50 protein-coding genes (2 of these 50 only partly in view) are annotated in these 57,671 nt (G+C 53.7%); 38 read left to right on the forward strand and 12 right to left on the reverse strand.

Features of this window, described 5'->3' with window-relative positions:
* Positions 1 to 92 carry the beginning of a DNA repair protein RecN gene (gene recN, locus E1J53_RS08970; RefSeq protein WP_134272597.1) on the reverse strand. It extends 1,576 nt beyond the left edge of the window, so the window shows 92 of its 1,668 coding nt (coding positions 1-92); its start codon is at positions 90 to 92; its stop codon lies off the left edge, out of view.
* Between the two features lie 79 nt (positions 93 to 171).
* On the opposite strand from recN, the gene E1J53_RS08975 reads away from it, so the two are divergent.
* Together E1J53_RS08975 and E1J53_RS08980 are read left to right on the forward strand one after the other, a co-directional pair.
* Positions 172 to 651: a hypothetical protein gene (locus tag E1J53_RS08975; RefSeq protein WP_134272598.1), complete on the forward strand. Its 480-nt coding sequence runs from the start codon at positions 172 to 174 to the stop codon at positions 649 to 651.
* A gap of 1 nt (position 652) precedes the next feature.
* The gene (locus E1J53_RS08980) at positions 653 to 1,603 is read left to right on the forward strand and encodes a DUF368 domain-containing protein (RefSeq protein ID WP_134272599.1); all 951 of its coding nucleotides are present in this window, start codon (positions 653 to 655) and stop codon (positions 1,601 to 1,603) included.
* 123 nt (positions 1,604 to 1,726) lie between these two features.
* Here the strand turns inward: E1J53_RS08980 and E1J53_RS08985 are convergent, their stop codons facing one another.
* Positions 1,727 to 2,509, reverse strand: coding sequence for a shikimate dehydrogenase (locus tag E1J53_RS08985; protein ID WP_134272600.1), 783 nt, complete (start codon positions 2,507 to 2,509; stop codon positions 1,727 to 1,729).
* Between the two features lie 81 nt (positions 2,510 to 2,590).
* The gene (locus E1J53_RS08990) at positions 2,591 to 4,567 is read right to left on the reverse strand and encodes a GNAT family N-acetyltransferase (protein WP_173021414.1); all 1,977 of its coding nucleotides are present in this window, start codon (positions 4,565 to 4,567) and stop codon (positions 2,591 to 2,593) included.
* 197 nt (positions 4,568 to 4,764) lie between these two features.
* On the opposite strand from E1J53_RS08990, the gene E1J53_RS08995 reads away from it, so the two are divergent.
* The 9 genes from E1J53_RS08995 (at position 4,765) to E1J53_RS09035 (ending at position 16,195) form a co-directional block, all read left to right on the forward strand.
* Complete coding sequence (locus tag E1J53_RS08995; RefSeq protein WP_134272602.1) at positions 4,765 to 6,069, forward strand: aspartate aminotransferase family protein; 1,305 nt, start codon at positions 4,765 to 4,767, stop codon at positions 6,067 to 6,069.
* Between the two features lie 241 nt (positions 6,070 to 6,310).
* On the forward strand, positions 6,311 to 6,850 hold the full coding sequence (pyrR, locus tag E1J53_RS09000; RefSeq protein WP_134272603.1) for a bifunctional pyr operon transcriptional regulator/uracil phosphoribosyltransferase PyrR: 540 nt from the start codon (positions 6,311 to 6,313) through the stop codon (positions 6,848 to 6,850).
* Positions 6,851 to 6,858: 8 nt separating this feature from the next.
* Positions 6,859 to 7,806, forward strand: coding sequence for an aspartate carbamoyltransferase catalytic subunit (locus E1J53_RS09005; protein WP_134272604.1), 948 nt, complete (start codon positions 6,859 to 6,861; stop codon positions 7,804 to 7,806).
* Between the two features lie 384 nt (positions 7,807 to 8,190).
* The gene (locus E1J53_RS09010) at positions 8,191 to 10,257 is read left to right on the forward strand and encodes a hypothetical protein (protein WP_134272605.1); all 2,067 of its coding nucleotides are present in this window, start codon (positions 8,191 to 8,193) and stop codon (positions 10,255 to 10,257) included.
* Between the two features lie 135 nt (positions 10,258 to 10,392).
* Positions 10,393 to 10,782: a 2TM domain-containing protein gene (locus E1J53_RS09015; protein ID WP_134272606.1), complete on the forward strand. Its 390-nt coding sequence runs from the start codon at positions 10,393 to 10,395 to the stop codon at positions 10,780 to 10,782.
* A gap of 91 nt (positions 10,783 to 10,873) precedes the next feature.
* A complete protein-coding gene (locus tag E1J53_RS09020; protein WP_154640168.1) occupies positions 10,874 to 11,014 on the forward strand; it encodes a hypothetical protein in 141 nt (46 codons plus the stop codon).
* Positions 11,015 to 11,973: 959 nt separating this feature from the next.
* A complete protein-coding gene (locus E1J53_RS09025; RefSeq protein ID WP_134272607.1) occupies positions 11,974 to 12,642 on the forward strand; it encodes a hypothetical protein in 669 nt (222 codons plus the stop codon).
* Positions 12,643 to 13,121: 479 nt separating this feature from the next.
* The gene (locus E1J53_RS09030) at positions 13,122 to 15,359 is read left to right on the forward strand and encodes a hypothetical protein (RefSeq protein WP_134272608.1); all 2,238 of its coding nucleotides are present in this window, start codon (positions 13,122 to 13,124) and stop codon (positions 15,357 to 15,359) included.
* Positions 15,360 to 15,514: 155 nt separating this feature from the next.
* Positions 15,515 to 16,195 (forward strand): SPOR domain-containing protein, encoded by a 681-nt coding sequence (locus E1J53_RS09035; protein WP_134272609.1) that lies wholly within the window; start codon positions 15,515 to 15,517, stop codon positions 16,193 to 16,195.
* A gap of 68 nt (positions 16,196 to 16,263) precedes the next feature.
* Here E1J53_RS09035 and E1J53_RS09040 read toward each other — a convergent pair whose 3' ends face one another.
* Complete coding sequence (locus E1J53_RS09040; RefSeq protein WP_134272610.1) at positions 16,264 to 20,979, reverse strand: ATP-binding protein; 4,716 nt, start codon at positions 20,977 to 20,979, stop codon at positions 16,264 to 16,266.
* Positions 20,980 to 21,383: 404 nt separating this feature from the next.
* Between E1J53_RS09040 and E1J53_RS09045 the strand changes: the two genes are divergently transcribed.
* The 3 genes from E1J53_RS09045 to E1J53_RS09055 all read left to right on the forward strand — a co-directional run bounded on the left by E1J53_RS09045 (position 21,384) and on the right by E1J53_RS09055 (position 23,544).
* Positions 21,384 to 22,205, forward strand: a complete 822-nt coding sequence (locus tag E1J53_RS09045; RefSeq protein WP_134272611.1) for a M23 family metallopeptidase — start codon at positions 21,384 to 21,386, stop codon at positions 22,203 to 22,205.
* Between the two features lie 26 nt (positions 22,206 to 22,231).
* Positions 22,232 to 23,167 carry a hypothetical protein gene (locus E1J53_RS09050; protein WP_134272612.1) on the forward strand — a complete coding sequence of 312 codons (936 nt, stop codon included), beginning with the start codon at positions 22,232 to 22,234 and terminating at the stop codon, positions 23,165 to 23,167.
* 92 nt (positions 23,168 to 23,259) lie between these two features.
* Entirely contained in the window at positions 23,260 to 23,544 is a 285-nt protein-coding gene (locus E1J53_RS09055) for a hypothetical protein (protein WP_134272613.1), read from the forward strand.
* A gap of 1 nt (position 23,545) precedes the next feature.
* Here E1J53_RS09055 and E1J53_RS09060 read toward each other — a convergent pair whose 3' ends face one another.
* Genes E1J53_RS09060 through E1J53_RS09075 form a run of 4 tightly spaced genes read right to left on the reverse strand, consistent with a single transcriptional unit; the run spans position 23,546 to position 27,763 of the window.
* Positions 23,546 to 24,484 (reverse strand): hypothetical protein, encoded by a 939-nt coding sequence (locus tag E1J53_RS09060; protein WP_134272614.1) that lies wholly within the window; start codon positions 24,482 to 24,484, stop codon positions 23,546 to 23,548.
* Positions 24,481 to 25,974: a D-arabinono-1,4-lactone oxidase gene (locus E1J53_RS09065; protein WP_134272615.1), complete on the reverse strand. Its 1,494-nt coding sequence runs from the start codon at positions 25,972 to 25,974 to the stop codon at positions 24,481 to 24,483. Before E1J53_RS09065 ends, E1J53_RS09060 begins: the two co-directional genes overlap by 4 nt.
* Positions 25,975 to 25,978: 4 nt before the next feature.
* Positions 25,979 to 26,728, reverse strand: a complete 750-nt coding sequence (locus E1J53_RS09070) for a CPBP family intramembrane glutamic endopeptidase (RefSeq protein WP_134272616.1) — start codon at positions 26,726 to 26,728, stop codon at positions 25,979 to 25,981.
* 9 nt (positions 26,729 to 26,737) lie between these two features.
* Complete coding sequence (locus E1J53_RS09075) at positions 26,738 to 27,763, reverse strand: patatin-like phospholipase family protein (RefSeq protein ID WP_134272617.1); 1,026 nt, start codon at positions 27,761 to 27,763, stop codon at positions 26,738 to 26,740.
* Between the two features lie 665 nt (positions 27,764 to 28,428).
* Between E1J53_RS09075 and E1J53_RS09080 the strand changes: the two genes are divergently transcribed.
* From E1J53_RS09080 to E1J53_RS09160, 17 genes are all read left to right on the forward strand, one after another.
* The gene (locus E1J53_RS09080) at positions 28,429 to 28,815 is read left to right on the forward strand and encodes a MerC domain-containing protein (RefSeq protein ID WP_134272618.1); all 387 of its coding nucleotides are present in this window, start codon (positions 28,429 to 28,431) and stop codon (positions 28,813 to 28,815) included.
* A 19-nt stretch (positions 28,816 to 28,834) separates the two neighbouring features.
* On the forward strand, positions 28,835 to 29,854 hold the full coding sequence (locus E1J53_RS09085; protein ID WP_134272619.1) for a GTP-binding protein: 1,020 nt from the start codon (positions 28,835 to 28,837) through the stop codon (positions 29,852 to 29,854).
* Positions 29,855 to 29,896: 42 nt separating this feature from the next.
* Positions 29,897 to 30,469, forward strand: a complete 573-nt coding sequence (locus E1J53_RS09090) for an HAD family hydrolase (RefSeq protein WP_134272620.1) — start codon at positions 29,897 to 29,899, stop codon at positions 30,467 to 30,469.
* Between the two features lie 183 nt (positions 30,470 to 30,652).
* Entirely contained in the window at positions 30,653 to 31,015 is a 363-nt protein-coding gene (locus tag E1J53_RS09095) for an iron chaperone (RefSeq protein ID WP_134272621.1), read from the forward strand.
* A 30-nt stretch (positions 31,016 to 31,045) separates the two neighbouring features.
* Positions 31,046 to 31,474 carry a UPF0158 family protein gene (locus E1J53_RS09100; RefSeq protein WP_134272622.1) on the forward strand — a complete coding sequence of 143 codons (429 nt, stop codon included), beginning with the start codon at positions 31,046 to 31,048 and terminating at the stop codon, positions 31,472 to 31,474.
* Between the two features lie 153 nt (positions 31,475 to 31,627).
* Positions 31,628 to 32,548 carry a hypothetical protein gene (locus E1J53_RS09105; protein WP_134272623.1) on the forward strand — a complete coding sequence of 307 codons (921 nt, stop codon included), beginning with the start codon at positions 31,628 to 31,630 and terminating at the stop codon, positions 32,546 to 32,548.
* A 264-nt stretch (positions 32,549 to 32,812) separates the two neighbouring features.
* A complete protein-coding gene (locus E1J53_RS09110; protein ID WP_134272624.1) occupies positions 32,813 to 34,963 on the forward strand; it encodes a tetratricopeptide repeat protein in 2,151 nt (716 codons plus the stop codon).
* A 318-nt stretch (positions 34,964 to 35,281) separates the two neighbouring features.
* Positions 35,282 to 35,770 carry a hypothetical protein gene (locus E1J53_RS09115; RefSeq protein ID WP_134272625.1) on the forward strand — a complete coding sequence of 163 codons (489 nt, stop codon included), beginning with the start codon at positions 35,282 to 35,284 and terminating at the stop codon, positions 35,768 to 35,770.
* A 27-nt stretch (positions 35,771 to 35,797) separates the two neighbouring features.
* Complete coding sequence (locus E1J53_RS09120; RefSeq protein ID WP_134272626.1) at positions 35,798 to 36,286, forward strand: hypothetical protein; 489 nt, start codon at positions 35,798 to 35,800, stop codon at positions 36,284 to 36,286.
* 106 nt (positions 36,287 to 36,392) lie between these two features.
* Positions 36,393 to 37,148: a DUF6090 family protein gene (locus E1J53_RS09125; protein WP_134272627.1), complete on the forward strand. Its 756-nt coding sequence runs from the start codon at positions 36,393 to 36,395 to the stop codon at positions 37,146 to 37,148.
* Positions 37,149 to 37,277: 129 nt separating this feature from the next.
* Positions 37,278 to 37,901: a Type 1 glutamine amidotransferase-like domain-containing protein gene (locus tag E1J53_RS09130; RefSeq protein WP_134272628.1), complete on the forward strand. Its 624-nt coding sequence runs from the start codon at positions 37,278 to 37,280 to the stop codon at positions 37,899 to 37,901.
* An 8-nt stretch (positions 37,902 to 37,909) separates the two neighbouring features.
* A complete protein-coding gene (locus E1J53_RS09135) occupies positions 37,910 to 38,743 on the forward strand; it encodes a maleylpyruvate isomerase family mycothiol-dependent enzyme (RefSeq protein ID WP_134272629.1) in 834 nt (277 codons plus the stop codon).
* Between the two features lie 116 nt (positions 38,744 to 38,859).
* The gene (locus tag E1J53_RS09140) at positions 38,860 to 39,210 is read left to right on the forward strand and encodes a hypothetical protein (protein ID WP_134272630.1); all 351 of its coding nucleotides are present in this window, start codon (positions 38,860 to 38,862) and stop codon (positions 39,208 to 39,210) included.
* A gap of 172 nt (positions 39,211 to 39,382) precedes the next feature.
* Positions 39,383 to 40,141, forward strand: coding sequence for a DUF1835 domain-containing protein (locus E1J53_RS09145; protein ID WP_134272631.1), 759 nt, complete (start codon positions 39,383 to 39,385; stop codon positions 40,139 to 40,141).
* Positions 40,138 to 40,458 (forward strand): hypothetical protein, encoded by a 321-nt coding sequence (locus E1J53_RS09150; RefSeq protein ID WP_134272632.1) that lies wholly within the window; start codon positions 40,138 to 40,140, stop codon positions 40,456 to 40,458. The genes E1J53_RS09145 and E1J53_RS09150 overlap by 4 nt, the downstream gene beginning before the upstream one ends.
* A gap of 63 nt (positions 40,459 to 40,521) precedes the next feature.
* The gene (locus tag E1J53_RS09155; protein WP_134272633.1) at positions 40,522 to 41,391 is read left to right on the forward strand and encodes a hypothetical protein; all 870 of its coding nucleotides are present in this window, start codon (positions 40,522 to 40,524) and stop codon (positions 41,389 to 41,391) included.
* A gap of 37 nt (positions 41,392 to 41,428) precedes the next feature.
* Entirely contained in the window at positions 41,429 to 41,884 is a 456-nt protein-coding gene (locus tag E1J53_RS09160) for a DUF4440 domain-containing protein (RefSeq protein WP_134272634.1), read from the forward strand.
* Between the two features lie 140 nt (positions 41,885 to 42,024).
* Here E1J53_RS09160 and E1J53_RS09165 read toward each other — a convergent pair whose 3' ends face one another.
* Both E1J53_RS09165 and E1J53_RS09170 read right to left on the reverse strand, forming a co-directional pair.
* A complete protein-coding gene (locus tag E1J53_RS09165) occupies positions 42,025 to 44,664 on the reverse strand; it encodes a MopE-related protein (RefSeq protein WP_134272635.1) in 2,640 nt (879 codons plus the stop codon).
* A gap of 136 nt (positions 44,665 to 44,800) precedes the next feature.
* On the reverse strand, positions 44,801 to 45,361 hold the full coding sequence (locus tag E1J53_RS09170) for a hypothetical protein (protein WP_134272636.1): 561 nt from the start codon (positions 45,359 to 45,361) through the stop codon (positions 44,801 to 44,803).
* Positions 45,362 to 45,425: 64 nt separating this feature from the next.
* On the opposite strand from E1J53_RS09170, the gene E1J53_RS09175 reads away from it, so the two are divergent.
* From E1J53_RS09175 to E1J53_RS09190, 4 genes are all read left to right on the forward strand, one after another.
* Positions 45,426 to 45,983 (forward strand): DUF6265 family protein, encoded by a 558-nt coding sequence (locus tag E1J53_RS09175; RefSeq protein WP_134272637.1) that lies wholly within the window; start codon positions 45,426 to 45,428, stop codon positions 45,981 to 45,983.
* Positions 45,984 to 46,041: 58 nt separating this feature from the next.
* Complete coding sequence (locus E1J53_RS09180) at positions 46,042 to 46,932, forward strand: hypothetical protein (RefSeq protein ID WP_134272638.1); 891 nt, start codon at positions 46,042 to 46,044, stop codon at positions 46,930 to 46,932.
* A gap of 221 nt (positions 46,933 to 47,153) precedes the next feature.
* The gene (locus E1J53_RS09185; protein ID WP_134272639.1) at positions 47,154 to 48,782 is read left to right on the forward strand and encodes a S8 family serine peptidase; all 1,629 of its coding nucleotides are present in this window, start codon (positions 47,154 to 47,156) and stop codon (positions 48,780 to 48,782) included.
* A 758-nt stretch (positions 48,783 to 49,540) separates the two neighbouring features.
* Entirely contained in the window at positions 49,541 to 51,730 is a 2,190-nt protein-coding gene (locus E1J53_RS09190) for a CHAT domain-containing protein (protein WP_173021415.1), read from the forward strand.
* A 31-nt stretch (positions 51,731 to 51,761) separates the two neighbouring features.
* Here E1J53_RS09190 and E1J53_RS09195 read toward each other — a convergent pair whose 3' ends face one another.
* Both E1J53_RS09195 and E1J53_RS09200 read right to left on the reverse strand, forming a co-directional pair.
* Complete coding sequence (locus E1J53_RS09195) at positions 51,762 to 52,520, reverse strand: hypothetical protein (protein WP_134272641.1); 759 nt, start codon at positions 52,518 to 52,520, stop codon at positions 51,762 to 51,764.
* A gap of 4 nt (positions 52,521 to 52,524) precedes the next feature.
* The gene (locus E1J53_RS09200; protein WP_134272642.1) at positions 52,525 to 53,490 is read right to left on the reverse strand and encodes an RNA polymerase sigma factor; all 966 of its coding nucleotides are present in this window, start codon (positions 53,488 to 53,490) and stop codon (positions 52,525 to 52,527) included.
* A gap of 222 nt (positions 53,491 to 53,712) precedes the next feature.
* Between E1J53_RS09200 and E1J53_RS09205 the strand changes: the two genes are divergently transcribed.
* The 3 genes in view from E1J53_RS09205 to E1J53_RS09215 are tightly spaced (at most 12 nt apart) and all read left to right on the forward strand, a layout consistent with a single transcriptional unit that may run on beyond the window.
* On the forward strand, positions 53,713 to 56,286 hold the full coding sequence (locus tag E1J53_RS09205) for a hypothetical protein (RefSeq protein ID WP_134272643.1): 2,574 nt from the start codon (positions 53,713 to 53,715) through the stop codon (positions 56,284 to 56,286).
* Positions 56,286 to 57,563 carry a hypothetical protein gene (locus tag E1J53_RS09210; protein WP_134272644.1) on the forward strand — a complete coding sequence of 426 codons (1,278 nt, stop codon included), beginning with the start codon at positions 56,286 to 56,288 and terminating at the stop codon, positions 57,561 to 57,563. The genes E1J53_RS09205 and E1J53_RS09210 overlap by 1 nt, the downstream gene beginning before the upstream one ends.
* Before the next feature lie 12 nt (positions 57,564 to 57,575).
* Positions 57,576 to 57,671, forward strand: the beginning of a protein-coding gene (locus tag E1J53_RS09215; RefSeq protein ID WP_134272645.1) for a hypothetical protein. 312 nt of this gene lie beyond the right edge of the window; the window shows 96 of its 408 coding nt (coding positions 1-96); it begins with the start codon at positions 57,576 to 57,578; its stop codon lies beyond the right edge, outside the window.

Below are 57,671 nucleotides of genomic sequence, written 5' to 3' on the forward strand. Positions count from 1 at the left end.
GTTTCACCGGTGATGATGCTAAGTCCATCAGCAAACTCCAGGCTCAATTCTTCGATGAGCGCGTAGTTGCGGATATGTAGGCGCTTAATCATGGGTTATTTTTGTTGGAAAAACACAAATTTACAAACGGCGGCGGCTTTGTAAGTTTGCGGCCGCAAATAAATCTTATCCATGCGCCAATTTATCCTTCTCCTTTTGGTTTTGGTTGTTTTTTCCTGCGAGAATGCGCCGGAATCCCAGTGGTCTGAGCTCGACCTCACCCGCTACAACATTCCCATGACGATAATGGCACCAGATAGTGCCAAGGTAGCCTCCAGTACCCTTTCCGGCATCATGCAAGACGTGACGGTTAAAAGTCTGGAGGATAATTTCTCTATCCAAATTCTGGCCAGTCGTGCCTCCACCAATGATATGGCCCGGCTGAAGGCGGACCAACTGGAGCTGGTACGGGCCAATCGTTACTTTGAGCAGGTGGTCTCCGAAGAGGCCGACGGTTTCATCTTCCAGAACCAAATTGACAGCACATCGCACTACGGCTTCCGGTACATTGTTTACCAGGGAGACCAGGAATTTGTTTTCCAGAATGCCTTTGGGGTACTGTTTGGAGAAGAAGCCATCCGGGCCATGTACGAAGCCGTCCAACAAGACTAATATGAACATTACAATTATCCTAAAGGGAATGGCCATGGGCATTGCCGAAGCCATCCCCGGGGTAAGTGGGGGCACCATCGCCTTCATCACGGGAATTTATGAGCGATTGCTGCTGGCCATTGGAAAAATCCTTGGTCCCGAGGTCATCGGTACGCTGCGAAAAGAAGGAATCGTGGCGGCCTGGAAGGCCGCTGACGGAGGATTTCTCCTGCAATTGGGCATCGGCATGGTCGGAGGGCTGATTCTTGCGGTCCTGGGGATCACCGAACTGCTGGTCCACTACCCTCCGGTAGTATGGGGGTTTTTCTTCGGACTCATCATCAGTTCGGCCATCTACATCGGCCGGCAAATTACCCACTGGGGCGGCGTTTCCATTGTCCTGTTGATCCTCGGAATCGCCATCGCCTACTTTCTGACAACCATAAATCCCATGGCGGGCAGTTCTTCGCTGCTGTTTGTCTTCCTGGCGGGGGCCATCGCCATTTCGGCCCTGATTCTCCCCGGAATTTCGGGAAGCTTTATTCTGCTCTTGCTCGGGATGTACACGGTAGTATTTACCGCCGTGCGTGATTTGGTGGGGGGAGAATTAGGCAAGATTCAGATCGTCATCGTTTTTGCCCTGGGATGTTTGATCGGCCTGGCACTCTTCAGCCGCCTACTCACCTACACCTTCAAAAGCTATCCCAATCAGACCCTGGCCATCCTGACCGGATTCATGTTGGGCTCCCTCAATAAGTTGTGGCCGTGGCGCAATCCGTTGACCACCCGCCTGAACAGTAAAGGAGAAGAAGTTGCGTTGCTGGAAGTTCCGGTACTCCCCGACAATTACACGGAAGGTGACACCTTCCTTCCGGGGGTAATCATTGCTTTTTTGGTGGGGTTGATTATCGTGTTTGTGATGGATCACTTCACCCCCGATACGAAGGATATTCTGGAGGATAAGGAGATCTGAGGTCCGGGATTGGAGTGGGATAAATGGAAAAAATCGGGTAAAATTCGATCTACGTCGACAGAGTCTACTAGTAGACTCTGTCGACGAAATTTTTAAATTTCTCCCCCCACTCCACTTGGCAGATTACCCCCGCCAAATGGCCCAGCCGGCTTCGGCCTGACCGTGCAGCATCCCCATTCCATTGGCGATTCCCGCTCCTTGTGCCTTGGCCTTTTTGAGGAAGAGTGTTTCGGCCGGATTATACACAACGTCGTAGCAAAAATGCTCTGCGGTAATTTCCTCGTAGGGGATGTCCGGACAGGTATCGATCCGCGGACTCATCCCCAGCGGCGTAGTATTCACGATCACCAAATGACTTTTGACCAACTCCGGAGTCAGGTCCGCATAGGTCACCCGGTCATCTCCCTCCGTACGGCTTACCGCCAAAGTTTCCATGCCCAATGAGCGCAGGGCTTCGTGGATCGCCAGAGAAGCGCCACCGGTACCCAATACCAGGGCACGCTGCTCCGATAACATAGCTTTCGGCCCAAGATTGAAAGTCCCTCCCAGTATCTGGGGAGAATTATCCAATTTTTCCAACAAATCATCCCGAAACCCCAGGTAATCGGTGTTGAATCCCTTTGATCGACCATCCTCAAAGAGGATACAGTTCACGGCCCCGATCCTTTCGGCCGCCGGGTCCAATTCGTCCAGGAGCGGAATGATACTTTGCTTATGCGGGATGGTTACGTTGCATCCCCGTAAATCAGGATACTGCCCGGGTAAATCCAGGAAGCCATCTACCGTCTCCATTTCAAAGTTGAGGTATCGGTGGGTATCTGAAAGCCCTAATTCCCGGAATTTTTCCGTGAAGTAGCTACGGGAAAATGAGTAGGTAAGGGGGTAGCCAATTAATCCAAAGGTCATACGGTAAAGGTAGAAACCGTGAGTTGTCTTTCCTAGTTCCTGCGGCCGGAGCAAAAACCACCAACCGTCAGCCAATAATTACTAACCTACCTTCATCCGTTTCAGCTTATCAAGTAAAAGGGCCATCTTAAGGTTCAGTCGACCACCTGCGTCAAAATACTGGCCATCAATCACCAGGTGCCCCTGTTCCATCCTCACTTCGGTCAGGGTGGTGAAGGTGGTTGCGCCCGCCGGTTGCAGAACGCTCTTCCAGTACAATCCGGAATCCGTTACCGCAAAACCGTTTTTGGCCCGACTGATCAGGCTTTGGTCACAAATCAGGAATACCCGTTCGTCCTTCCCTGCCTTGAGGAAGGACTGGCTGGCGTTCTTCAGGGCCCGCGAGGGCATGGTCACAAAGTCCGTGTAGACCGTTTCACTCTCTCGCTCAAAATCCAGGTAATCCATCGTCAACCGGAAAAGATCCACTTTTTCCCAGTCCGTACTCTGATACCGCAAGAGGCGCTGAGGGAAAATTCCCTTACTCAGATCACCGGCGGTTTCTACGATGAAGTATTCGATCAGGTCCGCGAAGGTATCCCGCTGCCGATGGGCGGCAGCCACCCGGTCGGGGCCCGATTGTAACCAACGGTGAAGGCTACCAAGACTGCCATCCCGAAGCCGCTGAAAGGCTTCATCCTCGGCTAGACACTGTAAATATTTCCGGTGGCTTCTGGCACCAAAGTAGGCAGTCAGTCGCTCGAGGAGGGCCGCGCGAAAATCCTGTTTAAGGTCCGTGATGGAAACAGAGCCTTCCTCCTTCCGGGGGGGAATCTTTGGCTTTGGGGGTGCGGAGGCCGAACTTGCTGTGGCAGGCTCCTGGCGGGGCAGCTCCTCCAGAATCAGCACGTCTTCCAACGGCGCTTCCTCCTGCACCGCAGTCGCCTCAGGACCAGTGGAAGTTGATTTGGTAGCCGTGGAACCTGCGGCCTCCTGAGGGTGACCGCACTGAAAACAGAAACGGGCCGTTGCCGGCAGCTGCGTGGCGCAGGCGGCGCAATAGGCGTGAACCGGCGCAGTCTCCTTTGGCGGGGCGGCTGGTCGCCTGGGTGGTGGCGGGGGGGAAGGCGTCCGGCCGCTTGTGGAAGCCGGACCTCCCGGAGGAGCTTCGAAGGCGAAATCAAAACTCCGACGGGGAGTATCTTGCTTTTCTTTCTTTGGAGGCGCTGTTTTAGCACGATGACCGTAATCCACCTCAAATTCGATGGACTCTCCGGGCTTGACCTTACCCACACCTGCGGCATTCGGCCGGGGTTTTGCGGTACCTTGCTTTTCCTTTTTTGCGCGGGCCCGGGCGATGAAGGCCTCCAACTCCGAAAGCTGGGTTTCGGAAAGATAACTTTCTTCCGGTTCCTGATTTGCTGCGGAAGTGGACAAGGCATTTTCTCCGGGAACGAAAAGCGGTTCCTCGTCAACCCGCAAATTGTAATCGGGTAATTGCTCATAAATGGGTTCATCCGCTGCGGAGGGAAAGTCGTCCTCCAGGACCGGCAATTCTTCCACCTCGCCCTTCCCGGAGGGTACGTAATCTTCGTAGGCTTCCCGAAGCATCAGGACTTTGGGGATGGGGTCGCTCCCGGCGGATTCCCCGGTGTGGACAAAATCATGCTTGGCAAAAAAGGCGATGGCCCGTTCGTTGTAGTGGCGCACGAGCAGGGAGATGGCACGATCCCGACCGATAAAATCCGTCGCCATATCCAGCAAGCCACTACCGACGTCTTTACCCCAGAAACTGCGCTTAACGATGAGTCGCTTGATTTCGGCGTAGGCACGCGGACTGCCGTCCGCGATGAGGTAGCCCGCCAGCGTCCTCGTTTTGGGGTCGATGGCAACGAAGACCGTCTGATGCGGATGATCGAAGGCGGTGATCACCTCCGTGCGGGCGCGTTCCACCAGGCCGTCGTTTTCTGCCCGCTGGTCCGCACGCAGCCCCGGCCGGTCAAAGGCCGGGAAGATGGCTTGCCAGACGAAGGTCTCCAAGTGCGTAAAATCACGCTCACGACCGGGGCGGAACTGCATACTCATTGGATTTTTTATCACTGCCGGAACCCAAAGGGGTTCAATTAACTCCCCGACTCCGGGAATTCAAGTAAGACAAAGGTAAGCAATTTTAATTAAATGTTGTTTATTATTTTATTTTAAAACAAAAATGTTTTCTCTCCGGGTTGCAATTCTCCCATGATTGCTCCAACTTCACCCGAACAACTTACTCAGGCATGGACAAACCGGCGTGGCTCACCGAAGCGGAACAGACCCTCATCCGATACTGCGGAGACTTTTCGCCCATCCGGATTATCCGGGCGGAAGGTAGCTACATCTACACCGACGAAGGCCAGGCGATCCTCGATTTTACCTCCGGACAAATGTGTTCCGTCTTCGGGCACAACCACCCCAGGGTAGTTTCGGCAATCCACGGAGCCACCGAGCGGAGTCTGCACCTGCTCAGCACCATGCTCTCCCCGGAAGTGATCGAGCTTAGCCAGCGCCTGGCGGCGCTGCTCCCGGAAGGACTCGACAAGTTGCTCTTCGTAAACACGGGATCCGAATCCAATGAAGTGGCCATCCGCATGGCCAAGCTCGCCTCGGGGGGGTACGAAATCATTGGATTCATCGGCTCCTGGCACGGCATGACGGCCGGGGCGCAGTCCAGTACCTACTCCTCCACCCGCCGGGGCTACGGGCCCAACATTCCCGGAAACCTGTCCATTCCGGCCCCCTACGCCTACCGCTGTCCCATCAAACACTGCAAAAACAAATGCGACAACTCCTGCCTGGAGGTGGGCATGGCCATGGTAGACCGGCAGTCCGTCGGCGCCTACGCCGCCTGCATCGTGGAGCCGGTGTTGAGCGCAGCGGGCATCGTGGAACTGACGCCGGAGTATTACCAGCGCCTGCGGGAACTCTGCGCCGAGCGCGGTCTGTACCTCATCCTTGACGAAGCCCAAACGGCCTTCGGACGACTGGGCACCAATTTCGGTTACGAGCCCCTCGGCGCGGCGCCGGACTTCCTCACCCTCTCCAAAACCCTGGGCGGCGGCCTGCCGCTGGCGGCCACCGTAACCAGTAAAGACATCGAGGAGAACTGCTTCGAGAAAGGATTCATCAACATCACCTCCCACATCTCCGACCCACTGCCGGCGGCCGTCGGACTGGCGATGATGGACATCCTCCTCCAAGAAGACATGGCCACCCAGGCGGCCATCAAAGGCGCCTACCTGAAAACCCAGCTCGAAGCCCTGCAGGAGCGTCACGAATGCATCGGTGACGTCCGGGGACGGGGTCTCCTGCTCGGGGTCGAAATCGTCAAGGACCGCAACTCCCGCGAACCGGACGTCGAACTCGGTCACCGGATCTCGGATTACTGCCTCACGATGGGCCTGAGCATGAACATCGTGCGCGTCAAGGGCATGGGCGGCGTCTTCCGGATCGCTCCGCCCCTGACCATCACCACCTCCGAAATTGACCTGGGCGTGGAAATTCTGGACCAGGCGATCGGGAAGGCTTTAGGATCGAGGCTTTAGGATTTAGGATGCCGAATTTAGAATACAATAACGTGAGGTTGCTCCTTCCGGCAGAGCACGATAATTCCGCTGTGCTCCACCTGGCGCCCCCAGATTGACTTCAAAATCAGTGATTTTCGGGTAGCTTTTGGCACCTGCGCTCCGTCGCAATTTTTAATGTTCTTCTTTGTATTACTGTACTTTTTTCACTTTATCCTAAATCCTAAATCCTAAATCCTGATTCTCTCCCTACCTTCGCCCCATGCCTCCACAGCGCATCATCCACGATCAGGCACAATTTGCCCTGACCATCGAGCGACTTTGCCGCCACCTCATCGAGGAGCACGGTGACTTTGCGGATACCTGCCTGATCGGTATTCAAACCGGCGGCGTGCAACTCGCCGAGCGGTTGCGCGACCGACTGGGGGAACTGGGTGTGCAACCCTTTCCCTACGGTAAGCTGGACATCACCTTCTACCGCGACGATTTTCGCACCAGCAAAACGGCCCTGACCCCCCACCCCACGGAAATTGATTTCCTCGTGGAAGACAAACGGGTGGTGCTGGTGGACGACGTCCTCTTCAGCGGGCGGACCCTCGTGAGCGCCCTTACGGCGCTCAATCATTACGGTCGGCCCGCCCAGGTGGAACTGCTCGTGATGGTGGACCGCCGCTTCCGGCGCACCCTTCCCGTCCGGGCCAACTACCGGGGGCTGTTGGTGGACACCCTCCAAGACGAATACGTCGACGTACAGTGGGCCGAAACCCACGGCGCCGACCAAATTATCCTCACCGGCTCTTAACGCAATCCATGGCCTCCGATCAGCAACTCTCGACCAAGCACGTTCTCGGCATCAAGTATTTGCAGGCTGCTGACCTCGAACTCATCCTCGATACCGGCCGCGAATTCAAGGAAGTCATCAATCGCCCCATCAAGAAGGTGCCGAGCCTGCGCGACACGACGGTGGCTAACCTCTTCTTCGAAAACTCCACCCGCACCCGCATCAGCTTCGAGCTGGCCGAAAAGCGCCTGAGCGCCGATACGGTGAACTTCTCGGCGGCCTCCTCCTCGGTCAAGAAGGGCGAAACGTTGCTGGATACGGTCAACAACATCCTGGCGATGAAGGTGGACATGGTCGTCATGCGGCACCCCGCCCCCGGTGCCCACCACTTCCTGGCCCAAAAGATCGACGCCAGCATCGTCAATGCCGGCGACGGCACCCACGAGCATCCGACCCAGGCCCTCCTGGACGCCTTTTCCATGCGCGACGCCCTTGGCGGCGAACTGCGCGGCAAGAACATCTGCATCTTCGGCGACATCACCCACTCCCGGGTCGCCCTCTCCAACATCTTCTGCCTCCAAAAGCTGGGCGCGAAGGTCCGCGTCTGCGGACCGCCCACCCTCATCCCGAAACACATCGGAAAGCTCGGCGTGGACGTCAGCTACGACGTCGAAGACTCCCTCGCCTGGTGCGACGTGGCCAATGTCCTGCGCATCCAACTTGAGCGGCAGGATACCCGCTTCATCCCCAGCCTGCGCGAATACAACCGCCACTTCGGCATCACCACTGAACGCGTCAACCAACTCGACAAACCCATCGTCATCATGCACCCCGGTCCCATCAACCGCGGCGTTGAGATCGACACGGCCGTCGCCGACTCCGAACACAGCATCATCCTCGAGCAGGTAGAAAATGGCGTCGCCGTGCGCATGGCGGTACTGTATTTGCTGGCGGCCAGGCGGCAGGAGAAGGGTTGAGGATTTAGGATTTAGGATTTAGGACTTAGGATTCAGGCTTAAGGATTTAGGCTAATGCCAGTGCTTCCAGCACGCGTCGGAGCGATCGTACCCTAGTGCTCCTCGTACGCGTCGGAGCGCAGCGGAGCTCGTCCGAGGTGCCAGCTAGCGGTAATGGGATGAACAGGATAATCCCATTAATCCTTTCTCTCCAATTCATTAAAATGGTTTCGCTGGAAGTAACTGCTCCAAGCCACTAAAAAACACATAATCCCATCCATCCTAATCCCCCGGGACACTGATTAACCAACGAACCCTCACCACCACCATAAATCCCCTCCGAACAATTATTCCCCCTACATCCGCAAGCCCGAATGCTAAAACCTCCCGTATTTTACGCCACCCATGCAAACCCCTTCCCCTAAACGTCAACGCTCCCGACTACGCTGGTCCTTCTGGGCCCAGGTGCTGGTTTTCGTGGTGATCGCGCTGACGAGTCTGATCCGCAACGAGGTGTTTCGGGGAACCACCAACGTCATCAACTGGGACGGCTACGGCTACTACGCCTACCTGCCGGGTATTTTCATCTACGGCGACATTGAGCAATACGCCTTCGCCGAGCAGCACTTCGTGGACTACGACATCAGCGGCGGCATTTACCAGCTGATGGAAACCGACAACGGTCGCCGCTTTCCGATCTACAACATCGGCCTGTCGGTCCTCTGGACGCCGGCCTTCCTGCTGACCCACGGACTGACCGTGGCCCTCGGCCTTGCCCCCGCCGACGGGATGTCCTACCCCTACCAGCTGATGGTCGTGCTGATGTCGCTGCTCTTCGCCTGGCTCGGACTTCGCTACCTGCGAAGATTCCTGGCGCACTACGTCTCCGACACCGTCGTGGCCCTGGTCCTGCTGGGCCTCGGACTGGGCACCAACTACTTCTACTACACCGTGGAGGGGCCCGACATGACCCACACCTACCTCTTCACCGGTTACACGGCCTTCCTCTACTACCTCCACCGGGCCTACCGCAGCGATACGGAACTGGCCTGGCGGCCGCTGCTGTTTTGCGGGGGCATCGCCGGACTGATGTGCCTCGTCCGCTCCTCGGAAATTGTGCTGTTTGCGCTGCCGGCGCTCTACGGCCTGAAGGACCGCCATACCCTCTGGCGCAACTTCCGCGGCAGCCTGGTCATCTTCGGCCTGGCACTGGCGGTGTTCAGCGTCCAGCTGATCTACTACAAAATCGGCACCGGGGTCTGGTGGCGCGACGGCTACGCGGGCCTGGGTTTTGACTGGCTCGAACCCCACCTTTACGAGGGCTTCTTCAGCTACCGACGGGGCTGGCTCGTCTACACCCCGCTCATGGCCCTAGCCCTGCTGGGTATCGGGTGGCTGCGCCGCGGCTGGCTGTTGCCCGTGCTCCTCTTCACGCTCGCCAACTGCTACCTCCTCTTCAGCTGGCACATCTGGTGGTACGGCAATACGTTCGGCAGTCGGCCCGTGGTGCAGAGTTATGCCGTGTTGGCGTTGCCGCTGGCGATGCTGTTGGCGTGGGTATTGGGGTGGAGGTCGTCCGCCGAACGACGAAGTAAGTTCGTCGGCCGACCGGAGAATGATTCAGGATTTAGGTTTGAGGATCGAGGATTGAGTGGGGAAAGTACCCAAGGTCGGCCGACGAGTCAGTCCACGGCTGCACCGGGACGCCTCGGCGGACGACCAGATCAAGATCCTTCTCAAGCAGTTCCATCCACTCCCGAAGGCGTTAGCCCCATTCAATCCTTCCCTCATTCGGTCATTCAATCCTTCCGTCCTTCAATCCTTCAATCCTTGCAACGGAGCGCAGGTGCCAAGTCCCCCCAAAAAGCAAAGTCCCTCCGTTTCCTTAGCCTCAGCCTTCTCCTCGGCTTCGTCATCCTCCTCAACCTCTTTCAGCACTGGCAGTACAACCAGCGGATTCTCCCCCTGGATTTCGTCAACCGCACCTACTACTGGCACGTCTTCGGCCAGACCACCCTCGACAAAAAGGACTACGTCTACCTCGACACCAACGAAAAACCGCCCGGGACGGCGCCCACCACGACGCTGCCCCTCGGGCAGCTGGATACCCTCACTCCCGTGCCCCCCAAGGCCCGTCAGGAATTCACCAACCTCCTGAAATACCGGGTAGACAGCGTGCCTCCGGGCGAAGCCTGGCTCCACGCCACCCTCCACTACGCCTATTTCGGCGACACCTACGATAAGTGGAAATTCCCCAGCGTCGTCACCGAGGTTCGCCGCAACGGCGAAACCCTGAAGTGGCTTCAGGTCAACATCCCCCGCACCATGGATGCACCGGAGGGCGACAGCCTTTCCTTCGCCGTTTCCCTTCCGCCGTTGGAGTTGGGCGACGAGGTGAAGCAGTACGTGTGGAATTTGAGTCGGGATAGTATGGTGGTCAGGGAATATGGGGGGACGATGTGGACGTATTGAAACATTCCCCCTGGAAACAGCCCCATCCGTCATCGGAAAAAATGGGTTCCAACGGACCGAACATTATCCGCCGATCCTTGATCGGTGCCGGGAATATCGTTACCTTGATCCGGTAACCGTTCAACCCAAATCAGCATGGAAGACCAGGACATTTACGCCGTGGCCCGCAAGAAAGTCAAAGCCAAAAAGGGCTTCTTTTACCACCTGATCACCTACGCCTTCATCGTAGGTCTCCTTTACGTCATCATGCAGTTCGCCAACCGCGGCGACATCTTCCCCGTCATCATTGTGGCCATCAGCTGGGGGATCGGTATCGTCATCCATTATTTCCAGGTCTTCGGCACCGAACACCTCGGTTTCCTGGGCATCAGTCCCGACTGGGAGGAAGACGCCCTGGAAAATGAGATCGATAAACTGGAAAGGAAAAGGGAACTCAAAAACTACCTCCAAAAGGAAACCGAACTCCTCGAGGACGTAGACAACATGGAACTCAAAGAACTGGACAAGCGGCCGCTGAAGAAATAGGGGCGAGGCAGGGTGTAGGATTTAGGTTTGAGGATCTAGGATTAAGTAATCCAAGCGCTCCTCGGCGCCGTCGAGCGCAGCGAGCTGCTCCGTGGTGTCGCGGAGGACGGTGGAGGGCATTTTCGCCTGCGGCGACAGCGCCAGTCCGCTCCGGGCGGTCTCCCACGCCGTCGCGACGGGAACCGTCGCCGGCGCCGCCCTGAACAATGCGCTGACGGAGGAGGAGTTTTAGGGCGTGTGGATTAATGAAAGCGTACAGGCATCTTTTGAGGGTGAATCATTATAGTCTTTGCATTAAAATGATGATACTACATTAAGCGTAATCATATCGTTTAATGACATCCATTTTTCCGCAAAAATCATTTTCACTTTTTCTTTACGTACAGTAAAATACTAATTTGACCTATAAATTCCGCTTCCAACAAAATGTTATGCCGTTTAGGCTTATTTTTAATAATAAAAATACGAATAGGTGGACACCAAGAATCCTGTAATTAAAATTTTTAATAAGCTGGCGATTGAGATATACCTTATACTGATTATCGTTTGCCTATTATCCGCAGTTAATATTTTTAATGTCTACCGATGGCACTTAGGAAACGTCGTTTTTGCGATAGAAAGGGACATAACGAATAAAAAGAAAGCCACTTATGGAAGTGAGGAATACGAACTATACAGTAGAAGTTTAAATTCTTTACGCGAAAAATTGGACAACACTAGAATTGCCAAAATCCCCCTACTAGGGATGGACGTATACGTAACTGATTACACACATTTTATCATTTCTATCTGCTTCCTCTTACTGTTTTGGCTTTATAGAAGGTTAGTTTATCTCAAACAGATTTTAGCAAATCACCTAAATGAATTTGACTCAAACGACCTCATCGACAAAGCCATTTATGAGCTGTTCTATATAATCTTACCAGGCTATAAACGATCATATATTTACGTCGAAAACGTATATAGATTTTTTTAATTTTGCTTTTTGCTCTCGTAGGATCAAACTTTGTTGACATCTTCCTAAAGCAAGGAGGCCTCAAGCCGGCCATTGTAAAACAAGATGGCTTCATGGATTTTCTACCTCATTTAATCATCGTACATGTTTTGGCTGCAATAATCATATATTTTTCATTTCAATTATTCAAGAAGGTAAGGATAGAGCTCAATCACATACGGAATATCTTAATTTTAATGAAGTGGAATAATTATGCTTTTTTCCCAGCCTTGTATTCTTCATTCAAAAAAGCTGGAACGCCACTTGAGTATAAAAAGAACTTCATTGAGTACAGGGAATACGGCAGTGAACCTCAAATGAAACTTGTTATCACGTCAAAAAGGGTTGATCGAGATGTACCCATAATACTTAAAGATGAAGTTTCTTTAGTTAATGACCTACAGCTATACATACCTAACTATAAAAAGGTGGAAGCTGAGAACAATATTAATAATACCTTCGATGAATACGTCGGACGAGATTTGACGGGAGAAGAGCAAATGATGAAATCTTTCTTTGACAGGAAAATTACTGGTGACCATGACACGTCAAATGAAATCGCTAAAGACTTTAACCGAGCAGTAGGGCTTAGTAGTAACAATCTGCTAACCTTTGATCAAATAAAAGAACTTATTATTTCGGGTCGATTAGAAAACGCTATCATAGATTTAAAAAAGCTAAGCATAATTAAGGGCAATACTCAAATCGAGAAAATGCTAACAATTATGCAAAGGGAAGAAAGAGAATTAACTAAAAACATTTTACGTGGGGTAATTTCATTTGATGAAAGCAACCTTCGGAAAAACCGAATGACGGAAAAGATATTGGAGATTGTCGAGGAAATAAACAACGGCCAAAGAAACTAGAAATCCTCATGGATTTCATGTATGGTTACAAAAGTTACTACCTCTATTTGTTCCGGATTTAGGCAAACATTTAATAAACGTTTGCACGGAATCCGTTGAGTCCATAAAAAATATTGGGAGTGTATCCTTGGCCCCTGAAAGGAGGCTACAAATCGAAAATAAAGACCACAACCCAACCCAACCCCCTGCCCCACCCATCACCTCGGCACCCGCCTCCGGCCCAAAAAATGTATTTACTCCGCCAACCAACAATAGCAGCCATTTCCATTAAGACCAATCATCCGAAGAATAAATGGGAATAGGAGGAAAAAACTGCTACATAATCGTCGGACCTGGCCCCAAATCCTTATCCCCCAAATTCCCCCAGCCCCCTACCCTATTGAAATCACAATCTCCCCTCCAATGCAAATCATTTAAATATGTTAAATTAGCGGAGGAATTAAGGAACTAATCCGCGCGATCATCTAAACCCTCACACCGTGTCTAAGTATTTTTCCCACACCAGTCTCTGGAAGGAAGACGCCGATCAATTTAATCCGGGCCGCGAAAGCCGACTCATCTACCGCAAACCGACCTCCGTCCGGAGCTTCCTGCAGCTCGGGGAAAACGACGCCTACTTCATCCTCATCGGTCCGAAGGGATCGGGCAAGAGTTTGCTGCTCAAGGAAAAGGCCCACTCGTATACGCTGGAGGACCGCGGATACATCAACCTGTCGGGCTCGGAGATCGCCGAAAAGGTCACCATCAACGCACCGGTATTTGAAGCCCTCTCGGGCTTTGAGCGGGAACGGGACTGGCGCGACATCTGGCTCTTCGCCATCTGCGTCCTGATCCTGGCCAACGACAAAATCCCGGGAAATTTACCGGACAGCCTGCAGGATAAATTTCACAACGCCAAGGCCATCGGGAGCATCATCACCGAGGTGATCAAGGACCGCGAGCAAACGGGACACTACCTGAAGATGATCGAGCAGCTCTGCGACGAGATCCGGGATAAAGTGCAACAGCCCGCCTTCTTGTGCCTGGACAACGTGGACGGTTGCCTGTCGTCCGTGATCGGCGACATTACCAAGGAGGACTATGAAAGCGGCCGTGACGCCCTGCCGAATACCGCCAAGGTCTGGACCTACTCCCAGATCGGCGCGATGAAGGCCGTCGACGCGGCCAACAGCATTTCTTCCCACCTGAAGGTCAACGTGGCCATCCGTAAGGAGGTGGTGCCCTATATTTCCGGGCAGCTGCTCGGTAACCACCTCGCCAAGGCGGTATTCCTGAGCCTGGATAAGTACGAACTGGAACAACTCTTCTACAACCGCATTGCGCTCACCGACCCCAAGGAACTGGTCACCCCCCACGCCAGTGAGCCCTTCAAGCGCTTTACCGGACTGTCCACCATTCCCCACCGCTACGTAATCCACGACGACGGCAGTCCCATGCAGGAGACCACCTTCGATTACTTCTACCGCCACGGCTTCGGCCGCCCCCGCGACCTGATCGTCATCGGGCGGGCCGTCAGCGACCTCACCCAGGGGCCGGAATTCCGGGCCGCCCCGCAGGAAAAGAGACTGAGCCTGCTGCGGCAAAAGGTGTTCGAGGCCAGCCAGACGAACCTGCGGAACTACCTCAAGGAAGTAATGCCGAGTCTGAAGCGAAAGGTGCTCGAAAACTTCATCCGCAAGCTGAAGAGCAACGTCATCCCGATGCGGCAGGCCCGCCAACTCGATCAGGACCTACTCCGCTACCTGTTCAACCTGGGCTGCATTGGTATCGTGAAGAACGACCCCTACAATAATACGAGCGACTTCATCCAGCACTTCGAGGCCCCGGCCTCGAATTCCTACCTCGACCAACGCTCCCTGCCCGACAGTCCCTTCTACCTGGTGCACCCGTGTCTGGACCTCTTCTTCGTCGAAAACAACCGGATTCACAACGGCGACTGGTACAACAAGACCAACATCATCGGCAACATGAATTCCTTCCGGCTGCCGCCGGAAAACATTGGCTCCCTGGACTCCTGGAAGCCGTCGGCGGTGTCGGGATCGCGGATGAAAAACCCCAGTCAGTACCACGAGCGGCCGCTGGAAGAATACTATGAACACTTTTGTAAGGAAAATGAGGGGATTCTGGACCGCAAGGCCAACCAACTGGAAGAAAACGTGGCCGACACCTTCGAAAAGGTCTTCAACCTGGTGATGCTGCACCGGCTGCGGGCAAAGGGGCAGCTCCCGGTCACCGACGATCAGATTGAGCAGGCAGAGAAGATCCTCGAGGACTGCCGGCTCGCCCAGAAACACACCGCGAAACTGGGGCGGGAACTGAATATGTACACGGTGATGCGGTTTCAGCAGAAACTTCAGCACCGGATGCTCTTCCTGGCCCTCTATCTGATCATGGAGCTGCCCCTGCACCAGATCAAGCAGTTTTTTCACACGGAAGAAAGCTTTGACCTGAGCCTGGAACCGCCCCGGGGTAACGGACCGATCAATTTCCTGCAGGCGGCCTTCTTCGTCGAACACCTGAAGGGTAAACTGGCGGAAGATCCCGTGGAAAGAGTTGGTGAGAAACTAAAGATCTTCGGCAACTTAAGTGTGATCGAGAAGCGTTGTCTGTTGGGGATTAAGGAAGAGTGCAAGGCCTACTGCCAGCGCTTCCTGGAAAGCCACCACGTAGAGGGGTTAAATTGTTGTGATTACCTCTCCATCGACTGGCTTAAGTAACAAAAAGTAGGAGAATCCATTGGCGAATCGCGTGGGTGATCCGCCGGGCACCCGATTTCCACCAGGATGCGTTCTTGGCCGAGCGGGTCCCGTAAACGTGGTGTAACGGGGGTGATTGCCCCGCAAATTTGTGACAGAACCAAAGCAATTCTGTCATGCCTTCTGATCAAATATTATTCTACCTGCTGATCATCGGAATTGGCGCCCTGATCGGCTTTGCCATCCTGGCCGGCATCCTTCGTTTCCTGTTCGGTCTGTTGAAGGGGCTCTTCGGCTTTGGTCGCTTTCTCCCCGGTTACGGCGGTGGCTACGGCTATGCCCCCACGGAACCCGCTCCGGAGGAAACGGACAGCCGCCCCCTGATCAGCGCCGGTAACATCGCCGTCCTGCTCGTCATTGGCTATCTCGCCGTGAACATCAGTACGGGCACGCCGGCCGCCGATTCCGGCATCAATACCACTTATGAGCCCGCGCCCCGGGAAACGCCAACGCAGCAGCCGGCGACCCAGCGGGCGGTGACTCCCCGCCCCGCTCCCGCCGTTCTTCCGGAAGTAAAGACCCCGGATGATCTGACGGAATTTGAAGCGGAAGCCGAGGAGGTACCGTCCCGTCCCCGTGACGGTTACTGCCTCCAGCTGGGCTCCTTCGAAGCCAAATACCGGGCCGACCGGAAAGCGCAGTCCCTGCGCAGCACCGGACATTCCCGCGCCACCGTCCGGGTACGTAACGGCTACTTCTGTACGGTGATCAGCGGCTTCGCTACCGCCGCCGCCGCAAGAGCCTACGCCGAACGCTACGATTACAAACCCATCGTTTGGTCGTCCGAGGAGGAGTAAGCACTCCCCCGGTGGAATGGTAAGGATTGGATGAGCGGCCTGCGGGCCGCTCATTTTTTTGCTCTCCCCTACGGCGTGCTGTTATCCTCCACCGGATGATAGCTGTCGTACTGATACAGCTTCGAGCTTACGATCTTGTTTTGCAAATAGACGATACTGCTACGAATGGAATTCGTATTGCACCGGAATCGCTCCAGGGCCGTAACGAAGTGCTTGAGGTTATCATTCTGGTCGTCTTCCAGGAGAAACATCGCCTTTACGTTCTGCCGGTAGGTATCTCCCTCGTTGTGCAGTGAAATCGCCCGGTAGTTGAACTGAATGGCCTGCTCGTAGTGGTAGTTGGCCTCCAGGTACGCCAGGGAATGACTTCCGATGCTGCTCTTGACTTCTCCCTTCAACCTCTTCCAGAGGCTGCCGAATTTTTGCGCATTCACCTGGCTGGCACCCCGGATGTTCTGGTACACCTGACACCATTCGCCCATGTTCTGGTGGGCCCGGGCCAGGTAGGAATAACTCACGAAGTTATTGAGGCCGTAGATGTGAATCGAACGGATGATTTCCCGCCAACAATAAATGGACTCCTTGATGATGAAGGATAAATTCGCTTCGGCGCCTTCCGTATTCCCGAAGTCCGCATTGAGGTAGGGGGCCATCAGCGCGACAAAGCGTTCCTCATCCTCCACACTGGGCTGATAGGTGACGGCCTCCTGAATTTCCCTTACCCAGTTGTCAAAAATGGACACCAGGTCTTTATTCGCATTATTTGCCTCGTCAAATACGTGCTTGAGGTAGTGATAATATTTCCCGGCGGTGATCTCCAGTTCAAAGAGCCGGACGTACCGACTGGTGATCATGCCGTAGGGGGAGATGAAGAAATTGTCGAAGTTCAGTTCTGCTACTCCTTTCTTGGCCTTCAGGATGGCGGTTATCTGTTCGGTGAGGAGAATAGTCTCCTTTACGTCCGGCGAACTGTTGATGTGCTGATACAACAACGCCCGGTTATGGCTTTTTTTCAGTTGAAGCATCGCCCGGTATTTCAGGATTTGTGGACGACCGGCAATGTCCAGTGACCGGGAAACGTACTTGAACACCCTTTCCGATAAACTCTGGCTGATGGTGATGATGGCCTCCAGCGGATCGGCAAAATCGTGGTCATCGCCAAAGTTTACCACGTAGCCCCGTTGGTGAAGGTGGTTGAGCATGACGTCTTTGGTCACGAAGAGCATCTTCCGGTACTGAAATCCGGCACTCCGCTGCTTGTCCGCCCGCAGGTAAAACTGGGCGGCCAGTCGATATACCGTGAAGACGAGCGTCATGGAGAAATAGTCTTTCCCCTGCTTGCACTCCAGCGCGTACAGTTGGGCAATCAACTCCCGAAAAATCTGGGCAGAAAATTCCTTCACCGGAATTTCCTTTTCCAACTTCAGCTTACTGAAATCTGCGAGGTTGAAGTCTATACTTGATTGTTCTTTGTGATGCGCGAAATTGACCGCCACACTGGATTTTTCTTTGTGAAGCAGCAGGTTACTCAAAACCGCATCCCCGAAGCGGGACAGTACGTTGCCGTAATAGTAAAACTTCTTCGAGTTGATGAAGTCACTACACTTAGGCAATAAGTAGAGTGCCGTAGTTGACAGGGGGAATTTCTTAATGTCGTAATTCTCCGCCTTCAATTCTTTCAGCTCCCTGATGATTTCCTCAAACTGACGCTTGTAGGGTTTATTCAGGTAGTACAGCGCCTGGGCGTAGTGCACGAAGGCCGTCACGGATGGCTGCGCGTCCTTGTGAAAGTTATCCTTGGCCTCCTTCAGGAAGGAAATCTTATCGAATACGGGATCGCTGAGCCCGCCCCGCTCAAAGTATTCACGAAACTGGCAGTTCTTATAGAAAAGGATTCCCCCCAGGTTGTTGTAAAAGTCGCCAAGGATGGAGTTCTTCCGCAGCAGGTCGGCGGGCTCCTCTATTTGAAGCTGGTCGTCAGCGATGGTAGTATCCTCGATGGGTAACTTCCGGTCAAATTCCAGGATCGATCGGACCCACTGCTCAGAATTCAGAATGTTTTGGTGGGTGATGCCGTCGTTGCGGGATTTTTCGATGACCGTCAACGCGCCCAGGATGGGCAGGGTGAACAGCTGCATATTCTTCATCTCTCCGAAGAGGAGAATTTTCTGGTCCGCCCGTTGCTGTATGATGTCCCGCAGGCTGTTGGTCAGGCTCGAGTAATGGATCAGCGCCGAATCGTAATTTCTCAACTTCTCCAGGGTAAGCGCACACTTGAGCTTGCTCTTTAACCAGAGGACGTACTGGTGGCCGTTGATCCGGCTGATGTCCTGGGCCGACAAACGAAGTGTTTGGATGGATTCGGTATAATAGATGAGCGCCTCGTCGTACTCCTGGTCGTAAAAGTGCAGGTCGCCCAGAATCAGCTGAATGAAGTAGATGGAATGCACGAAGTGATTGTCCTTTCCGGGCGGCCGGTAGTCCTTGTACTTCTTCTGGAGGGACGACAGTTTATTCCGGTAATGCTTCTTGATCTGTAGCGATTCATCCAGGGTGAAATTGAAGGCCGCCGAGCCAAGATCCGAGATCTTGGACAGGAAGGTCAGCTCCGTTTTCACCTTATTGTAGAAGCGGTATTCAAAAATCCCCGTCGTGGTTTCCCGCACGTTATTCTTGAGCAGAAAACTGAGCAGCTCCTCCATGTAGGGACGGAGATTGGGCTCCCGGTTGACGAGAATAATTTCGGGGATCATCTCCAGGTGCCGCCAGGAGAAACCGTAGGGGTGAAACTTCAGGATGTGGTCGAATATGAAGGCGTTGGAAAACAGCAGTTTATCCCCCAGGGCCTTAATGTGCCGACTTTTCATGATGAGGTAGGGCCGGTAGAGTTCGGAGGTGAAGGCCACCTCGTACTGGAAGTCATACTTGAACCGCAAATACTGGGCATTACGGTCAATCTTATTCCCCTCTGGATCTCCCTGCAGAACCAGGATATTCCGTTCCGAAAGCGTCTCCAGGCTTTGGTCTGCACCGGGAATCGCCCAGCCCGGCACCGTGATGCTCTCGATCAAGGAGGCCAATTTTTTCGGGGTTCCGTTACTCCGGTAGTTCAGGTAGATGATGTAGGTCTGCAGCAAAAAGATGACCTTGTACTTCATCATCCGCAGCACAAAATCCTGGGCGCTGGGATCCTGATCAAGGGCGACCTCTTCATCCCGCACGCTTAGGTAGTGGTCGGTCGTGGCGAGTTGATCAAAAAGCCTGGACAGGTTGTAGGTGGGTCCGTCACTCTGAGAGAAAATCAAATTATCCCGCTTGAGGTCGTGCAGGATCATGCGACACAGGTAGGTCTCCGTCATTTGGGTGATCCCCGCCCGGTCCAGCGACTTGTCCTTGAAAAAGGAGGGGATATAAATCGTCTGATTGAAGATGCTGCTGTAGAAGGAATCCCGATCGGCGATGTCCGCCAGGTTCGCGTCAAAGAGTTCCCGGCCACCGATGAAGAAGAACTTGGCCCGCGCCACGTTGAGGAAGTTCTTCAGGTTACCGAGCAGGGCCGCCAGGGCCTGCTGACGCCGCCGCGTCAGCGTACTGTCGGGGGTATAGATCGGGTCGTATTCCTTCCGCCCCGGATCATCCTCCTGACAGACGCTGATGCCCGGAACCTCAATTTTATCCAGCTCGTCAATGATGAAGACGAAGCGGGGGATTTTGAGCCGGTTGTCCTCACCGCGCAGCGTATCAATCTCTCCCAGGATAAGAATCAGCTCATCTTCGATTTCCTTGGCCGTGGCAAGGTTGTAGGAAATGTCCTGCTTACCGGAGGGTAAGCTGAAGGGAAGGGCAAAGCGGCCCAAGAAGGTAGACGAGCCCACGGAGAGCGTCGGATTACCGCCCGCCGAACTCTGGGAAGTCACCTGGGAAACGATACGCTGGGCGAGTACGGAAAGGGAAGTCTCAATACTCTCAAAATTGGGGCCGACCGATTTGCGCTTGAAAAGCCTGAACACCAGCAGAACGGGCCGATAGATCGGGCGGTCCCGACGTCTGCGGTGTAGTTTGCTTAACTCCTTACGCCAGTATTCTAAAAGGCTCAGGGTTATCCTTTTCAAAATGGCCTCCTCCGAAATCTTGTCCTCCGACAGACTGATTTCAAAGGTTTCGTAATCCAGCGCTGGCTCCGCTTCGGCTCCAAGGTATCTTTGTCGGCAAAAGTAATAAGTGTCGATCACCAGGGTTACTAGCAGGATAAGCACATACAATTTTATCGCACCAACCAACAGGGTAGGAATCCATTGAATCGGGCGGTCCTTCTCACTGACGAAGAGGAACCATTCCGAAGGAGAGAAGATTTTTACGAGAAGACCCAAAATACTTTCCCAATTGTCCCATGCGAAGAAAACTAGGCCAATAATGGGAAGAGCTAGCAATAAAAAGAAGCCGAACCTGATCGCTGCGTTAAGATAACGGTTGCGAGATTTTGGCTTTTTCTTCCCTATTCCCTTCGCATTGGCCTCCGCCACCGCCATCCGCACCACGCTGGTTTTCCCCATTCCCCGGTATCCTGCGATCAGGTAAGTTCCGGACTGGGTCTTGGAATTTTCCAGGATATTGACGATGCTCCGGTGCGCCTTCGACCGGCCGAAAAAGCGATCGTCGTATTTCTTCTTGCCGTCGGCCTTGTATTTGACGTTTTTACTGAAGGGGCTATGAAAAAATTCATAATCCTTCATCTGAATTAAAACGTGCTTGATCTTCGCGGAGTGGTGATGTAGTTTCTTCACCTTCGGGTGTGGGTTTACGGGTGCTTGCTGAATGTTCTCAAATATAGCAAATTTTAATTATACCTAACCGGGGATAAAACAGCGCTGCTGGGGGACGACCGTGTAATTATTTTGGTGGAAATACATAATCCGACCGTATTCCTCCACCTTGTGTATCCAATCTGTTGCATGCTATTTCTTTGGGCGCGAGCGCAGGTGCAAAGCGGAATACTCGGCTCAGCCGGTACAGGTGCCGTGGAGGTGCGCGACCAATAAAAAACGGCTTCGAAGCCAGGGGCATTGAACGGGTAGCGCTTTAAATATAGGGCAAAACTACCCCGCTTATGCGCGTGCCATCATTACCCCTAAAGTAATTTTGGGCTCCAGGATTAGTAGTATATTTTAGTGAAATAATTTCTTAGCCCGTGAAGCAAGTGATCATTTTCATTTCCATGCTATTCTTGAGCTGCAATACGGTAAATATCCCTAAGCAGAGGTTATCCCAATACGATCTGACAACAGAATACGATTACCACCGGGGTGAATTAAGGTTACTCCTCCGTAACCCCTTACGGTGTCCGATGAGGATATGGGTCCAACCGGAAAATATAAATCTAAAGACTCATTTTGACCGAATTAATCCCATTACGCTGGAACCACTTAGCGACACAACGATCATTACTAAGGCTCCGGGCGCAGAAAATGCAGCGATAGATTTTGCGTCCAGGTTTGGCAACATCAAAGATGAAGTAGTACCCGGTAAAATTGAACTCCCCTTTCCCAAAAACAAGGAGTATACAGTGGTGCAGGGGTATAATTCACTCCCCACCCATAATACCGATTGGTCTAGATACGCAATTGATTTTGGATTGGGGATTGGGGACACCATCTGTGCGGCAACCCAGGGGTACGTAGTTGGCGTAATTGAAGATTACAAATTTGGCGGGCAACAAAAAAAATGGAGAAATTTCGCGAACGTACTGACCGTTTATAACCCGGAAACCGGATTGTTCACCCAGTACGTTCACCTTGATTATCGGGGAAGTCTTGTACAACTTGGAGATCATATCCTTGCCGGTCAGCCGATAGGTATCGCTGGCATGACCGGTCTAACTAATGTAGAACACCTGCATTTTAATTGTCTTAAACCCGTTCATTCCGAAGATGGACTAATCTCAATTCCGGTTGACAGCCTTGGACAGTACAAAACTGATAACTTAAAAAGAGGTCAAATAATCCTAAATTAAAGCTGAATCCCCAAAAATCAAGCCTAATGAACTACGGTGGTCTACTCATTTTTATTTCAATACTTTTTCTCTCCTGCGAAAAGGATCAAAATTCACGGACAACACCAGATGCCCATTTGGAGTATTTTGGATTTTCTATCGTAGACACCTACTGGGACGACCCTACTGACTCCGAAACTAAAACAAACTATGCCGACGAAATTCACCATTTCTGCAACATAGCTGATATTCTGATTCTTGAACCAGACGATGACATTGTCGAGAGGACAACGGTCTTTACCAATTTAGAATTAAAACCAATTTTACACCTGAACGAACTCTTTTTCGTATTAGTAGACACATTGAGTGCGTCAGGTTCAAATTTCGACCTGAGAACAGACTTTGAAGAACGGTGGAACGAGTTTAAACTTATTAATCAAGAAATTCTCACCCCTACTTCAATTGCAGCCTTTTACATCGGGGAAGAACCCACTTGGAATGGAATATCCTTCACTGAGTTAAGTGCCGTTTCTGAACTTCTACAATCCGATTTTCCAGATATCCCCACAATGATCATCGAAGCATATCCCTCTCTAGATGATTTAAGGATACCCGAAGCTATCGACTGGGTCGGATTTGACCAATACTTCATTAAGGACCCGAATACTAATGACGAATTCCAGGAAAATTGGCAGAAGCTGCACCGCAAGTTATCAGACCCCAGCCAACGCATCATGGTTATTTTGGACAGTCACTATATCGATTGGGCTCATGGTGACTACGGGAACATTGAGATCGAGCAAATGGGAGAAGTAGCCAGAAATTACTATGACTTAGCGGTTCAGGATAAAAGAGTGATTGGAATCCTTGGGTACTTTTGGCCAAATGAATTTGACATCCCCGGATCAACGGGAGCCAGAGGTATGCCCCGAAACGTAATCTCGGAATATGAAATAATGGGGAAATCCATTACGAAAAAATGAAAGTCAATGACTTTTTAATTTTTCGGACTTCCTCAAGAAATTGATTCCCCTGCCCCACCCAAAAACCTTGCACCTGCCTCCGGCCAATACCCATGCTCCCCCTCCTACCCTACATTGATCTTCACCACGCTCCCAACTGGATCATCCTCCGGATCGACACCTACGAACTAAAGGATTACGTGGAAGACTACCTGACGGAAGCATGCGACATCGAATATGAGTACTTCGTGAAGGTAGGCCCCATGCCCGGTCATCCGGAAGAGTCCACCTATGACTTGTATTTCCCGGACCGGTATCCGGCAATCGCACTCAGGCGAGCGATTGCTCGCCTGGAGGAACGAGAGGTGGTGCGGATTGCTCAGCTTAACTTAAAATAGCCTACTCCTCATCCTTCAGCCCCATCCGCTTCAGCACCGCGTCCAGGTCGTCCTTGACGCCCTCGTCGATGGCCTTCTGGTTGATCTGGGTCTTGATGCCCTCGTAGCCTTCCCCCTCCTTGCTGAGGGCTTCGATTTCCCGGACGAGGAACTTGTTCACCCGCCGGTTCCGCCGACTGAGGAACCAGATCAACACCGCAATGGCGATGCCGATGATGGCCGCCGCCCAGAGGAGGATGGACTTCAGGTTACTCCACAACCCGTCATCTTCGTCCACCTCCTCCAGGATGGCCCGCACGGAGGTGCGCACCAGACTGTCTACGTCGGATCGCAGAGAATCGGAGACGAGGTTAGCCGTCAGCTCCGTGCCCACCCTGCGGAAGTTCACCCCCGCCAGAATGCTGTCCAGAAAGCCCGTGGCGCGACTCCGGTTACGGGCGGACAAGAGGGAAGCCAGAAGTTTGTCCACCTCCGCCTGCTTGTCCCGGGAATTGAGCCGCACGAGAAACTGCTTCACGGTGGCGTCCAGGTTATTGCCCGCGGATTGTGTCACGGCGAGCAAAAGGGAATCCAGCCGCCGTTGACTCCGCGCGGAGGTCAGTGAATCGATCAGGCCCGCGGATAACTTACCCCCCACCTGGGCCGTATTCAGGTCGGCCAGGAGCTGATTGATCTGCCCAATCAGCACCTCCAGGGTATTCTGGGTGCTGTCTTCACTGAGTTTATCCAGCACTCCCTGGATCAGTTGCTTGCTAATCGTATCCAACGGAAGCACATTTTCCCGCACCGAGCGGATGTCCTCCGTCAGGTGTTTCAAATCCCCGGTGGCCGCCGTTACATCTTTGGACACCGTCCCGAAGTCCTTCGTCAGCGTCTTCAGGGTGGCACAGGTCGACAGGCTGGCGCACAGCGCCAGCAGGGCAAGTAGACGCATCATCATTCCAGCCCCATTTTGATCACGAAGTCATTGAGGAAGGTGCCGTTGGGGTCCATCCGCTGCCGGACCTCCCGCCAGGTATCCAGCATCGGGTAGTTGTCCTTAATGTAATCCGGTTTCTCGTAGAGGAGGTGGTTCACCTTGCCCCAGTGCGGGACGCCCCCCAGCGAGATCATCAGCTTCTGGTAGCGCTCGATGAGTTCCACGTCGCCCGTGGTACCGTAGAGGGTGGGAATATCGATGTACATCACCTTTTTGCCGTAGGCCTGCGACAGGTACATATTGGAAGCATCCACAAAACGACAGGGGATGTGGGAGGGGTGGTACAGGTCAGACTCCGTCCGCATCGCCTCCGTGTTGGCGATGATCATGTCCATGACTTCCACCAGCTTCTCCTTACTGTAGGGAAAGGCGAACTCCGCACTGATGCCGAACCGCAACACCGAATTGCTGCTCTGGTACAGGATCTTGTGGGACTTATTGATGTTTCTCCGGACCTGCGACATTTTGAGGGTGCGCTGAATGTTGCGGGGCATCTTCTCCGGATTGCGGTTGAATCCCCGGATGATGTTCTCGATCCAGAATTCCGCGTCTCCGAACAGTCGCTTGAAGAGATTCCTTCCCCCCACGGCCAGCCCGTTGGGGGGCGAGGTAACGACCTCCTGCTCCACGATGGAACAAAGGTTACCCTCCCTATCCTTATGCTTTAGCCGGTAGGGATTCATCCGGAAGGCCAGGTAGTCCTTTTCGTTGAGTTTCTGGTCAAAGCGTCCGTCCTCAATCTCCTCCCGGAAATCCTCCCACAACTGCAGGTAACGGGTTTCCGACAACCAGAACCGGGGAATCACCTCCAGTACCAACTCATACACGATGCCCATGGCCCCGAAGCCCAGTGCGCAACTGTAGAAGTCGTGGTCATCCTGGATCAGCCGCAGGTTCGAAGTTTGCTCGTGTTGGGTGCGGTCCGTAATGCCGTCACTGGGTTCAATCTGCACCAGTTCCCCGTTTTTACCTACCATTCGCAGCGCCCGTACAATATCCGGGAAGGCCGGTTTATTGAATCCCGTTCCGTGGGTGCCGGTCAGCACCGCACCGGAGACGGTCTGGAAGTCCACCGCCCCCATGTTTTCCAGGGCCAGCTTCATACTTTCCAGTTTGAGGTTCAGCCGCTTCAGGGTAATCCCCGCTCCGGCCAGCACGAAGTGTCGATTACTCCCGACGGAAGCCTTCAGCTTCGTCCCTCCGTATCGCTCCACCCCGTGAATCTTCTTCATGTCCAGCAGGAAATCCTTACCGAGCGCCGCCTCCGAGTAGGAATGGCCGGAGCCTACGGCCCGTACCCGGACCATTTCGTGTTCCGCCTCCAATACGATTTCCTGAATGTCCTCCGCATCCTCCGGGTAGAAGAACCTCAGGGGCGTAGAAGAAACATTACCGGTGGCATTTTGCCAGGTGTGGCGCGTCCGCGAAATTTCAAGTAGTCTAGGGTTCATAACGTTAGTTTTTCACGAAGTAGGTCTCCTGGTGGTTACGGATGGAGTAAAATTCTACGACGAGCGCATTGGTAATGTGAAGGATGATGACGGGCAGCAGGCTGCCCGTCCAGTGGACGATAAAGCAGGCCAGTACGCCCCAGACGATGGCGAAGTAGGACACCGCGTCCCGTTTGAAGTAGTGGGTCAGGGCATAAATGCCGGCGCAGATGAGCACGGGGATCCAGATATTGAGCACTTCCGTCGGTTTGATGGCACCCTGGACGATCTCCAGCACCTGCGCGAGCGACTGAAACAACAGACCACGATACAGGAACTCCATCGCGGCCAGGTAGAGGATCCAGGTCAGGATACTTTTGATCATCAACCAGGGCGTCCAGAATCGCAGCCGTATTTCGGGGAATTTGGCCAGGTTACTGTCCGAGCGGGTCGTAAAGCGGTAAAGGATCAGTTGCAGGAGCAGCCCGCCCCCAACGATCATCCACCCCAGCTTATTCATGGAAAAACTGATGCCCAGTTGGTCCAGGCTGACGTCACCCAGGAGGTCACACCAGAAAATGAGGATGATGGGCAACAGGGCGTAGATGGAGAACCCAATCAGCCGTCGCCGCAGCACGCGATTGGCGAAACTTTTGTTGGCGTCGAACATCACCTGATAGCGGTGGGGCAGGGTCAGGGAGGACGACATCATAAACCAGAGGATGAACCCGAAGGTGGCCGTACTCACGGACAGTAATAGGTAGTGGAGTGCCATGAATATGAATTAAATGAAGTCTAGAATTTCGTCCCGATCCCGCTCGAAGGTCGCTTCAGCGTAGGCCTTGATGGCCTTGAGCTGCTCTTCGTCCGTGACGTCGATGGCCAGTTTCTTGTTCCGCAGGATTTCGGGACTGTCGTGGTCCTTGTAGTAGGCGTTCACCCGCAGGAAATTGCCCTCGGGTAGGATTTGCCGGCTCAGGTATTCGTTGGCCACCATATTGGAATCAATGACCAGGGAAATCAGGTAGCGTTGCCACTTACCGAGCCCCCAGTCCAACCGCCCCTTCAGCTTACTCTTGGAGATGTACGACTTACCGTCGCTGCCGCAGCCCAGGGATAAGAGGTGGATGTCGCTGGCTTTTTCGTCCAGACCCAACTTGCCGTTGGACAGCCGGGAGATGCCCTCCCGGTCCGGCTTACCGTCCAGGGCGAAGGAAAGCCCGAAAACGGAAGGGTCGTTGGCGTAGTTCCCCCCCTCAATGTGGTGGTCGTACACCGGCAGATTAATGACCGCAGCGGAGGTTTTCATGGCCACGTCCACCAGCTTTTCCGACTTATCCCGATGGTAGGCCGAATTGAAGATGACGGGTTGGAAGGAGGTGATGTCCCGCGGCCCGATGATGGGATTGAGGCTCAGGCTCGGGAAGAGAAAAATGGTGTCCTCCCCGAATCTTTCGTATACGGTATTCAGGGTCTGGTGCGTGCCGAGGATCCATTCCAGTTCCCGCTTGAGTCCCACGTTTGAATACCGGGACCGGAAAAAATTCAGGGGGTTCAAGAGTTTGGCCTGCCGGAAAAATTCGTAGGGAAGAATGGCCCTCGCCTTGTTGAGGTAGACGTCCTGTACCACCTCGATGTCGATGCCACCCGCCAGGGCCGAGGCAATGATTCCGCCGGTCGCACTACCAATGATGACGTCAAAAATGTCCGTAATTTTTTTCCCCGACGCCCGCTCAATTTCCGTCAGCACCGTGGCCGGGAAGAGCCCCCGCGTTCCGCCTCCGTCAATGGATAAAATTTTGGTAGCCATTCAGATTTTTTTTGGTTGACACAGGTGCAATGCAATGGGTATGGCAATGACCGGGATGTGCGCGGTTCGCATCATCATCGCCCTACCCCAACTCCCCGGAAGGAGGTGATTAAATATTTTCTCACGATAGCGTTAGCCGTGGGTTTCCGCAGCGCAGCTGGCAGTCCGGTTTGGACCCGCCGCCGCCCTTACCTACGGCCGCCTCCACCCGTTGTGTTCCCGCTTTCACGGGATCAGGGCAGCGCTGAACAAAGGCATTTTCTCGCCGATCACGCCTACCCTACTGGGTGCTTGGAGGCTATAAATTCATTATTCCAATCTTTGTGAAGATAATGTTTGTGACAACATCTATCGAATAATTTCAATATCCTCCAAAAAAATAAGCTCCGTGCAGTAGCTCCTGAGTACGTCCTAGTGACATCTCGGGAGTAGGCAGCCCGAGCTCGGCCGACCAGTCAGCTCGTGCCTCGTGCCTGGGCGGACGACCGGCCAATGAACTTCCGTCTTCTCTCTACTTCTCCTTAGCCTTAGCCTCCTCCTTAGCCTTCACTTCCTCCTCCCCCATTGATTCAAGTTGGTCATCTGTTGACTTTACCTTATTTTTGCAACATTGTTGCATTAAATGTTTTATTCCCAATCTCCCCATCTTACCCACAAACCAATTGATGTATTCAACCAAAGCCCTTCCCCAATCTGATTTGATCGGCGCCGTCACCAGTGGACTGTGCGTGATTCACTGCGTGGCTACGCCGTTGTTGTTCGTGGCGCAGGCGACTACCGTTCCCGGCTGGTGGAGTTTCCTGGACATCTTCTTCATCGCCATCACCTTCCTGGCGGTGTTCACTTCCGCCCGTAATACCAGCAAGCCCTGGATGCCAACGGCCCTTTACGCAAGTTGGACGGTCCTTACCCTACTGGTCATCAACGAGCAACTGGGGCTGCTGCCCGTGGCCGAAGGGTGGAAATACGGGGTGGCCATGGTCCTGATCGGCCTGCACCTCTACAATCGTAAGTATTGTCAGTGTGCGGAGGAGCCAGGTTGCGTAGCTTAGCGCCGCTAAACGTACCGGCATGCACAAACCAGTCACCATCCTCACCGGATTCCTGGGAGCGGGAAAAACCACCTTCCTCAACCACCTGCTGGAGGAAAACCGCGATGTCCGCTACGCCATCATCGAAAATGAGTTTGGCGAACAGGGCATCGACAACGAACTCGTCATTCGCCCCTACGAGACCATTGTAGAGTTGAACAATGGTTGCCTCTGCTGTACCCTGAACGACAACCTCTACGACATCCTCAACGAACTCTTCGAGCGGCGGGAGCAGTTCGATGAGATCATCATCGAGGCCACCGGCGTCGCCGACCCCACCGGGCTGGCCGAGCCCTTCATTGCCCACCCCGTCATCAAAAAACACTTCCCCCTTACGTCCGTCATTTGTCTGGTGGACGCCGAGCAGGTCCACACCCAACTGGCAGAAACCGAGGAAGCCCTCAATCAGATTGTCTTCAGCGACATCCTCCTGCTCAACAAAACTGACCTGGTCAATGACCAACGAATCCGGGAGGTAGAAGCCAAACTCCGCCAGTTGAATCCTCTGGCCCGGATCATCCGGGGAGCCATCGGCCACTATCCCACCATCAATTACCGGGAGGGCAACCAGGAAAAACTGACCGAGCTGCTGGACCGGGGGCACCATCATCACGACCAGGGTACAGAAGACAAAACCTTCCCCGTCCAACGGCCCCACCACCACCATCATCACGACCACACCGAAGAAATGCACAGCATTTCCTTCACCTTCGACCGTCCCTTTGACCACGCCAAACTGACGCAGCAGTTATTCGTCTACCTGAACTTACAGGCTAAAGGACTATATCGCATCAAGGGCCTGCTCTGGTTGGCCGGACATCGCGAGCGGTTTCTCCTTCAGTCCGTCGGAAAACGCTTCGACATCAAGGAACACGGCGTTTGGGCGGAGGGCGTCCCGAAGCGGAGTGTCCTCGTCTTCATCGGCAAGAATCTGCCGGCGAAGGGCCTCGAAAACATGCTGAAAAAGGGATTGGCGACGGGGGAGTATCGGGAGTATTGAAGAAACCTTTTGGTCAATTATTATGCCTCCAATCATGGAATTATGAATCACCAAAGAATTACGCTGCTGGACTTGGGTGGAGTAGTATTTCAGTCCACCGGCGTATCAAATGACCAGATTGATTGGACCATCATAACTACCCTAAACCACAAATACGGTTACGACCTGAATATTGGTAAAAATTTAATCCCGGAATTTTTGAAAGAGTACAACGCTCTCACCAAACAAGATCTGGACGGTGAAACCTTTTTAAAGGGAGTATTTGACACCTTAGAGATAAATGAGGAACTCATACAATTTCTCTCCAGAAACGGTAAGGTCATTATCGTCAGTGACAATTACCGCGAGAATATTGCTTACATCTCAAAAAGATACTGTTTCTCAGATTGGTCGATCAACCAGATTTATTCTTTTGACTACCAAATGGTAAAATCCAACCCGCTTTTCTTCAGGCGGCTAGTCGAAGAATTGTCGGATGTTCCGGTTAGTGAAATGATCTTAATCGATGATAGCGTAGATAAAATAAAGAGTGCCCAAAAAAGTGGAATTATGGGAATCCGGTATGAATGCAATGACCGGGTGTTTGACCGGTTGCGGGAACTTGGTTATCGATAACGCACCTTCGTTACTTACGCCGGTATCCGTCATGCTGGTTGGGGCAATACCCGAACGAGCACCAGGCAAGCGAAATTTGTGATGATTCCGCGGCATCATGACAATACTTTATTGGACCTTCCGCGCTTATCCGTAACTTTAAAAACCGCAACTCTCCTCCGCCATCAATAAATCATCCGCATAATGAAGTTCAGCAGTGTCGAGGACTATTTGCAATCCCAGTCGGAACCCGCCCGAAACGCGCTTCTGGAACTGAAAGCGTGCATTCTTGCCGCCGAACCCAACGCACAGGAGCTCCTGAACTATAACATTCCGGCCTACGCCCTTGTGGAAAATGGAAAGAGGGACCAACAAATCATGATTGCGGGGCACAAAAACCACGTCGGTCTTTACCCTCACCCCACCACGATGGAAAAATTCGACTCACAGCTGAGCAAGTACAAGCGATCAAAAGGGTCGGTACAGTTCCCGTTGGACCAGCCCCTACCCAAGGAACTCGTCGTGCAGATGGTCAGGTATCGTGCTCAGTTATTGAAGGAGCCATAGGGAAAAAGCAAGCATCAAATCTTTCACGACATGGAATTACCCGACCACCAAATCAAGGAAATCGCAGAAATGCTGGATTCCGGAACTGTTTGTTTTATCAATCTGAAGACGAAAGAAGTCAGGCACGTAATCGACCCCGACAGCCCCTATGCAGAAGAAGAACACTGGAAGGAGGACCTGGAAGAGAATGAAAACAACTGGGAGGAATACATCAAGATCCACCAAATGTCTTCGCGGGACTCCTTCAAGATCATGGAGGCCTTCGCCGCGACCGTCGAAGACCCGGAGATTCAGCGTCGATTGCGGTACGCGTTGAATAACCGCAAACCCTTTAGGAATTTTAAGTACGAAGTGGACTATGACGACGACGTTCGTCAACGGTGGTTCCGGTTCAAGGCATCCAAAATTGAAGCGTGGGTGAGGGATTACCTCAGGCTCGAGATCGGGCGAAATGAGTGACCCTGGCTAAATCTGGGCTTCTGCCCCAAAAGTCAATCAATTTTCCGGGGATAAACCCTACTGCCTCAACGCTCTTTACCAGCCTTTACGTTCTTTTACATCCATTCGTAGGTGCGATCAATGGGAAAAGCGAGCTTTACAAAAAAGTATCCGATGACGCCCAAATTTTCCCTTCCCGTCCTACTCAGCCTCCTGATGATTTTGGCATCCTGCACCAAACCGGAGATCGCCGAAGCACAGGCCTCCCCGAAGATTGCCAACCCCCTGAAGGCCTTCAAAAAAGATCCCCATGAGTTCGGTGGATGGTACTGCCCGGATAATTTTGGGTTTGTGCCCGTTGACATCAACCGCCTCGACGAAGTTCCCGTGGTGGTGGGCCACCTGCCCACCGAGGAAGAACTCCGCAATCATCAGGCCCTCATCAAGGTCAATCCGAAAAAACACCCCGACGCCAAACACCTGGACATGGGGTTACCCCGGGTCGGGCGAGTATTTTCCCCGAACAAGGGCATCCACGAACTCGTCATCGTCATTCAGGCCATCGCCACTGAGGGAGACGTCGTGGTCGGCTACCGCTTCCCGAACGGCGGAAACGGTTCCGCCTGGTTGGGGGAAGTAGAACTTCTCTCCGAAGACGAAGTCGCCGCGCTGGGTCCACAACCCTTTTTCTATAAAAAGGCGACCGTGAAGGCCACCAAAGAAGACATCTGGCGGGCCATCACCCAGACGGATTATGCCCGCCAACTCGGCGAAAAGTTTGACCAACAAGCCTTCTTTGCGGCCGACTGGACCTCCGATAAGCAAGTACGCCTGAATACGGAAACCGACGGCGAGCGGGCCGTTGGCTTCGTTGGCCTGAACTTTGGCAACGTTTATCTGCACATCGACTACATCCAGAACGGGGTCCACTATTCCGAAAAGCTCCTCATGCTCGAAAACCACGGGGACAAAACCACCGATCTCCACTTCGCCAGCGGACCTTTTCCGGACAACTTCCCGACACAGCAAAAGAAATGGGAAAATTGGTTTACGGAAGTCGTGGAAAAGAGTCAGCGGACATCTCTCCCGGATTAGCAAATAACCGGGGTCAGGTACTCCGAAATATCCGGCCTAAAACAACTTTTAGCTTATTCCTCGAGTAGGTGTTTACAGGATCATTGTCGCTGCGGCGCATTAATTCACTTCATAACGGGTATGTGGTAAATTTTAGGATAAAAGGTAGGTTTGCAACCTAATCAGGGGTAGTTAGGGCCTATCTTGAGCCCGGCCCGACGACTTACGGGCGCTCAAGAACTCTTCACCCTCATTAACGATTCGGACCGGAAACACCTTTGCCCCATGAATGATCGTACGGAATGGTTTAAGCAATTAGCCGCGCTCCGGCGTGAGCAACATATGGAAGAGGCCATTCAATTTTGCCACGATAAGTTGGCGACCGATCTTGACCCTAAATTCGAGTCAGATATTTACTGGTCGTTGTATAACATTTATTTGACGACGAAAGACTATCTCAACGCCGAGAAATACGCTCGCCTGCAGTATGATCGGTCTCCGGAAAACCCCATCCTTTCCTACAACCTCGCCAATGCCCTAAGGTTACTCAAAAGGCACGACGAAGCCATCGAGCGATACGAATACGTCCTCAGCCAAAAAGAATATCCACAGGCACACCACGGACTGGGCTCCAGTTATTTCGGACAGGAAAAGCTGGATCTTGCCATCAAGCACTACAACCTCGCCCTACAGCTTTTCAAGTTTACCGAAAGCTATCCCGTTTTACACGCTGACTTCAGGAAGAACCTCATCTTCAATATCCCCGAGGAAAAAATAGCCTACCCTGGAACCAGTACTGATTCCATGATCGCTACCGTATGCCATGACCTGGTCATGGCCATCATCAAGGCCCGGTATGATTATAACATCCGGCCCTACATGCTCCGGCTTTTTTACATCCGGGGGTACCAGTGGAACAGCGGCACGATGGTGCCCCTCGTCACCGTCCCCGCTATTGCCTATGAACTGCTGAAGGCATCAGCTTTCCCCCATAAGCAACAATTGCTCAGGAATGAATATCTCAGGAAAAGAATCACCGGAATCCACCAACTGCGCCGGGCCAGAGAATACGCGGAAAGGAATGGCGAACAGATTGATGAATTAATCTTTAACTGTTACGTGGGGAACGTCCCCCAGGCCTACGTAATCACCCACCATAACCTCTTGTACAGTGATGCACCGAGGAATAAATACCTTTACTACGGATCCATTCTGAAGAAAGACCTGCACATCAAGAGCAATCCACTTAACAAGCGGTCCTTCATTGGCATTCTGGTGGGAGAAGATGCTACGAGACTGGATTTGGATTTCATCGTTGAGGAGGCCGACCTGGTGGCATGGTTAAGCAATAACCCGGGAAGCGACTCCGAAGAAGAATTGTACTACGGCGGCCAACTCCTGAGGGCCCAAAATAAGCTCGAAAAGAGCAAGAAATGCTTTGCGGCATTGCTCGATAAAACTCCCAAGGCCCAAATTGCCTACCTGGCTCTCCTGCTGCTCTCATATGAAGAACGTGAACCCCGCGATGAAATCACTCCATTAATCAACTGGTACCAAAACGATTTCATCCCTAAAGCAATGAACAATCTGGTTAGGGACGATGAAGACCTACGCCAACGGTTTTTATATTTTGAAACCTTCCTGGAGAACCGATGGGCCATTCAGATAATCAACAACCACCTGGCGAAGCAAGGTATCCGTATTGAAAATGCTGATTTTACTCGCCTGAGTTTATCCAAAGAATACCAGGAAAACATCACGGATTTTCACCGGGCCAAGCTCATTAGCCGTTGTTTCCGGGAGATAAGCAGCATTGTCGCCGACGACACCCAAAACCGACGGCAGCTTACCCAACGAGCAGAACTCGAACGGGAAATTACCAACTTACCCTACAGCAGGAAAAAGGAAATCTTTGAACGGCTCTCCGGAATGGAGCGGACCGAAATACCCCTCGCCATTGCCCAGTATTTTCAGGGCAAGGAACTGAAAGCATCCACCAGCAGAGTATTTTTGGAATATTTTGCAATCAATTCGATGATTGATTTTGTCGACTTTTTTAAAGTGCTGATTTACGTCACCTTTGAGGAAAATAGATTCAAATTTTCTAAAGTTTCTCCGGGGACCAAGGGCGCTTTTCAAAAAATTCTCTACGATACGATTTCCGAATCCCCCGTTATTCTCGGCTTTCTTTTTGGTTTACAAATGTCCGGCACCCTGGTCGTCAGTATTGCCATCGGCCTGGCGGCAAAATTCTCCGCCAACTCCCTGGCGGATATTCTGATCAAATCGATTGAAACCAATTATGATCAGATTGCTTCCTACGAAGAATTTACTGCTTCGTTTGAAGAGTTCGTAGTATTGGAATACACAACACTGGGTAGAGAAAAATTCATTAAAAAATATTCCGCGAGCTTAATATCGAGTCCTCCCGAATAGTTATTTCCAGGTCAATTGCGTTCATTGAAGCCTGGCTACCAACCGCAAGCCATCACGGAGTACCTGAACTCGTGCTGATAAATATTTTGCACAGCGCCCACCATTTTTGGTTACAGCCGCATTCTTTTCCTGGTGATGAAGCTCTTTGTTTTCCTCTAGGACCTATATTCACTGATATAAATCTTTTGGGCGACGGCGCGGAGCAGCCCAGTTTATCCCGGACGGCAAAGTCATCACCAAAACACCCTACGTACACATCACCTTATTCCGGGCCAACCGGTTGCCGACCCAAGGCCCTGTTCATAATGACCACCCACCATGAATACCCTACTGCTTAAACAAACCATTGCTTACGTCCTCTGGCCGAGCATCTTTTTTGTTTCCCTGTTTTTCCTGCCGAACCTGATGACCTTCGTGGAGGTTTTTGACGGACCTTCTTCAGATTCCGCCTGGTATTTCGTCCTCAACGATTTCCGGACCAGCATCGCAGCGGCCCTCGGTTTCGCACTCAGTATCGGGCTGTACTTTTTTCTCCGCCCTGCCGACCTAAAGGGAGCAAGGAACATTTTGATGTTTTCCGTGATCTGGTATGGCCTCCCCATCTTTAAGGGTGTCCTGATTTGGCTCAACACCAGCAACATCCTGGCCCCGGATCAAGCCACTACCATCTGGGCAACGGCAACCGCCTATCACGAGAGTATCCGGCCCCTGACGTATACCTTCTTTGCCGTAGTAACTGCTGCCCTGTTGTTCTTCGCGTATCGTTGGCGGACCCAGGAAAAAGAGGTTACCGCCCAGCGATCATAATCCGGCGGTCTTTCCGTTATTACCTCCATGAAGCACACTTTGCGTACCCTTGCCCTGCTGGGGCTACTCCTTGCGGTAGTGCCCCTTAATGCCCAGTCCCGGAAAGCACAAAAACAGTATTTCCCCAGGGTCATCCAGAAGATGAAAGTCTACCTGGGGGCCGATGCCGGACGCTTGCTGGATCAGTGTCCGGAGTGCACCGACATGAAAACCGGGGAATCCTTCCGGACCATCTACTCCACACCCCTGAAGGATAAACAGTTCGCCACGGCCGTTTTCTACGTGAGCACCCAAAAGTCCGAACTCTACGAAATGATTTTGGTCGCCAAGGAGGGCGTCGACATCGAAACCGTGGCGGCCAGTCTACTCGGCCCACCCAATCAAGGAGATGAGTGGCGGTTTTCACCCGCCCAAACCCGGCAGGACTTTACCCTCGCCGCCTGGACCTTTCGGAACAAGCTCATCATTGCCGGAGACCTGAAGGGCAGCGAATGGGAACCGGGGTTTAACGATTAGTCGCCCTATCTTCCGGGCTGGCGTTCCGTGCTTACCGGGTCCGCCGTAGTTACCGGCAATGGGACAATGAAGAGTGATGTCACTCTAGTAACACCACCCGAGTCAAATGATCAAATTCTTTCGAAAACTCCGCCGCAAGGTATTGGCGGAAGGCAAGTTCAGCCGCTATCTGGTTTACGCCATTGGAGAGATCGCGCTCGTGGTGGTAGGAATCCTGATCGCCCTGTGGATCAATAACCTGAACGAAGGCATCCGGGAAGCTCAAATCGAGACGAACTTCCTGGAGGGCTTCCGTAACGATCTGATTGCCGACGGGATTACCCTGCGGGAAATCATCGGGCACAACGAGGAAAGAATGGCTAATTCGGACTCGATCATCGCCCTACTCACCCACCGGGAGCAACTTGGCGGTATGGAACTGACCCGTTTCTACCACTGGAATTTATCCCTGGCCTTTGAGTCCTATTTTATTCCGGAGAAATCCACCATCCGCCAATTTGAGGCCAACAGCAACGGTAACCTGATTACTTCCCGGGAGCTGAAGAACAAACTGTTTCGCTACTACTCCACCTGTGACCGGGTGGAAGCCAACGTGGAAAAGAGTATTCAACTTTACCAGCACAATTTCCTCACCAGGGAAATCATCCAGAATATCCTCAGTGGGGAAATCACCAGCATTCTCATGGGCGCCGACCTGGGACGGCCAGCCTTCGACCTGGACGCGTTAAAGCAGAATTCAGCATACATTTTTGCCCTCTCCACCAAAAAGATCGCCACCAATAACCAGAATGAGGTGTATTATCAGCTACTGCATGACGTCGAGGAGTTGGTGAGGCTCACCGAAGAAGCGCTGGATCAATAGTCCGTCCACCCACCTGCCGAAATTCTCCCACCGCGGAAACTTTCCGCCTTCGTCAAGTCCTTTATCCAGCAATACGTGCAATTACCGCACTTTCTGACCCCCTAAGTGGGTGCACCAAGATCTCCCGTTATGCGATACTACCTGTCTTCTTATAAGTTCGGCGATCGGGTCGACGACCTGCGTCGACTACGGCCCGCTAACCCCCGGATTGGCCACATTAACAACGCCCGCGACTGGGTCGGAGCCGATCCCGCTCGCGCCAACAAGCACCAGCGGGAAGAAATCGGTGTCCTCAACCAACTGGGGTTTGCGGCCGAGCCCCTTGACCTCCAACACTACTTTGGTGACCGTGACGGCCTCCACGCCAAACTACGGGAGTTGGGAGCAGTGTGGGTCAGCGGCGGCAATACCTTCGTATTGCGCATGGCCATGCACCTGAGTGGTTTTGATGCGCTGTTCCGGGAGCTTCAGGATCGGGACGATTTTCTCTACGCCGGCTACAGCGCCGGTGTTTGCATCCTCTCCGCCTCCCTGGAGTCCATTGACCACGTAGATGACCCCAATAATTTCCCCTATCCCGGCGTAAATGCCCCCATGTACGATGGCCTGGGGGCCTTCCCCCACACCTTTCTCTGCCATTACGATTCGGACCATCCCGAAGCGGAGGCCGTCGCGGAAGAAATTCAGCGGTGCATCGACCGACGGTGGCTCTTCCTGGCCCTCCGGGATGGCGACGTCATCATCCATGAATAGCCAAAAAAATGAGGCAACTCCCCATTGACACCCGTCCGCTTTTCGCGCCGCTGGACCAGCGGCTGCTCCAGCTGTTAAAGTCCCTGAACGAGGTTGACTGGCATCGTCCCACGGTCGCCGGGACCTGGGTAGTCAAGGATGTCGTCAGTCACATGGTAGATACCAAGTTGCGGACCCTCTCCATTCAACGGGACCAGTACTTTGGCGATCAGGCGCCCCCGGGGAATAGTTACGCTGAGTTCGTGAGTTTCATCAACCAACTCAACGGTCAGTGGGTGCAGGCCACCAAACGCCTGAGCCCCGGAGTGCTGATCTTTTTGCTAGAAGCCATCGGGGACAGTACCTCCGCGTACTACAATTCGCTAGACCCCTGGGAACCCTCCATTTTTCCGGTACACTGGGCCGGAGAAACCAGTAGTTACAACTGGATGCACCTGGCGCGTGAATACACCGAGTACTGGCACCACCAACAGCAGATTCGGGATGCCGTCGGGCAGCCGGGTATCCTGACGCGAGAATTTTTCCATCCCGTCATCAACACCTTTTTCCGCGGCCTACCCCACACCTTTCGGGAAGTAAGCGCTCCGACCGGCACCCTGATCCAGATCAGCATCAGTTCCACGGCGGGGGGACACTGGCACCTCAAAAAAGCGGAAGCGGGGTGGCAACTGACGGCCTCCCCGGTGGCGGCACCGAATACCACCGTCAGCATCCCGGTGGATCTTTCCTGGAAGCTATTCACCAAAAGCTTGCGACCGCAAGCGGTAAAGGACCGCATCACCATTACGGGCGATCAGAGAATGGGCCGGAAAGTGCTGGAGTTAGTGGCGGTCATTGCTTAATCCTTCGATCACGGTAAAAAAATTCAGTGTGCCCGGGGAGAGATACTCCGGTTTACCGTTATTTGCTTCCGTAAAGCCATTCCCACCCTGAGGGAAAGCCGATAAACGCCTGCCAGATGAAAAGCCTTCTATTTCTCTCTGCGATCCTCTTACTGATGGGATGCTCCACGACCGCGGAGGTTCTTGAGTTTGAGGCCAACCAAAGTATGGCCATTACCGGGAAGGGGCCCGGTCAGGATGCGGTAGAGAACCCCTTCGCCGACGAAGCCAGCGTAGCGGTGGTCAATAACCGCGGGCGGTCCAGTATTCTGGCCCGGGTCAAAACCCGGGACGGCAGGTTGGGGACCACCCCCATCCCACCCAAAAAGAAACGCTCCCTGGTCATCTTACCGGGAACGGAGCTGTACCTCGACAGTCCCGCCGCGGGGAAAGTCAAAATCACCTTCAAACGATTTGAGGTGGAATGAGGAAACCCGGTGGACGGCACCCTGGATTATTCATGGCACCTGCACGCCGTGCCCAAATGGTTCCGTTGGTTTGAGGAAGGCATCCGACAGCCTCCTTCTCCCAGCCAAAATCCTCAGCGGTAAGCCCGAGCGGATCCACGAAAAGGCTTACTTTGGGGAAAACCCCAACGCCATGACCCAACCATACCACGTTCTGAACGGCGATGCCCTGAAAGAACAATTCCCCACGGATCTGGCGGGCGAAATCATTGTGGCCCGGGAATGCCTGGTGGACGGTCCGGTACAACACCGGACCCTCCTGGACTTTTTCCGCACCCGCGCAGCTTTCCTGGCCGAAGCTTACGGTGACCTAAGTTGGGAAGCCTACCAACAAGGGAGTGCCCGCGAGTTTGAGAAAATCACGCAAATCCCGGCGGACTCCACGGTCTACCTCTGGTTTGAAGATGACCTGTTCTGTCAGGTGAACTGCTGGTTCGTCGTGCATTTACTGCACCAGTTCGTTACCCGACCGAGCGTACACCTGGTGCGTCCTCCGAAGCATTCCCCCTACGGTTTTGGGCGCTACGATACGGAGCAACTCCGGGAACTTTCCACCCAAGGTATTCCCGTGACCGACACGGCGCGCTGGAGCAGGCTCTGGGAGCACTATCACCGGGATGAGCTCGCATCCTTACTGCGGCTGGCCCGGGAGATGGCGGACACCTATCCCTTCCTCCTCCCCGCCGCGGAGGCCCACCGGGACCGCCAGCCCACCGACCATGGCCCGGGCCGGCCCACCGAAATCCTTAGGACCATCATGGAGGAAACCGGGACGTCCGAGTTTGGTCCGGTCTTCCGGGAGTTCCATCAACGTGCGCCGATTTACGGCTTCGGCGACCTGCAGGTGAAGCGGCTGTTTGACGAACTGCTTTCAACCGAAGAGTGGTCATGATCCTGGACGATCCAAACTTGCCCCGGCCAGAGCCACGCCTGGCTAAACTGATTACCCCCTTTCTGGTGATTTCCGTGATTATCTTCGTGCTCTCTGGCGTGCTCATCCTGATTGAATACACGGCGGAGGAGCCCATTCCCCACGGTTTTGGTCGCATGTTTGCCGTGATGGGCTTCGGAACCGCCATCTTTTTGTTCGCCCTGGACCGGCTGATGATCGAAAAGCTTTCGCCCCGGGCAGTGTGGCTCATCGAAGCGGCCCTTTTGGTCGGCCTTTACCTTTTCGTGGGTTCCGGTCCGGTCCCCTGGTTTAGCTGAACTAGTTTTTCCACCTATTTTCATTCCCCATAACCTTAAATCACCTACCTAAACTTAACCCTGATGTATTACGAAGCAAGTAACCGGGTTGACCCGCTCCGTACGGGAGTCGGCATCCTGGTGGCCATCGTTGTGATTGTCGGCATTTCCTATCTCTACAACGCCCTCAATGCCATCCTTCCCCTGCTTTACGCCTGTATTCTGGTGTGCCTTGGTTACGGAATTCTGATTGCCCTGCTCGCCAAGGGAGTGGTACACTTTGGTAAGGTGCGGGGAAAGCAAATCGCCCTTGGCCTCACCCTACTGCTCGGGCTAGTGGCGTCCTTTACCCAGTGGGTGGCCTTCGTCACCTACATCTTTTCCGAAGAGGGTCGCGACCTATCCTCGTATTTAAACGCCATACCCTACTTCACTTCCCATCCGGGAGACCTGATGGAGGGGATCGGATTAATTAACGAAGGGGGTACCTGGACGATAGGTACATCGGGAATGAACGTCGCCGGAATGCCGCTGGCCGGAATCTGGCTGGCGGAATTGGCCCTCCTGACCGCCTACCCCGTCTGGCAGGTGCACCAGAAAGTATTTTCACCCTATTCCGAAGATCAGGGTAAACGCTATCCCCGATATGTGCTCACGGACAACTTCAAAAGCATCTACACCCCGGGAAATGCCGTGGCCGGGTTCAGCGAACGGCCCGTGGAGTACCTGAAAAGTATCCACCTGCCGGGGGCTTATCCCATTTCCAGGGTATTTATTTACTACCTCGCGGGCGAGAAAGACAGTTATCTCAGCCTCTACCGCATCAGGCTGGACGAAAAGGGCAAAGAGGCCGCCAGTCCGATCATCGAACACCTCCGTATTTCCAGTAGGGAGGCCAAGGCCATTTTAGACGCCTTCCCCCATGAGCAGGATAATCTTAGTGACATCCTTTAACGGCACGCTTACTTTGAGCGCCCAAAATGAAATCCAAATGAAAAAACTATACCTCCTCCCCCTGCTCCTGGCAACCACCCTACCCCTCGTCGCCCAGACCTACCTGGGCAAGCAGAAGGATATCGACCAGATTCTGGAAAACATTGGAAAGTTTTCCGCATCCGTGGTGGCCGGCGACTACGATAAGATTGCGGCCGCGTACACCGAGGACGGGAAAATCTTCCCGAATCGGCGGGACATTATCGGCGGCCGGGCCGCCGTCCGGCAATACTGGGTGCTGCCGGAGGGCGTGCGGACAATCACCCACAAAATCACCCCGGTGGAGATTAAGGTCAGGGGCCGGGAGGCCTACGATTACGGCTACTACGAAGGCACGACCCGGCGGGCCAACGGGGAGGAAGTCTCCTGGCGGGGTAAATACGTCATCATCTGGCGCAAGGTAGGCAAGGAATGGAAAATCTATCTGGACATCTGGAACAGCATTGATGGGTAAGGTCCCAGAATCAGTTTAACGGGGAGCGATTGGGGTAAATGCACTGCCAGCGGCCCCGGCGGGCAGGTGCCAGGAACCGGGGACGGCCGTGTTGTGTAGGCATTGAGGGGATACCTACCGACTTCTTCTCAGCAATTCCGTCACCGCCGAATGATCACCGGATAGGTACTGCTCTGGGCCCGGTCGAGGCGCAATATTTCCACCCAGTAGGCCCCGGCCGGCAAATTCCCCACCCCGATCTGGGTAGCGTTTTGAGCCTCCCGGAGCAGGACGCCCCGGCCGTCGAAGAGACGCAGACGGTAGGGGAAGCCCCCCGTCGTTTTCACGTTCAGGAGATCGCTGGCCGGATTAGGGAATAGGCTAACCTGCCGGGTCAGTTGGGGCAGAACGGTACTGGTGGTGGCCGTGGAATCCTGTCCGTCACAATTTTCGTCAATGCCGTTATCCGCAATTTCCGGTGCCCCCGGATATACGGATGGGGCGTCGTCATCGCAGTCTTCCAGGTCGAAGAAGCCGTCGGCGTCGGCGTCCGGGCTGAGGTAGTGGTAAATGTCCTGTCCGCGGCCCGGTTCCCGGAAATCCCGGAAGAGCAGGGAGAGGCCGACGTCCGTAAGCGTAAACCGGATGTCTTCGCGGAAGTCTTTTTGCGGAATCACCTGACGCCGGTTCACCGTGAAGGAATCCAGGTTGATTTCCCCGAGGAAGTATTCATCAAATTCGTCCTCCCAGTACTGTAGGCGGTCCCGGTAAAAGGTCAGGCCCGCAACGCTACCGTTGCGCTCCAGGTACCGCTCCGTACTGAGGATGTTGTTCGGCGGGAGGGCCCGGAAGGCGTAGGGATCACTCAGAGAATCTACGCCAACGTCATCGGCGTCCAGCTGGTAAATGAACCAGACCGTGTTTCCGTCCCCGTTGGTCAGGTCAAAACGTCCACCATTCCGCAGCGTTCCCGGGAGGTCCGTTACCCGCAGAACTTCTCCCTGCAGTTGCAGGTCACTGTTGAGGACGGCCGCCTTAAGGTCATAATTGAAGTCGTCGTCAAACTGTTCGTAGATGACGACCAAATCACCGTTTTGGCGCTGCACCCACCGGAAGGTGAAACCGGCTTCATCTTCGAAGACAGTGCGTAGCGGGGCCAGGAAATTGCCATCCAGGTTCAGCGGGCGCACGGCCATGGTCTGGTTGTCGTCCGTCCGGGAGCCATCCCAGTAGACATACTGGTCCTTGGTGGCATTAAACACCACTCCCCGGGTACGGGGGAGATTGGCCGTCCCTCCCAAATCGTCTAACTGATGATTCCGAATCCGACGGTTATCGCCGTCGTAGACATTAAGCATGGTGTAGGTGCGGAAGTCCCGGATCTCCTGAAAAAATAGGGCCCAGCGACCGTTGGGGCCCAGCGCAATGTCGTGTCCGGTAGAAATCCCCTCAAAGATTTCGAAGGCATCACCGACGGGATTACCGTCGGTACCGATTTCCCGGCCGTACAGTATCGGTTCGCCGTTGTCGATACCCAGCCAAACGACCATACCCGAGCCGTCATCCCGGAAGGCCGAACTGGCAACGCCTTCCGCCGCACTGAAGGTGTCGTCATTGACGAAGCGGAGGTCGTTACCGGCACCGTAATCCAGGGTCACTCTTCGCTCATTCGGAGAGGCGCTGATGTTGGTCAGGCTCCTTAGGTAAGCCGTGATGACTTCTCCGTTGACCACCACCGGAAACGGCCTGAAGCCCCGCACCGAAGTGCGCTCCCCCAACGAATAGTTGGAGCTGACGAACTGGTATTCGTCCAATTGGCTCAGGGTGGACACCACGAAACCACTGCCCAGCCTGGCAACGCGGGGGTAACGACCCCGGGAAAGGGTTCCCCCCACCGGTGCGCCGAGGTTGCGGGGCGTGCGAAGGATATTACCGCTGTTGGAGATTTCCCGGACGTAGACCTCCCCAAAGGATTCGGCCCGAAAATCCAGCCAGAAGAGCGCAAAATCGCCGTCGTCGAGCGTCACTGCGGAGGGGAACTCTGCTTCCCCGGCTTCCACGTTGGCGGTCAGCTCCCGGCGCAGCAGGTTAAAGTCCTGATCAAAGAGATTAAGCGCAATGTCGTAGCTGCGAAAACTCAACTCCCGCTGATGGGCCACCATGATGTTGCCATTGGGAGCCACGGCAATGGAAAAATTGAGCAGGTCATCAAAGGTATCAATGGTATCCAGGGGGACGGGGGCGCCGGTGGCCCCGTCGGACACACTGATGCGTTGCAGGTTGGCAATTTTTTGGCGGTCGGGGTATTCGCCGGCGAAGGCCAGTAGAAAATCGCCGTCGTTCAGGGCTGCGACGCCCGGAAAGTTGGCTTCATTGTCTTCTTCCGAGGTCTGGAGGGTGGTGGTGGGCAGCACCACGCTGCCGTCGGAGTTGAGAATGGTGTACTTGACGACCTCCCGAAATCTTCGCCCGTCGCCCCAGGCGATCATGAATTGGCCGGCGGAGTTAACGGCCAGATCAAACTCCTCCAGTACCAGGCTGTTGGGGGTCAGGTTGATGTTGTCTCCGATGTTCTGTCGGTCGGGGCCAACGAACTGGGCGTAGAGGTGCCAATATCCATTGCGGTTATCCAGCCAGGCAACGCAGAGCGTGCCGTCGGCACTGGCGGCTATTTTGACGTTACGCTTTTGTCCGAGATCGTCACCGAGGTATTCGTTGACGCGCATGGCGTTTTCTAACTGGGCAAAAGGGAGGGCATTGACCCCGAGGGTCAACAAGAGAAAAAGGAAAATTCTGGGCATGGGTATAAGGGGTGTGGTAAGTAAGGGATTCGTAAGCGTTGTGAGCAGAAGATACGGGAGAAAATCACCCGATATCGCCGGCTGATCACGGGTAAAGACGTTTTGACCTCCTAAATTTAATCAATAGAACTGATCATCACTGGTCCTCGGCAGTTCTTTTGCTCCACAGCAATTTCCCGGCACCTGCGGTGATCGCCATCAAAAGCGCCGCGCCGTAGAAAATTAACTTCAGGGAGCCGACCGCCGGCAGCCAGCGAAACCTGGCCAGACTGAGGTAGACGGCATTTTCCACGAAGTCAAACCCGTAGGCCAAAAGCAACACTACCAGCAGTATTTTTTTGAAAGACGTCAAGCGGAAATCCCGGTAATTGGGTAGCAAATAAATGAGGCCGATAAAAAAGAGCGCCCACACATCGTCCAGGAGAAACACCCCGGCATTGATGGCCCGCGTGACGGGGTTGTTCCGGTGACATTCCACGTAGCTGCGCCAACGGACCTCATCCAGCGCAGCAAACTGTACGTCACTGGTGAAGTGCTGAGGATTTATGTCTTTACCTAGCGCTTCTTCAAAACATTTGTCCCCATTTACTTCACTCGTGAAGTAAGCGTTCGCCGCCGTAAACACCAGCGACAGAACCGCAAATCCAAGAAGTACCGTGGGCCATTTCCGGGTGATCAGGTGGTGTAGTTGTTCCATGTTGGTGAAGATAAGGAGCGGATCACACCAAAGCTTCCGTCGGAAAAAATCGGTGACTTCCCCAATGATCCAAAGTAATTATGTGGGGAAAGCCTACCTTCAGGGCATGGGTACCCCACGCTTCGCACTCCGTTCCATCGTCCTTTTCCTGATTACCCTTCCGTGCCTTATGTGCGGCCGCCCGGAGCCGACTTATGCCACGCTACCCCAGAGTCCGGGCGGATTTCAGATGGCAGTGGCAGACTTTCACTGGTTGGTCGGACACTGGGTCCGGCAGGGCCAACCAACGGATACGGAAACCCACGAAATCTGGAGGACGCATCCGGATGGCGCCCTACGGGGGCATGGTTTCATCCTGCGTAATCAGGATACCGTCTGGGAAGAAAAGATGGTGTTCGCTGCGGGCCAGGACGGATGGCAACTTACCGTAGAGACACCGGGGAATGATGATGCCGTTATTTTCGACCTTACCGCTTCCGGAAACCAGGATTTCGTCGTGGAAAACCCCCAACATGATTTTCCCCAGCGGATTCATTACTGGAGGGAAGCCGATACGTTAAAGGCAGCGGTGTCTGCGGACTCTACCCTCCTGAGTTTCGTCTTCAGCCCAAAGCCCCGGTAGCTTACCGTTTGGTGTAATGATCCACGCCGGCAGCATACCCTAAAACCAACTTATTACCATGTCCAAATTGCTTTTCACCCTACTACTCGGTTCCCTGTTCTACTGGAGTTGTGGCGTTGTCCCCGCGGAAGTATCACCATCGGCGTCCCACCATAACATTGCCTTTACCCTGACGGAATCCAACAACATCAGCGTGCCGGTCGTCCTCAACCAGACGGACACCCTGCCCATGATGTTGCATACTGCCGCCAGCGGGGTCACCGTCATTTCCGTCGTCAGCGAAGATCTGCGGAGCATAGCATGGAACGGCGCCGATACCACCCGAAGTTGGGGTGGTGCCAACGAAGCACGGCGCAGCGATGGCAATATCGTTTCCGTCGGAAACGTCCACCGGGATTCCGTCACCATCTGGGAGACGACCAATTCCGGCCCCGGGACGGAGGGAAAGTTCGGGCTGGACCACTTCGCCGGGCAGGTAGTTGGCATCAACTTCAGTGAAGGAGAAATCCGACTCTACCCTACCCGCCCCGATTCGTTACCCGGCTATGAGGCCCGGGACCTACGGTTGGACGGTAGCTTTATGTTCATCACCGGCGAGATTCCGATGGGCGACTCCACCTATTCCCAGGAATTCCTCATTCACTCCGGCTACGCCGGAGCCCTACTCTTTGACGATGCCTTCACGGCAGAGGCCCGGCTGTCCACTACCCTGCCCATTACGGACCAGCAAGAACTCAAGGACTCCTACGGCAACCGCATACTTACCCAAAAAGCGACCTTGCCCAATTTTTCCCTTGGGGGCACCAGCCTGTCCGACCTCACGGTGGGGTTCTTCAGTGGAGATATTGGCCGGCAAAAGGTAAGCGTCATGGGTGGAGAAGTGATCAAACGCTTCGACTGGATTATTGATCTGGAGGCGAAAAAGGCCTGGATAAAGTATCGTGGGTAGCGGAAAATAGAGGCTACCCAATAAATTATCTGCCCGTAATTAGTAGCGCGGAAATTGACCAGCTGAAATCCTTAATTCCGGGGTCACATATATCCCGGAACTCCTATTTTATTTTTCACGCTAGGACAAAAAACCCTAACTTTCAAGAGTATCCGCGAGAAACAACACCCATTTTGTCACAATCCTAGGTCTTTTCCAGATAGGAGAGAAAATTGCTCTCAATGAACAGCTACGCTAAACAAAGCCTGGTCGGTCTGACCCTGGCTACTCTATTAATATTCAGTGGATGTTGCCAGACCGAGATGACTCCAGCCATAGGAAATGAACTGGTCGTAAAACTGAAGGACAAGGTAAGTCGAGCAGACGTTGAAGAAAAGGACTTGTACTATCTCTGCTATTCTCCAAAGGGTGGAAAATACAGTAACCAGAGGATCGTAAAGCTTGAACCCGACAATCCTCCCCGTGGCGAAGACATCCATTGCGATACGGTTACCCTCGGCACCAAAGACCTGGTTCGGGACATTAATTATCTCCTGCTCGATCATAAAGATGAGCCCTTCCAGATCAAAAAAGTCTACATCCAGCGGGACTGTGACTGTGACCCCGGGCTGTTACTGATATACTTTGATCCTCCCCCGGGAATGGACATCAATAGTGGTGTTGCCGGAAGTCGTAGTCGGGCCAAAAATCAAAACACCGGAGTCATCGGTGCCATTGGTGCGAATTACAATCTGAACTTTGGGCCAATAAATCCCCCCAACGCCCCCATCGTAAGCGATGAATGTGGGGTAATTATTCCGCAGAAGGATATTACTAAGGACGCAGCGATTGATTTTTGGAAAGAAATTGCCCAGAATCAACGTGGCTGCGTTCCAGAAGTAATTATTCCTCAAGACAGGACTAGAGATAATATCGTCAAAGTATCCATTATTGATACGGGAATAGATTATTTGTATCAATTCGACGCAAGCGCTCCAAGTCACGAACCCACGAAACATTTCTACGGCAACCTCATCGGGAATAATAGTCCTGGTAGCATCATTTTTAGCGATGATTCGGGTGGTGGCTTTACCGGTTTTGATCCCTGTCACGATTTCTTTGGATACGACGCGATTAGCCACGACAATAACCCCATTGACCGTAATGGCCACGGCACGCACATTGCGGGAACGGTCCTGAGTGGAAACCAACCAAATTCTTACGGGATCCGGGTATCCGCTCAGCAGATGGGCGACTATTACGGTGACATCACTAATGATGAATTCCGCTGCGACTTGTTTTCCGCCCTTTGTGGGATTCGCTTTGCCGTGAGGCAAAAGGCTAACATCATTAACATGAGCTGGGGATATTACGCCAAGGAACCCGATAGTTTACTGGAAGCTCACCTTCGCATGGCCGCCGATGCCGGTATCCTGATGGTAGCTTCGGCCGGTAACGACAGTACGGACGTCGACTGCTGTAATCACTGGCCCTCCGGCTTCAGTGAAATGTTTACGAAAAATATGATTTCCGTTGCGGCGCTGGATGGTCCGGGGAACACCCAGGTACTGGCATCCTATTCCAACCACGGTAACGTAGTTGACCTGGCGGCCCCCGGGACAAACATCAAAAGTGCCCTGGCCGGTAGTGGCAGCAATACCGTAGAATTATCGGGAACGTCCATGGCTGCCGCCGTGATTAGCCGCAGGGCGGCGATGTTATTTCCTCAGCAAGGCTGGTCGGCATCCGCCGTGAAGGATGCCATCCTGAATGAGTGCTCCACGAGTAGCCAAATAGACACAAAAAACCACAAATACTATGACCCGGGAGCAGAGCCGACCCTAAAGGCTGCCATCGGATACCAGCCCTAACTAAGGATTCGTACGGAGGCCAGGGCCGTAATAGCCGGAAATCTCCCCTATTGAGCCCGTATAACAGGGATTGACGCTGTGCACGAGAAAGTCTACAAACCACCAGAGTTTTGAAATTAAACATCGGATTCTCCTTAATCTTCTTGGTTACTCTGCTTTCGGGGTGTACCGAGAGCACGGAAACTGTATTCTTTTCGGGGAAGCCCATCGCTTGCCATGAACCCCACGGAAGTGAATTCTTGAGGGGAGCAATTTCCCTGGATACCCTCCGCGGCGACTCCCTTAATTTGGTCGATTCACTAATGGCATATCGGGCAACCGCTGACAGTACCGTTTCAATCCAGGAATTGGCCTACGTAAATTACTTGATTGGTCGGCACCATTATTCCTCCGAAAAGGATTCTTTAGCGCTCCATCATTACTATCTCGCTCTGGAACAAGCCAAAGCGGCTGATTCTGTATACGTTTTCTTCATTACTAAACTACATCGAAACATTGGGACCATCCATACCTACCATGGGCGCCTCGACAGCTCAATATATAACATCAAAATTGCCATCGACCTCCAGTATCTTACCGATTGCGAAATCGGCAATTCTTTGAAGGCAAGCCTATTTGATAATTTAGGTAATGGATTAAATGAGTTGGGGGACATTGAGGGAGCACTGGAATTTTTGGGGAAAAGTTCCATGATATGTGAAGAGGGAGGTGTAGATTATTACGAATGTGCCCGATTATATGCATACTACGCTAAAGTATTGCATGATGCTAATAAAATTGCTGACGCAAAGGCTGCCGTTGATCGGGGAATTAAACATCTATTTTCTCAGGACAACCCACTGGCCGACGACTCGATTTTCCTGGCTGACATCGAAGAGGCTCGTTATCTCATTGCGGATACGGAAGGCAATCTTGAAACAGCCAAAGCGGCGGCGGAACTTTGCGTTGCCATAAATCAGAAATACCGGCCTTTAGAAACGTACATGGGCCATAGCTACAACAACCTGGGCCGGCACTACGGAAAAGTTGGAGATTATATCCGTGCCATTGACCACCTGCACCGGGCCATGGAAATCTATCGCGCCAACGGCGCATTTTCGGACGTTGGCACCTGCCTGGAAAACCTGGCCGATATTGCCCTGCAACGGGGAGACACCACCCTGGCCCTGCAACACCTCACGGATGCCCAGCTGGCCTACCACGGCGTACCCGAAAAACCCGGTTTATCCTTCGCCCTTGACCGCAACCAGCTCAAAGACCCCATTCTGGAAAAAGCAAGAATTACCTATTTGCTACACGCGGACCACCCCGAGCGGGTTCCCTTTTCCTCGGTAAGCAAGCAGGTGGAAAGGGTGGACAGCATCTTTAATTTACTGCAGTATGAAGTGCGGTCCGAATTCTCCAAGCGAAATACCATCAAGGAACTCAAAACATTCTACGAGGGGCTCCTGGATTTCTCCCTGAAAGGATGGAACACCCACAAAGATTCGGCTTACCTGCACCTGGGGATCAACTGCATCGCCAAAAGTAAGGCGCAGATACTGCGGGAACGGCAGCGAAGAAGTTTCGCCCGCAACCGTTTAGTGGCAGAATCACTTAATGACCAGCGCTATTCTTTTTTATCGAATAGAAATAGCCTCATTAATACCATCCGACAGGAAAAGAATGAACAGAAAAAAGAACAACTACTGGAGGAACTGGATGAATTAGAGCTCCAAATCCGATACCTCGAAGATTCGCTTTATTACAAGACGAGCGTTCCCCTTCAGGAACAATCAATTACGCCAGTATTGACTGAACTGAGTAACGAAATTCCGTCAAACCATATGGTGCTCGATTATTTCGTGGGGCAGGAGGCCATATATCTGAGCACCCTATACCGTGGAGAATTAAGCCTGGAAAAAGTTGACGTTTCTACCGAAACCATCATCCACCGCGTGAATGATTTACAGCGGGGCCTGCGGGCGCCGGGTAAATGGGAGTGGGAAAATAATCGGGAATGGCGGGATTCTACTCAACAAAGTTTCGTGGAGGCCGCCCATTTCCTGTATCAGCATCTGGTATTTCCCTTCACCGATCGCCACCCGGCGGTGGCGTCGCTGACCATCATTCAAGACGGTCCCCTTTCCTACCTTCCCTTTGCCGCCCTCCTCACGAATACTCCCTCAGAAGAGCACCTGCATCAATACCAGGAATATCCTTTCCTGAATAAAAACTTCACCATCAACTATGAATTTTCGGCGGGCACCTGGAGTGATCGTCTCGGGGATGAATATTCCGGTGGGTCGGCGGCGTTACTGGTCTGTCCGGTGCAGGAGGAGGCGATTGACTTACCCATCATTGGGCGTGCAGATCCCGTTCCGCTGGCTCCGTTGGCCTACGCCGAAACGGAAATTGAACAGATCGCCGCTCAGACGAAGAGTGAGGAGTTACGCGGGGAAAAAACCACTGAACTTGGCCTGGGGTATGATCTCGACAAGTACGGTATTCTGCACTTTACCGGTCACGGATTGGTGTTCCCCCTGAGCATTTATCAGTCCGGCATTCTGTTGGGTGATGGATCTTCGCTGAGCAAAATGAAGCTTCTTCAACTGCCGGAATTATCGTCCATGCGGCTGAACCTGGAGATGCTGGTGTTGAGCGCCTGCGAGACGGGATTCGGGGAAATATCGGAGGGCGAAGGTATGATCAGTTTAAGCCGAGGGGGCGCGATCGCAGGTGCCAGGTCCGTGGTGGCTTCCCACTGGTTGGTCAACCAAAACTCCAAGGTGGAGTTCTTCCGGGAATACTATCAAAATCTTCGGGCGGGAGAATCACGCAGCCGTGCGCTGCAGATGGTAAAGCACTCCTTCATTGAGGGCGGAGGAGACCAATCTCACCCCTATCACTGGGCGAGTTTCACCCTGACGGGGGAAACGGCACCCCTTGATCCCGCCTTTTTCAGGTAGACGTAGTCCTAAGGGCTGGCGATCCGAAATCTCAATAGAACCACCGATGCCAGGGGGCGTCGAGCTCTTCCCGCAATGGGCCAAGCCACGCTTCGGGCCAGGATCCGGTGAGGTTATCTGAGATATCTTTCCGGACGGCGAGGTCCGCCATCATGGTATTCCAGCGAGCCCGTTGCTTCTTTTCTTCCGTCAGGTTCTCGTCTTCCAGGACCCGTTCGAATTCCTGGCTGGCTCTCGCATAATCCTTCAGCAAAAAGGCCGCGTGGGGGAGAAAATACCTCGCCGTAGTGCCATAGTTTGGGTTATCGGACAGGGCGATAAGCACCTCCCGGGAACGCTCGTACTGGCCGGCGAAAAAGGCATCGGTGCCCTGGCTCATAGTAACATCGTTATCACCTCCCCCCGCAACGCTGGGGTCCAGGGGCATCAGGAAATGCCGGTTGGCAATCGCTTCGGGAGAGTGATTTTGGTACTGCCACACGCCCCAGATACCGAGTAGCAACAGGACGGAAGCCGCCGCCGCCCATAGATATAGTTTCCTACCCGTAGGCTGTTTTGCCGGAGCCGGAGCAGGGCGCGCTACCTTTAGCACCGTATTAGCCAGAACCCCGGCCCGTTCGCTGATTAATCCTCCCCGAATTGTTTCGTATTTGTCCGCCCATTCCCGCAACTCGGGATGCTCCCCGATCTGCCGGGCCACCTCCGCCGCTTCCTCGGTACTCAGCTCTCCGAAGACATAGGCTTGCACCTGCGCTTCGTCGACACCACCATTTTTGTCCGCCTCTTTCATTGAGTTACTTCTTAATTTGTTGAAACGCTTGCCGCAAACTCTTCATACATCTTGCCTTGGTCGTGCCCACACTCAGCAGGTCCATATCCAACACCTCAGCCAATTGCTTATAGGAGGCTCCTTCAAGATAATACAGGGTGATAATTGCTCTACATCTGGGTTCCAGGCTCTTCAGCATCTTTCGCACACTCCGCACGGAATCTTCTACTCCGAACAGTTCGTGCAACCGATACAACTCAACCATATTATCCAGGGTCGCTTCCGTATTATGACATATTTCCTCAGTTTCTTTTAATTCTTTTTCGAAATTACCGTTCTGATTTAATTCAGCAATGGGCGATTCCGGACTACGTTGATCGCTGTTCCAGGCATCCGCCGCCTTATTAAAAAAGATGGTTTTGAAATACTGGTAGAAGCGGGCCGAATGCTTGTTTTCCTTGCGCGGAAATTTCTTCACCAATTCAATCATGGTTTCCTGATAGAGGTCCTCGAACTCAATTACTGAAGCGTAATTGGTGTAGGAAAAATCCGTTCGCGCGGGTTCCCGAAAGGCGGTCGTAATGGCGTTCAGGGCCGCATCACGCTTTTCCGCCCCCAGGTCAATCAAACAAATTTTACTGAGGTAATTGATGGTATTGGTGTGGGGTACGGACCAGTCGTAGTCCGGAAAGCCCATGCGACCAAACGCCAGAAAAATGGACCATAAGGGGTCTTTTATGGGCCACCGCACGCCCCCCAGTTCCAGGGAGGATTTGAAGCGCGCGAAGGTCTGAATCGCGGCGTGATCAATATCTTCTTCGGCAATTCCCTGTCCTCGGAAATGGGCCTCCAGGGAGTTCAGGTAATGATTAAATACTAAGTTGACGGAGTCCTCATCCCGGTTATTCTTCAGGAAGGTAAAAAGCGCGTAATCGTCCGGCGATATTCTTCGTTTTGGTCGCTGCTTATTTTGTTCAGACCCCTCTTCCAAGCTGATTTTTTTTCTAAATAACGGATTTTTTTTGATTAGGCTGTCACAAATCCATATCCACCCCGGATAGGAGGAGTAATTGAAGTCCCTTCCCTCCTTTTTCGGGGAAGAAATGACTTGAATTACCAAAAACGTACAAACAGCAATGTATTGGGAACCCCTCCGCGGAGGGGCCTGACGGAGCTATGCATACCCAAATAAATATCCTACTAAAATCCACTAATGATGGACCAATCAATGTACTCCAACTGGGATACGAGCACGGATAACGGGCACGATGATTTGCTACACCAGCATGAATCGCCCTTTTCCCTGAATACCCCGGTTGTGGAAAACGAATTTGTTACGGCCCCCGCGATTGATGCCTACATCGAACGCGAATCTCCGTTCTTCAACCCCTTAACCACCGCCACTGCGGAAGGAGAGTCTTTTGGCCCTCAGGAGCAAGCCTTCGTGCAATTTCTCGACGAGATTCAGGAGGATGAATTCAGCGAGGCCATCGTGGACCTGGCCAACGAGGCCGAACGCTACCTGGCCGAACACGTCTCCTCCCAGCACACCAGCAACCAGCTGCGCGACGCTCAGATGGAGGAGGAAGTCCTCACCAATCACTTCCAACCCCTGGCCGTTGCCTCCGAAAACCTGATGGATCACTTGATGCGGGACTTCGCCAAGCTCGATCAGGAAACGCTCACCGAAGGCCAGATTGACGACATTTTTGAACGCTACGAGAGCAACCACTCCCTGGGCAACCCCGTCTTCGAGGAATTCCTCAAAAAGCTTTGGAAAAAAGCCAAAAAGGCGGCCAAGGGAGTAGCCAAGGTGGTCAAGAAGGGCATCAACATCGTTAAGAAGTTGAACCCCATGAATCTGGTGCTGGGGCGCCTGAAGAAGATGGCCCGCGGCCTCCTCGGCAAGATCGTGCGCAAGGTCATCAACCGGCTTCCCCAGATGCTGCGGAACCCCGCCCGGATGCTTGCCCGTAAGCTGGGCATTAGCGCAGAACTGGAACTGAACGAAATGGAGGAGGCCGAGCTCATGGTCGAGGATCAGGAATTTGATCTGTCACCCGTCCTCCCCCCCGCCAGTGCCGACCTCGAAATTCTTGAACAGGAATTCAACCTTCGTTTGGCGGAGCAAACCTTCGCCAATACGGAGGAAGAAGCCGATCAGATTCTGGCAGCCTACAACGACACCCGCCAGGATCTCCAGGACCGTGAAGCGGAGGCACGCTTCGAACACGCTCGGGAGCGCCTGATTGAAGCTCTGCAAACCGCCCAGAGTCCCGAGGAAGTTCGTCCGCACGTAGAGGAATTCGTCGGCACGGCCCTCATGGTCCTACGGTGGGGTATTCGCATCATCGGCCGTAAGCGCGTGATCAACTTCATTTCCGGCCTGTTCACCAAACTCATCGCCCGCCTGATCGGCAAGAAGTACGCCGCGCCTCTGGCCCGGACCCTGGTGTCCAAGGGTTTCTCCCTGCTGAACCTGGAGGTCTCCGAGCACGAGGCCGATACTGCCGCCGCCGAGTCCATCGCTCAGGTGCTGGAGGAAATCACCTACCACACCACCGGACTCAGTGCCGAGGTCCTGAACGATCAGGAACTGCTGGAGCAGGAAATCGTCGAGCAGTTTTCCGCCCTCGTGGCGCAGAACTTCCCCTCGGACATGGTCCAGGAGGAACTCCGGGAAAGCGAAGTCGGAGCCGCCTGGGTACTGCTGCCCCGCCGTGGACGCCGCCGCTACAAAAAGTACAGCCGGGTCCTGGAGGTCAACCTTGATCGTGCCAAAGTGCGGGGCATCAAAACTTTTGGTGGACAGTACCTGCAGAGCTTCCTCCGCCGGCGCCATCAATTGGGTGGTTCCTACAAGGTTCGCGTCAAGGTGCACATTTACCAGGCCATTCGCGGCACGACCCTCAGCCACATCTCGTTGCTGGAGCGCAACGTCCGGGGCCTGGGATCCAGCCGCCGTTCGGCCTGGTCCCAAATCCACCCCCTCACGCCACAGGTAGCCGGTCAGCTGCTGGGCAATCCACGGCTGGGTAGCCGGGTTGCCGCCCGCTGGCTTTCCAACCGCAACCGCATTCAGGTCGGCCAGCGATTCTACTACCTGGAACTGGTGAGCCAGGCCGCCGGAACGCCCCCGGCACCCGTGCGTCCGCAACCACCACGTCCCGTGCTTCCCGGCATTCCTTCCGGCGTGACCAAAGACGATGCCTACGTGAAGCTGGACTTCACCCGGTCCACCATGACCCTGGCCCTGATGATGACCGAGGCGAAAGCTGCGGAAGTAACCCGTCGGATTAAAGCCAACGACTACCTCGGGGCGGCCACGACCTTCCGGACCTCCATCCGGGATGCGCTCAACAACATCCTGCTCAAGGACATTGGCCGGCACGTGAAGGTCGTCATGGAACTCTCGGAAGATCAGTACCTGGAAGACTTCCTGGGTAAGCTGCTGAAGGCCGGTGGCCGCATCGTCGGCGGCGCCGCGAAGGAAGGGCTGAAAATGGCCGTCAAAAAGATCATCCAACGCCTGGTGAAGTTGGCCGAAAAGGCCCTGGCTAATCACCTGCGCCGCCTCCGCAACGACTTCATTCGCGCCCAGGAAAACGGAGCACAGGGTCTCACCCTTCACCTCGTTTTCGTTGACATGCCCGGCATGGCCCTCATCCGCACCCTGTTTAAACTCAAGCAAGGTCGGCCCGTGAGTGTCGGAGACGTTACCGGAACGGTCATCCCGGCCATCCCCACACCCGACCTGCGCATCTTCCCGGGTCGTAAGTCACTGTAATGAGCCTACATCTCATCCGACAGATCGACCACTGGCAGGCGGCCACGCAACGCCTGAGCGACTTCCAGGGACTGGCTTCGGCCAGCACCTGGGAGCAGCTCGAGCGGTATACCGACACCTTCCTGCGCGCCCGTCTGGGTGCCTCCGTCAGGCGCCTCCAGCAGGAGGCAGATCACCTGATGCAGCTGGCCAGACAAGAGGGAGCCCGGGAGGAGGACATCCTCCGCGACCTACAACAGTTGCGGCGGCGGTACCTGGCCACTGAAGTCACCCTGGACTACTTCGGCGACGCCATCAACACGCGCACCAATCCCAGCTTGGGCCGTCATCTGGCCGCCCTGGATAAGCTCGCCGGCGCAGCCATTGAGCGGGCTCTCCGGCCCCTGGGCCACCTGGTGCCCCCCGTCATGACCTACATCGACAAGGGGCTGGGAGCTTCCATCCTGAAGGCGGGCCTCCGGCTCTGGGACCAGCGGGGCGTAAACCCCGTGGCGGTGATCAAGGTCGTGCGGCACAACATCTATCGCCCCACCGCCCTGATCCACGAGGCCGGGCACCAGATCGCCTACGCCCTGAACTGGAACGCCGAGCTGGCCGAGGTGCTGAGAAGAGAGCTTTCATCCGAAAGTCCGGTCATTGGCAACTTATGGGCGGGATGGTCTTCGGAAATTGCCGCCGATGCCTTCGCCTTTGCCTACACCGGATACGGCGCCGTAGCGACCCTGCACGACGTCCTTTCCGGCGGACCGAATCTCGTCTTCCAGTACCGTCCCGGCGCGGTGCATCCTATGCCCTATCTGCGTACGCTGTTGGGTATCGAAATGTGCCGGCTGGCCTTTGGCAGTGGCCCGTGGGATGACCTGGAACGCAACTGGATTGCCAGCAATCCACTCCATCAACTGGAGGGTGAGATCATTCCCTGGCTAAAACTGAACCGGCTTATGGTTCCCAAAGTAGCGGCCATCGTCCTTCAGCGCCCCATGCGGGCGTTTGGCGGGAGTTCGCTACAGCAGTACCTACCCATTCAGGAAGTACACCCCAGAAACTTGCTTCAGTGGGGAAGCCGACTCGGGCCACCAAACGCCTGGCCCGTCAGTGACCTCCGCAACAACAGCCTCCGATTACTGGCCCTCTCCGTTTATAAACAGGTAACCGAAAGCTACCAGAGCCCCGCCTTCCGGCGGGAAATGGACCACTGGTTTTCCCGACTTACGGATTGGCCGTCACTCCATCATTCACAACCACAAACCGCCCCCGCCCTCCTGGGGGAATACTAAACCTAATCCGTCATGGCAACGAGAAACGATAAGAATAAGCCCAAAACCGCCCCGGTAACCCAGGCTGCCAGCCAATCTGCGAAAAAAACCGTGCAGGCGGCAAAGCAG

Source organism: Lewinella sp. W8 (genome assembly GCF_004375085.3).
GTDB lineage: Bacteria > Bacteroidota > Bacteroidia > Chitinophagales > Saprospiraceae > Neolewinella.

Excerpts from the sequence above, each read along its gene's own strand:
- E1J53_RS09180 (WP_134272638.1), top strand. The coding sequence starts at position 46,042 with ATGTCCAAATTGCTTTTCACCCTACTACTCGGTTCCCTGTTCTACTGG.
- E1J53_RS09010 (WP_134272605.1), top strand. The coding sequence starts at position 8,191 with ATGCAAACCCCTTCCCCTAAACGTCAACGCTCCCGACTACGCTGGTCC.
- E1J53_RS08990 (WP_173021414.1), bottom strand. The coding sequence starts at position 4,567 with ATGCAGTTCCGCCCCGGTCGTGAGCGTGATTTTACGCACTTGGAGACC.
- E1J53_RS09050 (WP_134272612.1), top strand. The coding sequence starts at position 22,232 with ATGAACTACGGTGGTCTACTCATTTTTATTTCAATACTTTTTCTCTCC.
- E1J53_RS09105 (WP_134272623.1), top strand. The coding sequence starts at position 31,628 with ATGACGCCCAAATTTTCCCTTCCCGTCCTACTCAGCCTCCTGATGATT.
- E1J53_RS09015 (WP_134272606.1), top strand. The coding sequence starts at position 10,393 with ATGGAAGACCAGGACATTTACGCCGTGGCCCGCAAGAAAGTCAAAGCC.
- E1J53_RS09150 (WP_134272632.1), top strand. The coding sequence starts at position 40,138 with ATGATCCTGGACGATCCAAACTTGCCCCGGCCAGAGCCACGCCTGGCT.
- E1J53_RS09160 (WP_134272634.1), top strand. The coding sequence starts at position 41,429 with ATGAAAAAACTATACCTCCTCCCCCTGCTCCTGGCAACCACCCTACCC.
- E1J53_RS09070 (WP_134272616.1), bottom strand. The coding sequence starts at position 26,728 with ATGGCACTCCACTACCTATTACTGTCCGTGAGTACGGCCACCTTCGGG.
- E1J53_RS09065 (WP_134272615.1), bottom strand. The coding sequence starts at position 25,974 with ATGAACCCTAGACTACTTGAAATTTCGCGGACGCGCCACACCTGGCAA.
- E1J53_RS09005 (WP_134272604.1), top strand. The coding sequence starts at position 6,859 with ATGGCCTCCGATCAGCAACTCTCGACCAAGCACGTTCTCGGCATCAAG.
- E1J53_RS09115 (WP_134272625.1), top strand. The coding sequence starts at position 35,282 with ATGAATACCCTACTGCTTAAACAAACCATTGCTTACGTCCTCTGGCCG.
- E1J53_RS09100 (WP_134272622.1), top strand. The coding sequence starts at position 31,046 with ATGGAATTACCCGACCACCAAATCAAGGAAATCGCAGAAATGCTGGAT.
- E1J53_RS08985 (WP_134272600.1), bottom strand. The coding sequence starts at position 2,509 with ATGACCTTTGGATTAATTGGCTACCCCCTTACCTACTCATTTTCCCGT.
- E1J53_RS08975 (WP_134272598.1), top strand. The coding sequence starts at position 172 with ATGCGCCAATTTATCCTTCTCCTTTTGGTTTTGGTTGTTTTTTCCTGC.
- E1J53_RS09210 (WP_134272644.1), top strand. The coding sequence starts at position 56,286 with ATGAGCCTACATCTCATCCGACAGATCGACCACTGGCAGGCGGCCACG.
- pyrR (WP_134272603.1), top strand. The coding sequence starts at position 6,311 with ATGCCTCCACAGCGCATCATCCACGATCAGGCACAATTTGCCCTGACC.
- E1J53_RS09085 (WP_134272619.1), top strand. The coding sequence starts at position 28,835 with ATGCACAAACCAGTCACCATCCTCACCGGATTCCTGGGAGCGGGAAAA.
- E1J53_RS09185 (WP_134272639.1), top strand. The coding sequence starts at position 47,154 with ATGAACAGCTACGCTAAACAAAGCCTGGTCGGTCTGACCCTGGCTACT.
- E1J53_RS09140 (WP_134272630.1), top strand. The coding sequence starts at position 38,860 with ATGAAAAGCCTTCTATTTCTCTCTGCGATCCTCTTACTGATGGGATGC.
- E1J53_RS09145 (WP_134272631.1), top strand. The coding sequence starts at position 39,383 with ATGACCCAACCATACCACGTTCTGAACGGCGATGCCCTGAAAGAACAA.
- E1J53_RS09155 (WP_134272633.1), top strand. The coding sequence starts at position 40,522 with ATGTATTACGAAGCAAGTAACCGGGTTGACCCGCTCCGTACGGGAGTC.
- E1J53_RS09060 (WP_134272614.1), bottom strand. The coding sequence starts at position 24,484 with ATGATGATGCGTCTACTTGCCCTGCTGGCGCTGTGCGCCAGCCTGTCG.
- E1J53_RS09175 (WP_134272637.1), top strand. The coding sequence starts at position 45,426 with ATGATCCAAAGTAATTATGTGGGGAAAGCCTACCTTCAGGGCATGGGT.
- E1J53_RS09125 (WP_134272627.1), top strand. The coding sequence starts at position 36,393 with ATGATCAAATTCTTTCGAAAACTCCGCCGCAAGGTATTGGCGGAAGGC.
- E1J53_RS09035 (WP_134272609.1), top strand. The coding sequence starts at position 15,515 with ATGCCTTCTGATCAAATATTATTCTACCTGCTGATCATCGGAATTGGC.
- E1J53_RS09170 (WP_134272636.1), bottom strand. The coding sequence starts at position 45,361 with ATGGAACAACTACACCACCTGATCACCCGGAAATGGCCCACGGTACTT.
- E1J53_RS09095 (WP_134272621.1), top strand. The coding sequence starts at position 30,653 with ATGAAGTTCAGCAGTGTCGAGGACTATTTGCAATCCCAGTCGGAACCC.
- E1J53_RS09205 (WP_134272643.1), top strand. The coding sequence starts at position 53,713 with ATGATGGACCAATCAATGTACTCCAACTGGGATACGAGCACGGATAAC.
- E1J53_RS09075 (WP_134272617.1), bottom strand. The coding sequence starts at position 27,763 with ATGGCTACCAAAATTTTATCCATTGACGGAGGCGGAACGCGGGGGCTC.
- E1J53_RS09110 (WP_134272624.1), top strand. The coding sequence starts at position 32,813 with ATGAATGATCGTACGGAATGGTTTAAGCAATTAGCCGCGCTCCGGCGT.
- E1J53_RS09130 (WP_134272628.1), top strand. The coding sequence starts at position 37,278 with ATGCGATACTACCTGTCTTCTTATAAGTTCGGCGATCGGGTCGACGAC.
- E1J53_RS09055 (WP_134272613.1), top strand. The coding sequence starts at position 23,260 with ATGCTCCCCCTCCTACCCTACATTGATCTTCACCACGCTCCCAACTGG.
- E1J53_RS09195 (WP_134272641.1), bottom strand. The coding sequence starts at position 52,520 with ATGAAAGAGGCGGACAAAAATGGTGGTGTCGACGAAGCGCAGGTGCAA.
- E1J53_RS09120 (WP_134272626.1), top strand. The coding sequence starts at position 35,798 with ATGAAGCACACTTTGCGTACCCTTGCCCTGCTGGGGCTACTCCTTGCG.
- E1J53_RS09135 (WP_134272629.1), top strand. The coding sequence starts at position 37,910 with ATGAGGCAACTCCCCATTGACACCCGTCCGCTTTTCGCGCCGCTGGAC.
- E1J53_RS09025 (WP_134272607.1), top strand. The coding sequence starts at position 11,974 with ATGAAGTGGAATAATTATGCTTTTTTCCCAGCCTTGTATTCTTCATTC.
- E1J53_RS09090 (WP_134272620.1), top strand. The coding sequence starts at position 29,897 with ATGAATCACCAAAGAATTACGCTGCTGGACTTGGGTGGAGTAGTATTT.
- E1J53_RS09080 (WP_134272618.1), top strand. The coding sequence starts at position 28,429 with ATGTATTCAACCAAAGCCCTTCCCCAATCTGATTTGATCGGCGCCGTC.
- E1J53_RS08980 (WP_134272599.1), top strand. The coding sequence starts at position 653 with ATGAACATTACAATTATCCTAAAGGGAATGGCCATGGGCATTGCCGAA.
- E1J53_RS09165 (WP_134272635.1), bottom strand. The coding sequence starts at position 44,664 with ATGCCCAGAATTTTCCTTTTTCTCTTGTTGACCCTCGGGGTCAATGCC.
- E1J53_RS08995 (WP_134272602.1), top strand. The coding sequence starts at position 4,765 with ATGGACAAACCGGCGTGGCTCACCGAAGCGGAACAGACCCTCATCCGA.